49 protein-coding genes (1 of these 49 only partly in view) are annotated in these 57671 nt (G+C 47.9%); 26 read left to right on the top strand and 23 right to left on the bottom strand.

Going from position 1 to position 57671, the window contains the following annotated elements; genetic code table 11:
• Positions 1 to 546: 546 nt before the first annotated feature.
• Positions 547 to 2022: a hypothetical protein gene (locus EL628_RS18435; protein ID WP_126581378.1), complete on the bottom strand. Its 1476-nt coding sequence runs from the start codon at positions 2020 to 2022 to the stop codon at positions 547 to 549.
• Positions 2023 to 2192: 170 nt separating this feature from the next.
• On the opposite strand from EL628_RS18435, the gene EL628_RS29885 reads away from it, so the two are divergent.
• The gene (locus tag EL628_RS29885; RefSeq protein ID WP_161975593.1) at positions 2193 to 2339 is read left to right on the top strand and encodes a hypothetical protein; all 147 of its coding nucleotides are present in this window, start codon (positions 2193 to 2195) and stop codon (positions 2337 to 2339) included.
• Between the two features lie 116 nt (positions 2340 to 2455).
• Here the strand turns inward: EL628_RS29885 and EL628_RS18430 are convergent, their stop codons facing one another.
• From EL628_RS18430 to EL628_RS18405, 6 genes are all read right to left on the bottom strand, one after another.
• On the bottom strand, positions 2456 to 2974 hold the full coding sequence (locus EL628_RS18430) for a HEAT repeat domain-containing protein (protein ID WP_126581377.1): 519 nt from the start codon (positions 2972 to 2974) through the stop codon (positions 2456 to 2458).
• Between the two features lie 87 nt (positions 2975 to 3061).
• Positions 3062 to 4531 carry a polymorphic toxin type 28 domain-containing protein gene (locus EL628_RS18425; protein ID WP_126581376.1) on the bottom strand — a complete coding sequence of 490 codons (1470 nt, stop codon included), beginning with the start codon at positions 4529 to 4531 and terminating at the stop codon, positions 3062 to 3064.
• Positions 4532 to 4625: 94 nt separating this feature from the next.
• The gene (locus tag EL628_RS18420) at positions 4626 to 4967 is read right to left on the bottom strand and encodes a hypothetical protein (RefSeq protein WP_126581375.1); all 342 of its coding nucleotides are present in this window, start codon (positions 4965 to 4967) and stop codon (positions 4626 to 4628) included.
• 149 nt (positions 4968 to 5116) lie between these two features.
• Positions 5117 to 6568, bottom strand: a complete 1452-nt coding sequence (locus EL628_RS18415) for a sensor histidine kinase (RefSeq protein WP_126581374.1) — start codon at positions 6566 to 6568, stop codon at positions 5117 to 5119.
• Complete coding sequence (locus EL628_RS18410) at positions 6565 to 7242, bottom strand: response regulator transcription factor (protein ID WP_126581373.1); 678 nt, start codon at positions 7240 to 7242, stop codon at positions 6565 to 6567. Before EL628_RS18410 ends, EL628_RS18415 begins: the two co-directional genes overlap by 4 nt.
• A 232-nt stretch (positions 7243 to 7474) precedes the next feature.
• Positions 7475 to 8065, bottom strand: a complete 591-nt coding sequence (locus tag EL628_RS18405; RefSeq protein ID WP_126581372.1) for a hypothetical protein — start codon at positions 8063 to 8065, stop codon at positions 7475 to 7477.
• Positions 8066 to 8622: 557 nt separating this feature from the next.
• On the opposite strand from EL628_RS18405, the gene EL628_RS18400 reads away from it, so the two are divergent.
• Positions 8623 to 8832, top strand: a complete 210-nt coding sequence (locus tag EL628_RS18400; RefSeq protein WP_126581371.1) for a hypothetical protein — start codon at positions 8623 to 8625, stop codon at positions 8830 to 8832.
• 100 nt (positions 8833 to 8932) lie between these two features.
• On the opposite strand, the gene EL628_RS18395 is transcribed toward EL628_RS18400, so the two are convergent.
• Positions 8933 to 11242: a TIR domain-containing protein gene (locus tag EL628_RS18395; protein ID WP_161975592.1), complete on the bottom strand. Its 2310-nt coding sequence runs from the start codon at positions 11240 to 11242 to the stop codon at positions 8933 to 8935.
• Between the two features lie 345 nt (positions 11243 to 11587).
• Between EL628_RS18395 and EL628_RS18390 the strand changes: the two genes are divergently transcribed.
• Positions 11588 to 12475, top strand: coding sequence for an ABC transporter permease (locus tag EL628_RS18390; RefSeq protein WP_126581369.1), 888 nt, complete (start codon positions 11588 to 11590; stop codon positions 12473 to 12475).
• A 24-nt stretch (positions 12476 to 12499) separates the two neighbouring features.
• Positions 12500 to 13366 carry an ATP-binding cassette domain-containing protein gene (locus EL628_RS18385; RefSeq protein ID WP_126581368.1) on the top strand — a complete coding sequence of 289 codons (867 nt, stop codon included), beginning with the start codon at positions 12500 to 12502 and terminating at the stop codon, positions 13364 to 13366.
• 79 nt (positions 13367 to 13445) lie between these two features.
• On the opposite strand, the gene EL628_RS18380 is transcribed toward EL628_RS18385, so the two are convergent.
• Positions 13446 to 14039 carry a hypothetical protein gene (locus tag EL628_RS18380; protein ID WP_126581367.1) on the bottom strand — a complete coding sequence of 198 codons (594 nt, stop codon included), beginning with the start codon at positions 14037 to 14039 and terminating at the stop codon, positions 13446 to 13448.
• A gap of 535 nt (positions 14040 to 14574) precedes the next feature.
• Between EL628_RS18380 and EL628_RS18375 the strand changes: the two genes are divergently transcribed.
• Together EL628_RS18375 and EL628_RS18370 are read left to right on the top strand one after the other, a co-directional pair.
• The gene (locus EL628_RS18375; protein WP_126581366.1) at positions 14575 to 16005 is read left to right on the top strand and encodes a deoxyribodipyrimidine photo-lyase; all 1431 of its coding nucleotides are present in this window, start codon (positions 14575 to 14577) and stop codon (positions 16003 to 16005) included.
• A 503-nt stretch (positions 16006 to 16508) separates the two neighbouring features.
• On the top strand, positions 16509 to 16961 hold the full coding sequence (locus EL628_RS18370) for a hypothetical protein (protein ID WP_126581365.1): 453 nt from the start codon (positions 16509 to 16511) through the stop codon (positions 16959 to 16961).
• Positions 16962 to 16996: 35 nt separating this feature from the next.
• Here EL628_RS18370 and EL628_RS18365 read toward each other — a convergent pair whose 3' ends face one another.
• Both EL628_RS18365 and EL628_RS18360 read right to left on the bottom strand, forming a co-directional pair.
• Positions 16997 to 20599 carry an AAA family ATPase gene (locus EL628_RS18365; protein WP_126581364.1) on the bottom strand — a complete coding sequence of 1201 codons (3603 nt, stop codon included), beginning with the start codon at positions 20597 to 20599 and terminating at the stop codon, positions 16997 to 16999.
• Between the two features lie 470 nt (positions 20600 to 21069).
• On the bottom strand, positions 21070 to 23802 hold the full coding sequence (locus EL628_RS18360; RefSeq protein WP_126581363.1) for a DUF4012 domain-containing protein: 2733 nt from the start codon (positions 23800 to 23802) through the stop codon (positions 21070 to 21072).
• Between the two features lie 326 nt (positions 23803 to 24128).
• Here EL628_RS18360 and EL628_RS18355 point away from each other — a divergent pair, with 326 nt between their 5' ends.
• Positions 24129 to 24974, top strand: coding sequence for a PPK2 family polyphosphate kinase (locus tag EL628_RS18355; RefSeq protein WP_126581362.1), 846 nt, complete (start codon positions 24129 to 24131; stop codon positions 24972 to 24974).
• A 28-nt stretch (positions 24975 to 25002) separates the two neighbouring features.
• On the opposite strand, the gene EL628_RS18350 is transcribed toward EL628_RS18355, so the two are convergent.
• The gene (locus EL628_RS18350; protein ID WP_126581361.1) at positions 25003 to 26382 is read right to left on the bottom strand and encodes a DNA polymerase Y family protein; all 1380 of its coding nucleotides are present in this window, start codon (positions 26380 to 26382) and stop codon (positions 25003 to 25005) included.
• A 523-nt stretch (positions 26383 to 26905) separates the two neighbouring features.
• On the opposite strand from EL628_RS18350, the gene EL628_RS18345 reads away from it, so the two are divergent.
• Entirely contained in the window at positions 26906 to 27925 is a 1020-nt protein-coding gene (locus EL628_RS18345; protein WP_126581360.1) for a Clp protease N-terminal domain-containing protein, read from the top strand.
• Between the two features lie 200 nt (positions 27926 to 28125).
• Here the strand turns inward: EL628_RS18345 and EL628_RS18340 are convergent, their stop codons facing one another.
• Entirely contained in the window at positions 28126 to 28611 is a 486-nt protein-coding gene (locus EL628_RS18340; RefSeq protein ID WP_161975591.1) for a DinB family protein, read from the bottom strand.
• Between the two features lie 225 nt (positions 28612 to 28836).
• Between EL628_RS18340 and EL628_RS18335 the strand changes: the two genes are divergently transcribed.
• Entirely contained in the window at positions 28837 to 29784 is a 948-nt protein-coding gene (locus EL628_RS18335; RefSeq protein WP_126581358.1) for a helix-turn-helix transcriptional regulator, read from the top strand.
• An 89-nt stretch (positions 29785 to 29873) separates the two neighbouring features.
• On the opposite strand, the gene EL628_RS18330 is transcribed toward EL628_RS18335, so the two are convergent.
• The 4 genes from EL628_RS18330 to EL628_RS18315 all read right to left on the bottom strand — a co-directional run bounded on the left by EL628_RS18330 (position 29874) and on the right by EL628_RS18315 (position 34450).
• On the bottom strand, positions 29874 to 31091 hold the full coding sequence (locus tag EL628_RS18330; RefSeq protein ID WP_126581357.1) for an ornithine cyclodeaminase, nickel-pincer nucleotide-dependent: 1218 nt from the start codon (positions 31089 to 31091) through the stop codon (positions 29874 to 29876).
• Between the two features lie 201 nt (positions 31092 to 31292).
• Positions 31293 to 32315, bottom strand: a complete 1023-nt coding sequence (locus EL628_RS18325; RefSeq protein WP_126581356.1) for an N-acetylglucosamine kinase — start codon at positions 32313 to 32315, stop codon at positions 31293 to 31295.
• A 91-nt stretch (positions 32316 to 32406) separates the two neighbouring features.
• Positions 32407 to 33132 carry a 6-phosphogluconolactonase gene (locus tag EL628_RS18320; protein WP_126581355.1) on the bottom strand — a complete coding sequence of 242 codons (726 nt, stop codon included), beginning with the start codon at positions 33130 to 33132 and terminating at the stop codon, positions 32407 to 32409.
• A gap of 19 nt (positions 33133 to 33151) precedes the next feature.
• Entirely contained in the window at positions 33152 to 34450 is a 1299-nt protein-coding gene (locus EL628_RS18315) for a family 4 glycosyl hydrolase (RefSeq protein WP_126581354.1), read from the bottom strand.
• Positions 34451 to 34687: 237 nt separating this feature from the next.
• On the opposite strand from EL628_RS18315, the gene EL628_RS18310 reads away from it, so the two are divergent.
• The 6 genes from EL628_RS18310 to EL628_RS18285 all read left to right on the top strand — a co-directional run bounded on the left by EL628_RS18310 (position 34688) and on the right by EL628_RS18285 (position 40725).
• On the top strand, positions 34688 to 35422 hold the full coding sequence (locus EL628_RS18310; RefSeq protein ID WP_126581353.1) for a GntR family transcriptional regulator: 735 nt from the start codon (positions 34688 to 34690) through the stop codon (positions 35420 to 35422).
• A gap of 87 nt (positions 35423 to 35509) precedes the next feature.
• Positions 35510 to 36505: a tagatose 1,6-diphosphate aldolase gene (locus tag EL628_RS18305; protein ID WP_218028946.1), complete on the top strand. Its 996-nt coding sequence runs from the start codon at positions 35510 to 35512 to the stop codon at positions 36503 to 36505.
• Between the two features lie 33 nt (positions 36506 to 36538).
• Entirely contained in the window at positions 36539 to 37855 is a 1317-nt protein-coding gene (locus EL628_RS18300) for a family 4 glycosyl hydrolase (RefSeq protein ID WP_161975590.1), read from the top strand.
• Positions 37856 to 37858: 3 nt separating this feature from the next.
• Complete coding sequence (locus EL628_RS18295) at positions 37859 to 38788, top strand: SIS domain-containing protein (RefSeq protein ID WP_126581350.1); 930 nt, start codon at positions 37859 to 37861, stop codon at positions 38786 to 38788.
• Positions 38785 to 39708, top strand: a complete 924-nt coding sequence (locus EL628_RS18290; protein ID WP_126581349.1) for a carbohydrate kinase family protein — start codon at positions 38785 to 38787, stop codon at positions 39706 to 39708. The genes EL628_RS18295 and EL628_RS18290 overlap by 4 nt, the downstream gene beginning before the upstream one ends.
• Before the next feature lie 27 nt (positions 39709 to 39735).
• Positions 39736 to 40725, top strand: a complete 990-nt coding sequence (locus EL628_RS18285; RefSeq protein WP_126581348.1) for a 1-phosphofructokinase family hexose kinase — start codon at positions 39736 to 39738, stop codon at positions 40723 to 40725.
• A 12-nt stretch (positions 40726 to 40737) separates the two neighbouring features.
• On the opposite strand, the gene cas4 is transcribed toward EL628_RS18285, so the two are convergent.
• The 3 genes from cas4 to EL628_RS18270 all read right to left on the bottom strand — a co-directional run bounded on the left by cas4 (position 40738) and on the right by EL628_RS18270 (position 42459).
• Positions 40738 to 41301, bottom strand: coding sequence for a CRISPR-associated protein Cas4 (gene cas4 / locus EL628_RS18280; protein ID WP_126581347.1), 564 nt, complete (start codon positions 41299 to 41301; stop codon positions 40738 to 40740).
• 36 nt (positions 41302 to 41337) lie between these two features.
• Positions 41338 to 41745 carry a hypothetical protein gene (locus tag EL628_RS18275; RefSeq protein WP_126581346.1) on the bottom strand — a complete coding sequence of 136 codons (408 nt, stop codon included), beginning with the start codon at positions 41743 to 41745 and terminating at the stop codon, positions 41338 to 41340.
• 123 nt (positions 41746 to 41868) lie between these two features.
• Positions 41869 to 42459, bottom strand: coding sequence for an HDIG domain-containing metalloprotein (locus tag EL628_RS18270; RefSeq protein ID WP_126581345.1), 591 nt, complete (start codon positions 42457 to 42459; stop codon positions 41869 to 41871).
• 338 nt (positions 42460 to 42797) lie between these two features.
• Between EL628_RS18270 and EL628_RS18265 the strand changes: the two genes are divergently transcribed.
• From EL628_RS18265 to EL628_RS18245, 5 genes are all read left to right on the top strand, one after another.
• A complete protein-coding gene (locus EL628_RS18265; protein WP_126581344.1) occupies positions 42798 to 43355 on the top strand; it encodes a hypothetical protein in 558 nt (185 codons plus the stop codon).
• A 98-nt stretch (positions 43356 to 43453) separates the two neighbouring features.
• A complete protein-coding gene (locus EL628_RS18260; protein ID WP_126581343.1) occupies positions 43454 to 44566 on the top strand; it encodes a hypothetical protein in 1113 nt (370 codons plus the stop codon).
• Between the two features lie 188 nt (positions 44567 to 44754).
• Entirely contained in the window at positions 44755 to 45717 is a 963-nt protein-coding gene (locus EL628_RS18255; protein ID WP_126581342.1) for a quinone oxidoreductase family protein, read from the top strand.
• Between the two features lie 96 nt (positions 45718 to 45813).
• Positions 45814 to 47112 (top strand): MFS transporter, encoded by a 1299-nt coding sequence (locus EL628_RS18250; protein ID WP_126581341.1) that lies wholly within the window; start codon positions 45814 to 45816, stop codon positions 47110 to 47112.
• Between the two features lie 164 nt (positions 47113 to 47276).
• Complete coding sequence (locus tag EL628_RS18245) at positions 47277 to 48293, top strand: dipeptide epimerase (RefSeq protein WP_126581340.1); 1017 nt, start codon at positions 47277 to 47279, stop codon at positions 48291 to 48293.
• 152 nt (positions 48294 to 48445) lie between these two features.
• On the opposite strand, the gene EL628_RS18240 is transcribed toward EL628_RS18245, so the two are convergent.
• On the bottom strand, positions 48446 to 49495 hold the full coding sequence (locus tag EL628_RS18240) for an N-acetyltransferase DgcN family protein (RefSeq protein WP_126581339.1): 1050 nt from the start codon (positions 49493 to 49495) through the stop codon (positions 48446 to 48448).
• A gap of 207 nt (positions 49496 to 49702) precedes the next feature.
• Between EL628_RS18240 and EL628_RS18235 the strand changes: the two genes are divergently transcribed.
• Both EL628_RS18235 and EL628_RS18230 read left to right on the top strand, forming a co-directional pair.
• Entirely contained in the window at positions 49703 to 51487 is a 1785-nt protein-coding gene (locus EL628_RS18235) for a cation:proton antiporter (protein WP_126581338.1), read from the top strand.
• Positions 51488 to 51659: 172 nt separating this feature from the next.
• Positions 51660 to 53513 (top strand): glycoside hydrolase family 15 protein, encoded by a 1854-nt coding sequence (locus EL628_RS18230; RefSeq protein ID WP_126581337.1) that lies wholly within the window; start codon positions 51660 to 51662, stop codon positions 53511 to 53513.
• Between the two features lie 87 nt (positions 53514 to 53600).
• Here EL628_RS18230 and EL628_RS18225 read toward each other — a convergent pair whose 3' ends face one another.
• On the bottom strand, positions 53601 to 54071 hold the full coding sequence (locus EL628_RS18225; protein WP_126581336.1) for a toll/interleukin-1 receptor domain-containing protein: 471 nt from the start codon (positions 54069 to 54071) through the stop codon (positions 53601 to 53603).
• A gap of 399 nt (positions 54072 to 54470) precedes the next feature.
• Between EL628_RS18225 and EL628_RS29880 the strand changes: the two genes are divergently transcribed.
• From EL628_RS29880 to EL628_RS18210, 4 genes are all read left to right on the top strand, one after another.
• On the top strand, positions 54471 to 54611 hold the full coding sequence (locus EL628_RS29880) for a hypothetical protein (RefSeq protein WP_161975589.1): 141 nt from the start codon (positions 54471 to 54473) through the stop codon (positions 54609 to 54611).
• Positions 54612 to 54862: 251 nt separating this feature from the next.
• Complete coding sequence (locus EL628_RS18220; protein ID WP_126581335.1) at positions 54863 to 55369, top strand: hypothetical protein; 507 nt, start codon at positions 54863 to 54865, stop codon at positions 55367 to 55369.
• A gap of 453 nt (positions 55370 to 55822) precedes the next feature.
• The gene (locus EL628_RS18215; RefSeq protein ID WP_126581334.1) at positions 55823 to 56281 is read left to right on the top strand and encodes a hypothetical protein; all 459 of its coding nucleotides are present in this window, start codon (positions 55823 to 55825) and stop codon (positions 56279 to 56281) included.
• Position 56282: 1 nt separating this feature from the next.
• Positions 56283 to 56900: a molybdenum cofactor guanylyltransferase gene (locus tag EL628_RS18210; protein ID WP_126581333.1), complete on the top strand. Its 618-nt coding sequence runs from the start codon at positions 56283 to 56285 to the stop codon at positions 56898 to 56900.
• On the opposite strand, the gene fni is transcribed toward EL628_RS18210, so the two are convergent.
• Positions 56897 to 57671: the 3' portion of a type 2 isopentenyl-diphosphate Delta-isomerase gene (gene fni, locus EL628_RS18205; RefSeq protein WP_126581332.1), read on the bottom strand. The gene runs 410 nt beyond the window's last position; the window shows 775 of its 1185 coding nt (coding positions 411–1185); the start codon falls outside the window, past its right edge; it ends in the stop codon at positions 56897 to 56899. The two genes, EL628_RS18210 and fni, sit on opposite strands and share 4 nt — an antisense overlap.

Raw genomic sequence — 57671 nt, 5'->3', positions numbered from 1 at the left:
GGAGTGGGTCACGAGCACAACGGCCATCATGCATGAGGAGTGGGGCAGGGTGGAATGGGTCACAGAGGCCATCATGAATGATGGGCCCTACCTTTTTTTGGCGATAAATCGCTCTTAAGGAGCAATTCATTGTAGAATGGCGTCAAGACGAGATTGGAAAGGTGAAGAGCCCTTTCGTGTGGTGATAGGAGTGCAACAGGGTGGAGTGGGTCCCCAAGCCCATCATGAATGATGGGCCTTACCATCTCGGGTAATAAATTGTCAATTTTAAGGGCAATTTATTATATAAAAAATTTTATAGGTTATCATTCATGATTACCATAGAATATTGCTATTTCCTTTGCTATCCCTAAGGAGAGAGAGCCAATACCTTGCCCTGGTAAAGAAACAATTGCCATCATGATGGTCCTTGCCTTCCATTATACAGGAATTAACCTTTAAAGAGCGATTTATCGCTCAAAAGAAGGTAGGGCCCATCATTCATGATGGCCGCTGTGACCCACCCTGCTGTCGATAAAGAAGTGTCAGATCAGTTGTAAGAGCCCGTTACTCGACCTTATAGAGCGCCATCACATCGCTGGCGTCTCTGGCCAGGAACAGCAAGCTTGATTGATAGGGCATGATATTCAAGCGGCGATAGCCAAACATAGGCAGTTCTTCTCCATCTTCTCGCACCCGGACGCCAGCCACAAAGACCTCTTCACTCACCTCATGCAACGTGGAGACCTCACGATGGCTAATCCGGACCCCTTCCAACTCTTCCTCTACCAGCCAGAAACGCTCGGAAGCGGGTTCGGCAAAGACATGGGCCCGCTTGCATGCTCCACTGAGGGGTTGGTGATGGGCAAAATGTGTACTCTCCAGCACCTTCCAGTTCCATAGCCGCCAGGTGCCATCCAGCAGATCGACTCCAACGACCATCGAACCTGCACAACAGAGCTCTGGACGCTCTCCAATCGCATCGGCTGCTATCTGCACAGGTTGACCATGTTCATCAAGGCAGGCAGCATGGCTCACCCCCTTCCCGTTCTTCTGAAAAGCCATGGCCAGGACCACTGTAGCCGTCTCTGCGTGGGGTGGTCCTGCTACTAGCGCGACCTGTGAATCCGGCCAGAATAGATAGCTAGGTTTTGCATCGGTCTCGATACCCAGATCAGGGGCATAGACCCAAAGTAGTTGCTGCCAATCCCTGTCCCAGCCGGTAAGCCAGGCGCGCCATTGAGTTCCTTCATGGGGCGTCCCCTTTGGAAGCTCCATCTGTGTTCGTGGCCAGCTCTCTGAAGAAAACAGAACGAGTAGATGTACTTTTGCATCGCTATAGATCAGACTCAATTCTGACTCTGCAAGGGTTGTGCTCTGTTGAATATGTACCGCAGATGTGAGATGTGCGTTGGGGGTACCTGGATCAAACTCCGCGTTATCTGGCAACCAGACCGTCTGCGGAGATGTCCAGAGAGGAATCTGACCCAGATGGTCATCGTTTTTTGTGATAATGGCCAGTTCATCTCTCATGGCCAGCCATTTGGCCTGTTGTATAACGATATCTCGCTTAGTAATCTCAGGAGCTCGAAGATGGACATCGAAAGGCTTTGGATACAAAAAAGTATAATAGTCAGGCCAGATCTGGAGTGCTAATGCAGATTCCATACCACCTGTCTCCACAGCCTCATCACGATCGATCAGACATAAAGGGGAGAGGCCAGTTTCAGGAGAGAAGGTGCGCATCGCTATATACTCTTCATCTATCGACTGTACAATCACCCAACGCTTGTGAAATGAATCATAGTATAGCAATCCATCAAGCATTTTTGCCTGATCGGGACCTGCATTTTTATAGACAATGGTGTGCTCAATGGCCTGCGCTGTGAGGTTAAACAGCACCAGTACAGCAGTTGCGTCCAGATGGGTTACCCCCTGCAATGTAAAGAGCATTCCCAATATAGGACCCTCTTCTTCAACCAGACACATTGCATAGCAGTAGAGAACCGCAGGATGAAAGCGATGAAGGATCGTTAAATTCATGAGAATAATCTTCTTCCTTACTTCCCACTAATTGATCAGATTTGAAACTGCTAGCTTGGATATGCAGTCAACACAAATGGTATACCATCAGTTAGGTCACACAATGGCTGTACCATCTCAGACAATAAAATTGCCCATTTACAAAAATTTATTATGTAAAAGGTTTATAGATGATCATTCATGATATGTTGGTCGTAGGTGATAAAGAGGCCACTTCTGTCCGTTTGCGTACCAACGTTGATCTCAAATCGATCCCTCTGGCCGACTTTATTGAGCGTGTCAAAGGGATTACCAGCAGCAAGAGTATGGAGCTTTAAGCCTGTAAGCCCGCCCCCAATCAGTGAGGGCAAAAGATAAAGAGCACCTTTCTCGATTAAATTAGGAACGAGAAAGGTGCTCTTTCTTTTGAAAGTACGTTACCATATCTTATGGATCAAATATAGCGATGAACAAATTCCCAATCAGTATCGCGGTCAATGTCGAAAGGATCATCTGTAATTTGTTTAGATTTGAGTGGATCGAATCGAATGATCTGATGCATAGCTGCATAGGCGAATGTGCGTATGAGAGATGCTTCTTTAGGATTGTTTACAATCGCTGCCAGTAATTGGAGTGTTTCAAGATCGTGAGTATTGTTTTTCATTATTGTGAGAACGGTTATGGCCTCACTACGGTGATAGGAATCAGGATTAGCCAATATATCTCTTGCCATCTCCCAGTATTTCCGATCTTTTGCTCCAAAGCGATTTGTGAGAACCATCATAGCTGCGACTCGCACATCCTCATCGCCAGTATAGTCTAAGTACTGTTCAATAGTAGGTTTGGCAGGCCAATATTCAGCTTTTCCTAGCGTCCAGATAGTATGATAGAGATCCTCATCACGGATTTTTCCTTGTTGTAGATCAGTTAACTTTTGAGCAAGCTCTTTGTCTTCATCATCATCCCACGTCATTGAAAGATCTCCTTTTTGTCATCTATGATTTCTACGAAAAGCTCATTTTCATCTTCGTCTCTATCTGCAGAGACATTATACTTTAAATTATAGACAGCCTGAAGCAACAATCAAATCTTCGCCAAAAGGAATTGTTCCTTTTGGATCTGGCCAGTTGAGAGGTGGATCGGAACCAAAAATTCTATCAATAATAAATTGTTTGGTGCTAATACAAGCGTTATAAATGTTTTGGTATACTTGACTTAGTGAAGCAGGAGTAGTGGGGTCAGTAATTGCTTTCTCTAGTGCTGATATTAAATTATCTATAGCTTGTTTGGCATTAGAGACTTCACTATAATGTTGTGCACCAGATGGTAAACCTCCTTCTGGATAATCTACCCTATCTGGATGAATGTCTTTCCATGCGCCTTCCAAATCTTGTTGTGTGAGGTGACCCAGATTATTCCAGAGGCTTTTAAATAATCTTTGCACTTCAGAAGCGTTAGATTCTTTGCCTTTTTGGATTGTTGGTAAATAGCCTTTACTAAACATACAACGAATGATTGATCCTGCTTCTTTCGCAGACATGCTAGCTCCTAATATACGTATTAGGTATTCGATCCAACTGGTTGGTACAGTTATTCCCATTCCCGTGATTTCATTAATAATATCCTGAACTTCCTGATTTTCTTCAGGCGTAAGAGGTCTAGGTTTTGGCAGTTGAGCTTCTTGGGGAACATGGGTGACGATTGGGCTGATATTCTGAGTTTTTGTAACTGGATGATGAATAGCATAAATAGCTAGTGTACCTAATAGCCAGATAAGTAGATCCAATGCAATTAGATCGAGCATAATACCGAGGTCGAGAGCAACTATACCTCCATCTATTATGAGAGTTGGAATAGCCAGAGTTCCTAGTGATACCACCACCACTACCGCAGTTGCAATAATATCAAGAATAAGTATAATTGTTCCTGCAATGACAATAGCGCCTAATGCAATCAGGCAGAATTGATTTAGTTGAGCTTGTATTCCATCATGTTGTATCTGATCATTTAAGCTGTTAATAAAATTTGAGATTTCATTAAATGAAGTTCTCATGGAATCGACACTATCTCCTTGCCATGCAATACCTGATAAGTCGTTTCCTGTTTTGAGAAGATCTAGTTTTTCTTTCATTGTCTTAAGGGTGCTTTTATGTATATCAGAAACTGCTTGCCCTTGATTAGTACTATGTTGGATAGTGGTTTTTAGGGGATCTAAGGCTTGTTCCACTTTCCTTTGAGCAAATTCTGTGAGTCCATAGGTCATAACCCCGAAGGCAACCTCTTCCAAAACGCTTGTTACATCGCCTTTAATATTTGTAATATGAGTACTCAGGTGGGTAATGACTTGAACAGGATCTTCTTGTAATTCAATCAGATGTTTAATCAGCCAAGGGATTGAGCCAGATAAACTAAGACCAATTGTGGCAAGTTCTGATATACTGTGTTCAATGAGTGTTTCTATATCTCCAGCAAAATGTTGAACTCCATTAATGACTGCCGAAAAAGTGTTGTCTGTTCCATCTAGACTCATGATGATTCCTTTCTTCTATTGAGATCCCCTATGTTCTGCGTGTATGGGTAAGTCGAAATGAAGAGAAACCTTGCTGAAGATCTATTGCAACAAGCTATGAATGAGTGTTTTGAGAAGAATCAAATGTGTTTTTAACAGATTCGTCAGTTAAACCCATTAATTGTGCTGATTTATCAATTTTTTTAGCTAAATCATGAAGAGATGCATATGCATTTTTGTATTGTTGGTGATAATTTTCTAATCCTTGTTCAAGCTCATGAACTTTCCCTAACCCATTTGGAATGATACGGACGATAGTCTTTAGAAGGGCACTAAATGAATCTGGATGTGTCATAAACAGAGCGTTGTGTTGATTCCATTGATCTTGTATAAATGAGCATAGGTCTTGTGAAGTGGATTGCATATCTTCAAAAGGATACTGAATTTTTTCTGACATAGCATTCCTCTTTCTTTTATCACCACTTAAGATGTAAGTAGACATAAATATTATAACAGTAAAATTTGTGTCTATCAATATTACATACATCATCATTGCTGTTCATAAAGAACAAAGGACTATTGATATTGATTGTATGCTAATCATTCCTAAATCTTCTCCATCGGCAATAATACGGTAAAGGTTGAGCCTTCTCCAGGCTTGCTTTTTACGGAGATGGTGCCGCAATGGGCATTGACGGTCCATTCGACGATGGAGAGGCCAAGGCCGCTGCTGCCACCTTCGCGGCGGGTGCGGGCGGGATCGGCGCGGTAGAAGCGTTCAAAAATATGGGGGAGATGTTCGGGGGCAATCCCCTCACCAGTATCCTCAACCTGGATGATGGCCCACGTGCCTTTGCGTGAGATGCGTAAGAAGACTGATCCTCCGGATTGTGTATAGATCAGTGCATTATCAATCAGGTTCATGACCACCTGAATTAAGCGCGTCTCATCGCCCTCAATCGCCACAGCCTCCTGGATCTCAAGGTGCAGCTCAATCCCTCTCTCCTGCGCGCTAATCTCGGCATTTGCGACCACAGCTTCAGCCAGGACGGCAAGATGAACGGACTCCGTTTCTAGAATGGTGCGACCCTCGTCCATGCGGGCCAGCGCTAGAAGATTGCTGATCAATTTTCCCAGACGTTCTGCTTCACTCTCAATCTGTCTCAGGACCAAGTTATGCTCATCAATGGTCAGAACCTGTGCCAGAGCCAGTTCAGCTTTGCTGCGGATCACTGCAACTGGTGTGCGCAGCTCATGAGAGGCGTCTGCGACAAAGCGTCTCTGACGTTGAAATGCCAGGTCTAAGCGCTCAATCATCTCGTTGAGTGTCAGAGCCAGAAAGTGAACCTCATCCTGTGCCTTTGGAACAGGGACGCGTTGATGAAGATCTCCGGCCTCAATCTGACGAGCAGTTGAGGCCAGACGATGAATAGGAGCAAACGCTCGTGATGCGAGCCAGAGACTTCCCAGGATGCTGACCAGTAAGACAAAGGGCGTGACGATCAGGAAGGTCAGGCTTTCATCTTGTAGCACGTGCTGAACCTGTGAGAGTGGTTTTGCAACTTGAATGATGGCAAAGGCATGTTTGTGGTTTGTCAGGGCCATACTATACAGGCGAAACGAGGGTTGTCCAATCGTTCCCAGCCAGGGCTGGCAATCTGCAAGCGGGCCAGATACGCTATCATGAGGAACTGAGAGGTGATTGAAGGCTAGAGAGGTGCGTAAGACATGCCCTCGCGTGTCCAGAACGCGAATAATCAGACTATTTTGAATTGTTACAAATTGATGGTCATTGTTTAGTGGTAAAAGATCAGAACGTGAAAGATTATTGAGTTCATCATGAACCGTGATTGTTCCATTATCGTAGGTAATATCGTCTAAGAGTTGATTTGTGGTCTGGGCCAGTTCAGTATCCAGGCTATTAAGGAGAGAATTTTCAAGCTGCTTATAGAGAAAGAGACCTGTACAAAGCAATAGAGCGACAAAGACCGTTGTATACCAGATCGCCAGTTGATAGCGAATCCCGGGCGGCCAGCTCCGTTTAAGCCTGCTGGTCATGATAGAGTCTCCTTTAGCTGATAGCCAGCGCCTCGTATGGTCTGAATCACATCGGGCTCTCCGGCGGCGCACAATTTATTGCGTAGATAGCGGATATAGACGTCAATGACATTAGAGAAGTGTTCGGCGTCATAATCCCAGACATGTTCAGCAATAATTGTGCGACTTAATACCTGACGAGGATGATGAAGCAGAAATTCGAGGAGAGCATATTCTTTTGTTGAGAGCTGGATGCTGCGGCCATTGCGCGTGACTTCGTGGGTACTGGTATTCATCAGGATATCTTCAAAGTGTAGCTCAACATTCTTTGTCTGTCCCTCACGGCGCAGGAGTGCGCGCACGCGGGCCTCAAGTTCGCGAAAGGCAAAGGGTTTGGAGAGATAATCATCGGCCCCCAGATCCAGTCCCATGACGCGGCTATCAATATCATCGAGGGCCGTTAGAAAGAGAATGGGCATCGTTCGTTTCTGGTCACGTAGCTGTTTACAGACCTCAAACCCTTTGATTGAGGGCAGCAAGACATCTAAGATGACAAGATCGTAGGGGACAGATAGGGCCAGCGCCAGTGCATCCTCACCATCAGCCACCAGATCGACGGCATACCGACAACGTTCTAATCCTTGTTTAATATCCATTCCCAATGAGGGATGATCTTCAGCTACTAGAATTCGCATAGAGCCTCTTCTCTAACAATGAAGAATATATGTGAGACTCTCTTATTCTAACTTGAGGTTATCGAAAGAGCAAAGGTTAGAGTGTGATAGTCTGGGGCGTTTCAGTTCCGGGTTGGTGTTCTGGCGGCCAGAGGACAGGCTCGGATCTGGATAAGCGAGCCTGTCTGCATTTCTTTACGATGGTGATACAAGAATATCTATGGGGCGTCGCCACAAAAGAGGCGTTGGTGAACTAGACATTTCCCCAGCCACTAACCGTTCCATCCGAGAAAACATCGAGCTCTAGATACCCATTGACCGAGGCTACAGCATTCCCTTCATAGTAACTACCATGGCCATTGCCCCAGGGACCATAGTTGGTGGTTCCACTCCCTTTATTGTTCATACTGAAGAGGAAAGCGGCGTAGGTTTTTACGCGCGTAGAAGAGAAGTAGGTGATATTTTCACCGTCGTAGCAAAAATCGAAATACAGATCGTATTCTGCAACGAGCATATTGAAACCATTATGATAGGTGGCACTTATGTTCGCATTATAATAACAAAGGGAAGAGTTGGATGAGTAGCCTATTGCACTGAGATTGGGGGCAGAGGTGCCTTTCTTTACACTAAGCTGGATGGAGGCGACCTGATTGGGGTCCTGTCTGGTCAGATGAATCCATACATCGTGACCCTGAGTAACCTTTACCCCACTGTGGGCAGACCTGACATTGCCTGTCGGCTGAACCTGTTTGGGATAGGAAAATGCGGAGAGAGAGAGGATAAGCAGGAGGCCAGAGATCAGAATGAGAAATGCCTGTTTCTGTTTGCCATGAACGAAGCTCATATGCGGATTCCTTTCGCAACTTAGAAACTGCAATTATTTCACACCGGAAACGTTTCTAAGCCTTTTCCAACTAAATAAATAGCCTTAACACAGGGCATGCATGTGTATCTCTTTGTTTTCCTTACTATGTCTACACAAATATAGCCCTGATAGTTCATAATATGATTATACTGATCATAACTCCAAAAAATCAAGTACATAATTTATACTATTCTCTAGCAGTAAGTAGATTGAGATTATTTGATTGTGTGTGTTTGAATATCGTGAGTATGGAGATCAGTCTAATGAGACAATCAAGTAAAAAAAGACATCGTGCAGCTAAAATTTTTTTGCTCTGATAGAGCCTGTCTCTGTCTACATCGATCCTTCCTGATCATAGGTGTTCTCTCATCTCATCAAACGGTACTTCGCTATCGTGGAATGAAGCTAGCCAATTATTGCGACAAAATAGCGACAATTGGCCCCCATTTTTAACAAGAAGTGCCTTTTATTAGTACTTATTTTTTGCTATGATAGAGCAGTAATCTTATCAGCAGAGAGTAAGGGAGACAGTTTTTATGAGTAAAAGGCAGATCTTTCTGGGTGCCATCGTCCTGGCCGTTCTTTTCTTTTTGATCGCCATTTATTACATCGTTCCTGGCTATGATCATCTTTTTGTCACACATGATTCAGCATCTTCACACTTTAATCATTTCATTGCGTTTTTTGGATTGGCAGTTATTAGTGGTTTTGTAGCCTTAGTTAATCGTTCAAAAGGGGTTAAGTAGAGCTCATAAATTTTGATTAACTAAAAATAGCGTCCATTAAAGCCCAATATTCCACCAGATAGATTTATACTGTCAGGTGGAATTTGTTGATAGAGGTAAATTAGTAATTTTTTTGGGAGTGATATTTCCCAAAGTATTCTAAAAGTAATCTATGAGTAAAGATGTAACTTCCTCCAACTTTTATGAGAAGTAACCGTTCATTTAACTCTTCTAATAGCAATGTAAGTTTCCACGGGAAATTTTGATTCCTGGTCAGGTAAATCCTCACTATATAGTGCTGTAGCCATGCTCGTAATCCAAATTCTAAACTAATCAGCATACTAAATAGTAGGCCTAAAATTAACCCACCAAATAAGCTGGCAAATACTCCTACTATTAAGTTCTTTAGTAAAAACTTGAGTAATATTATAAATATTGCACAGGATATACTAATAATCGGAGTAATTACTAAGATTATTCTCATACTATGAACACCAGATAGATTTATACCTTCATTAGGTATATGCTTCTTGTCTTTGGTAATCTGATTTGGCGTAAAACTTACAATGAGGCTAACAAGCAAACCTATCAATAAGCCAGTAAGTGTCCCTGACAATAAACCTAACATTGCATCTGCTAATGTTCCCAGAAAAAAGCCTATAATTGAGCCAATAGTAAGACCAGTTATTGATCCTATTAATAAGCCCAGGAGAACCACTGAGAAAAATTTTTTTGCCGACCAATGAAAAATTTCTACTGTTTCTATTCTGTCGGATTTACTAAAAAGTGGGCCTGCCAGGGTTCCGACTACCAGTCCTACAGTAACGCCAATGAGTGGGCCTTCCAGGATGCTGAAGAGCAGGGCAGTGAGCAGACCGAAGATGAGATCAATGATCAGGCAAAAGCTCCATTGGTACAATCTTTTAGAGCGATCATTGAGCCAGTCTGGTTGTATCTCCTCGATGGTGAAAATTGTCTGATCCGATCTTTTTAGTTGATGGGCTAAGAAGCCCAGCCATCGTAGCATCTCTGCTTTTGTCCCTGCTCGAGGGGCCTTGCGCCGACTGAACATTTTCTCAACATACCGTTCAAAAATAGTGTCCAGCGTTATTGGATTGGGCTGCGCCTCGGTTCTATCTGCATAGGCGACACAAAAAATGGTCAGCATCAGGGGATAATGAGCCTGTTTATAGAGCTCGGCATCTGCCTGGAGGAGAAGAAGCAAGGTTTCGGACTGCGGATGAACCTGTTGTAAATAGCTGGCCACTTGCTGGTCGGTTAGTGGCAGAATATTGATGGCCTGGCGGCCTCGAAGTTGTACAGATAATTGAGCATATTCCTGGCTACGACAGCAGATGACCAGATGAGGAGTGATGCCTTGCTCGCGTTGCGCTTGATAGAATGCATTGATGGCTGTCAGGCAGTCCTGGCGAGCCGTTGAGGCAACTTCATCAAGGCCATCCAGTAGTGGAAGGAGCTGATGTTTGTTCAGCCAATCCTGTCCGATACGGTGCGGGACGTGATATTTACTAGAGAGTTCTGCGAGCATCCATTCTTCAAGGGGGAGCTTTTTCTGTGCCCAGGAAGAGAGATTGAAAATAGTGGGTATGGGCTGTTTGTGATCTTTTTCTGCCCGCTGGACCAGTTCTTCTGCAAGTTGTAATAAGAGCGTGGTCTTACCTGAGCCGGGCTCGCCCAGGATCAGGAGATCGCCTTCGCATTGATCAAAGATGTGTCTAATGGACGTTCCCTCAGGCCATTGGTGCGCTGGCTGATCTGTCTCCTGCACCTCTAAGCGCCATGGATTGTAAAGAGCATCTGGCTGATCTTGCAATCCCATGGTGAGCAGAACATCATGGTCTAATGAGTGGTGAAGGACCGCTTCAATCCAGGTCTTGCGCATCTGTTTGAGAAAGCGTTCACGATTCTGCTGCTCCAGATGTGAGAGTGGTTGTGCTGGGGCATGCCATTGTTTGATGAGCTGCCGAAGCTCTTTTGTAATTGTTGTAAGAATCTCATTCTGATTGGTAAAAGAATCGATGGGGCGGGCTTTTCGGGGAAGGCCCTGTAACATTTTGAAAGGGGCACTGGACCAGTCGCAGGCTTTAAAGAAGATTGGGATGACAAGCGCCTCCCCTTTGTGATGGCGTTCCATAGCGATGGTCAGTTCAGTCTGGTAACAATAAGGTGTTGACAAGAAATTTGCACTAATGCAGAGGATGATAATATCGGCCTCATTGAGTTCAGTATGAATGCTGGGCGACCATTCGGAGCCGGGGCGGATATGATAATCGTACCAATCAATAATCGTGCCATCATTTCTGAGCTGGCTAAAGTGTTTGATAAGGGACTCTAGCATTTCAAGGTCGTATTTTGAGTATGAATAGAAGACCTTCAATGGTCGATTGAGTCGTTCAAATTGTTTGAGCACGTTAGCCATCCTTGCCAAATGCTATAAAGAGCGCGAACGGTAAAAGTGGACTTGCTAAGACGTTATTTATGCAATACTATTCAACTATACAGAATGGTAGAGAATGAAGTCAAGAGAGTATCCAGCATAACTATTTAATAGCAACCAACGAATATTCTTGGTAAGAGGAATGACATCTTATTTTCGGCAAAATGAGATATCATTCCTCAAATTTTACTATATATTGGATGTATTTTTAGCTAAATTCAAATTGCACTTAAAATATGCTACAATGTTAAGAACAGCATATTTGAAAAAATGAAGTTATTTGAATTGCAGTAGGCAGACAGGAGAAATGGAGAATATATGTATGGTATTCGGGCGATAGTACGTCTAGAGCTACTAGTTGCGTGGAGAGGAAGAGCCATCTGGATTGTAGCCCTTTTTATGACACTATTAGGAGTGTGGACTACGGCACAAGTGCGCTCAAATCCTTTTGATACATGGGGGCAATTCAGTCGTACTGCTTTAATCATGACATTGGTATTGTCATTTGTTACCGGAGATCAAATTGCACGTGATCGGAGTCATCGTGTCGATGGTATATTTTTGGGTACCCCTATTACCACCTCCGCTTATGTAGGGGCAAAATTCCTGGCTGGCATTATCATTATATTGGGGTTAGCAATTATTGAATTAATTGCCTCTCTATTAATGGATTTACCAGCTAGCTGGCAAAATACCGCCCCCTTTCTAGCGAACAGCCAGTACCCTCCTCTAGGGCCTCAGATATATCTTGTGGGCTGGGTATGGACTATACTTCCAGCCCTTTTTCTGAGTGCTTCAATCATGTTGATAGGGATCACTGCTCTACGGGGACAGCGCATTATTTCCTCACTCATTATGATTGTGCTTTGCTTAGCCCCACTTGTCCTTTTCTCTAATAGAGATGCGTCGCCAGTGACGGATTGGTTCGACATTAATTCAACAAGTTTTGTCTACAAATATCCTCCAGATACTACCCCCGCAACTCTTTTCTTAGAGACACAAAGGGAGCGTCTCCATTTTTCTCCTATTGGCCCACCACCCTACGATGTTGGACTACATATTCTGGATTTATTGAAAAAAGTTGAGGTACCGGCCAATTTCCCTCCATCTCTTTTAGAAAGCCGTTTGCTTTTTATAGGGTTAGCTCTTTTTCTATTCATCCTTACCACAGCAATAGTACATAGACAACGAAGAGGGGAAGCATAACGCTAGAAAAGGATTCCACACAAAATGTTACAGATTGAACACGTCAGCAAACAATATACCAGGAAACGCCTGGCATTAAACAACCTCTCGTTGCATCTGGATGCTGGTATATGGGGTCTCATTGGTCCTAATGGTGCCGGAAAAACAACCTTACTGCGCATCCTGGCTACTCAACTGATACCATCGCAAGGACGCATCCTGTGGAGAGAAAAAGATATTTTCAACCATCCTTATGCACTACGCCAGGAATTAGGTTATTTACCACAAGATTTTGGAGGCTATTCTCATCTTACAGCGTATGAGTTTGTACAGATCATTGGAGAATTAAAAGGCTTACACGGCCAAAAGTTAAAAAAACAGATTGAAGAACTGCTTGAGATAGTCCATCTCTCAGCAGATGCACATCAACGTCTAAAAAGTTTCTCTGGTGGGATGCTTAGACGTGTTGGTATCGCTCAAATGCTATTGGGAGATCCACATCTGCTCCTTTTAGACGAACCAACCGTAGGGCTTGATCCAAAGGAGCGCGTTCTTTTCCGTGAGCTTATTAGTTCTTTAGCAGAAGAGAGGATTGTGCTAATTTCTTCCCACATTATTTCTGATATCGAAGCTATGGCAACCAATGTTATTGTTCTAAACAAAGGCCAGCTCTGTTGGAATGATACCACACTTGCACTGCAAGCCCACGCTAGCAATTCAATATGGGCAATTTCGATAGATACCCAGGGTTTTGAAAAACTGCGTACACAATATCAGATAAGTACTGTTGTGCGTAGACAACAGCAAGTAGAGGCACGCCTTGTAGCATCACATCAACCTCATCATTTGGCAGTTCCTGTTGAGCCTTCGTTAGAGGAAGCGTACCTCTATTTGCTTCATGAAGAGGGCTAAAGGAATATGCAAGTTTCTCTTCACACTGCGGCAAGAGAAACTTGCACACTGGGTTAATGAGGCAGTTAGTGATTACATCCTACGATGTAAAAAATCCTATTACAAATTGTCCATTATTGGCATCAATGACGACATTAAAATACTTTGGAACATGAGATTGCTGGATTTGACCAGAGCGTGATCTCCCTCCTTGAATAACATCTTGAGGATTATCTGTGGTAAATGTTACTACCCAGGCAATAACATCTTGTATAGGCCTGGAGGCATTTTTTACATTTGCAGGTGCAATCGAATTTATGCTGGTAAAACTAGTGAGAATAGCCGCTGCCCCCGCAGGTTGAGTCTCTGCATATTTTCTCCCAGCGGTTATTGCTTCATACTGCGTAAGTAGACCAGACTTCATCTGTAAAGCAGTTGGCGGTTTGAGCAAAAATTGGTGGTTGATTACAACTCCTCCTACAGGTAAAATGCTGGGAACTTCAGTGCTCGCTACAGTGTTAACAGTAAGAGCAGCAAGTCTTCGATCAGGGACTGAAGCGTGACTGGCTAAGGCAGAGGGTATGGCAATCCACGCTACTACAAGTCCAGCAATAACTATTGCTCCTATGAATCCTGAAACGATCATTCCGACAAGAACTTTGAGCTTCGAAGCACCATGGAACAATTTGTTCATTGAAAGCCCCCATTCTATAAGTTGTGGGTGTGCTGGTACAGTCTAAAATGAGCAAACTATCAGCAGGAATAAAAGGGGTGGGTAACCATTTTGTTGAGAAGTATGTTGCGGATATACATCATCTTTTGTTTGCTATAAGTACAAATTTTTCTAAAAAAAGATAGGCTCTAAATAAGTATCATGGCATATAAATAGTATGGAACATAAATTGCTTATTCGTCAATATAAAGCATCTAAAGCACAGGTTTTTTCAATTCTTGCAGAAGAGGCTATGGGCCAGGAAGAGGAAACAAGGCGGGTAGTCGCGCCCGAGAAATAACATGATACAGCATTTCCACTCTTCTTCGCACTCTTCCCGATGCGATAGCCTCTGTGACCGTCAGAGGACCAACCCAGAACTGAAATGCCCTGTCTAAAGCATCCCCGACAGCCATTTTTTTACCCTATTGGGATCAAAAGACAGGAGACTTGACCTGTCTTGCTCCTTCTGAGCATCTTAGAGAGAGAATATGTAGAAGGGGTTAATCTCATTGTTATGCTTGATATAGAATCTTTTGTGCGTGGGCAAGATAATCAGCCGCGCATCCAGATCTGGCGTTCGGGTCTATGTGCTGAGCAGGGGCAATATGTATTGTATTGGATGCAGAGGGCCCAGCGAGGACGTGAGAATCATGCCCTCAATACAGCCATTGCGCTGGGAAATCAGCTTCGCCTGCCGGTAATAACTCTCTTTGTCGTCGCCGACTATCCACAGGCCAATCTACGGCACTATACCTTTCTGTTAGAAGGCCTGGCGGCTGTGGCAAGCCAGTTGAAAGAGCGCAAGATCCCATTTGTGATCCGTCGAGGGCAGCCACCTGAAGAGGTAGCACGATTGGCAGAAGAGATTGGTGTGGCAGCCATTGTGAGCGATACGTGCGAGCTGCGCGTTCCTCGTCAGTGGCGTACAGAGCTAAAAGAGCGCATTCAGATCCCTTTTCTCTGCGTTGATTCAGATACCATCGTCCCGATGAACAATATTCCACAGCAAGAATATGCCGCACGAACTATCCGGCCCAAAATTCAACGCCTGCTTCCAACCTTTTTACAGCCAATTGTTGACAATAAGACCGAGCATCCCTTAGCAAAAGCCCCTTGCGAGACAGGAGAGATCGAGCAGCCTCTGCGCTATCTCGAGAGCTTACAGATTGATCGCAGTGTAGCTCCGCCCGAGACTGCTCATGGAGGGTATAGCGAAGGTCAGAAGGCCGTTCAACGTCTTTTGCAAGAGAGGCTGTATGCTTATACAGAGCAGAGAAATAACCCCGAACTGGTTGGGACCAGCGAACTGTCGGCTTTTCTCCATTTTGGTCAGATCTCTGTTCAGCAGTTAGCGTGGGATGTAGAGCAGTATCAGCCAGCAGAGGCTGAGAGCAAGCATATTGATCTGAGCGGTGGGAAAGCGGCCTATCTTGAAGAACTGATCGTCAGGCGTGAGCTTGCCATCAATTATGCGTATTATAATCCTCGCTACGATGCACTGGATGGAGGGCCTCAGTGGGGCCAGAAGACGCTCCAAAAGCACATCAACGATCCCCGTGAATGGGTCTACACCCGGCAAGAATTTGAGGAGGGGCGAACTCACGATGAGCTCTGGAACGCAGCCCAGCTTGAGATGGTCAATACCGGTCGGATGCACGGATACATGCGAATGTACTGGGCAAAAAAAATTTTAGAGTGGAGCCAGACGCCTCAGGAAGCCTTTGACACCACCGTCTATCTGAATGACAAATATGAGCTCGATGGAAGAGACGCCAACGGCTATGTTGGCATCAGTTGGGCCATCTGCGGTCTGCATGATCGACCATGGAAAGAGCGTCCCATCTTTGGTCTGATTCGCTATATGTCTGCCGATGGCATGAAGCGCAAATTTGATACGACAGCGTATATCTATAAATATGGACGACATCCCTTCAAGAAAGCATAAATTGGATTGTTGGAAGACAAGCAACCTACCATGATTTGTTATCGCTTTCACAAAAATTGCATGTTTTATGTATTCAAGTAGGGAAAGTCGCTTGTCTCTTTCCTGTGTTCCCACTCCATTGTGTGAGCTCCTCCATAGCTTCATTGGAAACAAAGCCATGGGGGTGCTACCATGGTGGAGGGGCACGATTAGGAAGGAAGGCAAGCGACCTTACCTACTCTATTGCCTGTTTCACAAAAATTGCGTGTTTTGTGCACTTGAAGAGGGTGTCTCTTTCCGCTCTCCGGGTAACGCTCTGTTCACTCCTCCATAGCCCTTGCAAAGTCGTTTTTTTCTAGATATACTTATTACAGAGACAAAATAGCACGTGCTGATTTTAATGGATGAAATCAGCGCGATATACACATAGAGAAACTTGAAGTGCTATTTTTCTTACATGTGAAAAACGTACACAGTAGTGTCTATGTTCATGGACTCATTGTTGAGAAAGGACCTCTCAGAGTATGACACATTCCTCTTCAACCCCACACCGCTCCTTTTTTTGGCTGGCCATACTTGCCATCGTGCTGGCATTATTGGCAACTTTTGCAACCGTCCCATCGCATCGGGCTCATGCTGCAAGCTGTGATAGCTCAGCATCTGTTATAGGCCAGACATCGAATGGTACCCAGTATACAATTGGGCGCATCTCGCTTGTGTGTCCTTCTGCTTCTAATGCTTATGTTTATGTGACCTCTTCGCTTTCCTACACATTGTACATGTCGGCCTATTTTAAAGTAACGGATGCCTTTGGCAATATCACCAACGTAGGATATCGTGACACGAGACAATCTCCAGGTAGTAATACTGTTCAATCCTATACGTACTCTGGAGGCGGTTCATATTATGTGGCGTGCAGTGAAATTGCAGGGACAAACTCTGCTGGTCAACAGGTAAGCGGCCATATCTGTTATTAAGCCTGATCATGTCAGCGTAATGGGGGCAGGCTGTGTTAGCCTGCCTCTACTTCTTCAACATTGACGGGATTGATGGGCGTCTGAGGTTCGATGGAGGGCTCACGGATATCAATCTCGAGCTTCCCATCGACGGCAAAGACATGGACCTCACCATTCTGGGGAATATTAGCCAGAAGAATGCGCAGGCTCAATGGGACGGTAAGCAGCCGTTCGATAACACGGCGCAGTGGACGAGCCCCCTGGATGGAGCTAAAGCCCTCTTTACAGAGCAGATCAATCGCGCTCTCATCGGCCCGTAAGATCAGTCCCTGTTCCAGCAGGCGAGCGCCCAGCTCATTCATCTGGAGCCGGGTAATCTCATGAGCCTGATCCTGATCGAGTGGTTGGAAGATTACCACATCGTCGATACGGTTCAGGAACTCGGGTCGGAAGGTCTGGCGCAGCCGTTCCAGTAAGCGATCACGCTGCATCTCCTCACCCACGCCCTTCATGCCAGCGCGGAAGCCACTGGGCATCGAGCGTCCCAGCATCTCTGTTCCGACATTGGAGGTCATAATCCAGATAGCGTGCTGAGCATCGACCGTATGGCCTTGAGCATCGGTCAGGCGACCGGCGTCAAAGACCTGAAGGAAGAGATCAAACACCTCTGGATGAGCCTTCTCCAGCTCATCGAGCAGCACAACGCAGTGTGGCCGTCGTCGCAGCTTGCCCGTCAACTGGCCTTCCTGATCATAACCCACATAGCCGGGAGGGGCTCCAATCATACGAGAGACAGCATGTTTCTCCATATACTCTGACATGTCCACGCGAATCAGATGTTCATCCGAGCCAAAGACTTCCGCAGCCAGTGCGCGGGCCAGCTCTGTCTTACCCACACCGGTTGGACCAAGGAACATAAAGACCCCTGAAGGACGATTGCGTGGCTTGAGTCCAGCTCGTGCGACCTGGATCGCCTGGGCTACGCGCTTCACTGCCTCATCCTGACCAATGACCCGCGTCTTCAGACGAGCATCCAGTGAGAGCAAGCGATCCCGCTCTTCACGACCAGGGGCGCGGACAGGGATTCCGGTGCGGGCCGAGATAATCTCTGCAATCATTGCGGGGGTGATCGTCGGTGAGATCTCAAGCACCTCTTCATCCTGTGTGTTCTCATCGTTCTCAATGGAGAAGACGCGCGCCTGTGAGCAGGCCTCATCCAGGATACTACAGGCTTTATCGGGCAGGCGAAGATTGGGAAGATACTGAACCGAGAGATTGACCGCAGCCTGCAACGCATCATCGGTAATGGTCGCGTGGTGATGCTGCTCATAGAGATCGCGCATTCCGCGAAGAATCTCCAGTGCCTGCTCGGGAGAAGGCTCCTCAATAATAATCGGGCGTAAACGGCGCTCCATCGCAGCATCTTTTTCGATGAGACGATACTCTTGAGGAGTTGTGGCCCCAATGCAGCGGAGCCGTCCACCGGCCAGAGCCGGTTTCAGAATTCCTGCGGCATCGATGCTCCCATCGGCGGCTCGACCGGTGCCAATCAGCAAGTGCATCTCATCAATAAAGAGAATGATATTGCCGCTCGTCTCCGCCTCTTCGAGCACTTTTAGCAAGCGTTCTTCAAATTCACCACGATACTTTGTCCCTGCGACCAGCGAACTGGCCGAGAGCTCGATGACGCGTTTGCCGCGGAGCTCAGGTGGCACCTTGCCATCCACAATGCGTTGCGCAAGCCCGCCAATAATCGTTGTTTTGCCGACGCCAGAGTCTCCAATCAGAATGGGATTATTGCGATCTTTCAGCATCAGCGTCTGCATCAACTGGCGGATCTCTTTATCGCGTCCGATGAGTGGAGTAAGCTGCCTGGTCATCGCCTGTTTCGTCAGATCGCGTCCAAGCTTCTCGAGGGAAGAGGTATTATTCTTCATCAGTCCATCGGGATTGATCGCGGCAGGCAACTCTTCTGGAATGAGATCGGCATTGGGAGATGCTGACGGGATCAGTTCGAGGAGAGAATGGGCGCTGCTATTCACAATCATCTCGACCAATTGAGTAGGATTGATCCCAAGTTTGGAGAGAAGATCGTGCGTGACCCCATCGTTCTCGCTTAACACAGCCTGAGCGATAGCTCGCTCATCGACAGAGGGCGAATGGGCATTGATCGCATTACGTTCAGCGGTCTGAAGAATCTCTTTACAGCGGCGCGTTGGCAAGATAGGGGTATCGCCAGAAGCCTTGCCAGTCCCCATTGCCATTCGAATCACATCGCGTACCTGTTTGGGCGAGAAACCCAGCGTGCGGAGAGCATCCTGTGTGCAACCACCATCCAGCTTGGTCAGCGCAATAAAGAGATGGGGAGTGCCCAGATAATCTTTATGCATGCGGCGAGCCTCACCAAGAGCAAACTCTAACACCGTCTTTAAGAAGCGGCGATCAGGTGCATTGGCGGATGGCAGAAGAGGAGCCATCAAGTGGCTCTCATCAAAGGGGTCCAGATGTGGCTCGATAGTGCGCTCTTTTGCGGAAAGAGAGCTTATAACCAGACGCTGATTTGGATTGCCGTAGAGGATCGGAGAGATCCAGGAAGGATCGTCAGTATAGTGCTGAGAGAGAGCAACCCTGGTGCGACGTAGCGACTCACCCAGCGTAACGCCATCGGCGATATCCTGGTAAAAGAGCGTTGTAAATTCACGCATCCGTTGGGCGGAAAGAGGCCAGCGCAGGGCGAGGACCGCACCAGCACCGGCTGCAAGCAGTTTTGTGGCGAGTTGAGCATTGGCCTCATCCTGCTCCTGGGGGCTGAATGTAATGCCCATCTGACTCAACTGTTCCTCTTCATGATAACTCAATACCACCAGAGGTGCTTTTGTCAGACCTTGAAAGAGGATTTCAAGCGTATTTGTATCAAGGCGAGAGCTTCCCGCGAGGGCCAGCGTAGGCTCTCCATTGAGAAGAGTCGGAGCAGGGCCTGCATAGTGCACTATATGGGGTGGCTCTGTATTCATGCGCATCCGAATCTCAAGCTGATTGGCCTGCTGACGATAGAGAATCATGCGCGAGACAACCTCCGGCAAGCTCGTACAGAGCGTTGCCACCTCCTCCTCTGCCCCGGTGCGTTCCCCAGTAGGGTTAACCAGAAAGAGAACTGAGAGCCCCTGTGCATCCCGCTTCTGAGCTTTGCGTGCAGAACGTTCATTCAAGGGAAGGGCCAGAAGTGGGTCCTGGTCCTGTTGTGCGAGCCGTCCTACGCTCGTCACCTGGCACAGATACCGTTTGCTTTTAGGTGCGTTATCCAGCAGAATCTCCCATGGAATCTCGGGCGTATTCGTCTGAATAAGCAGGGCGCAATCTAAACGACGGAGAGGTTCCTGAAGTGGGACTGGGAGAATGTTTTCAAAGAGAAGTCGGCCCAGTGCCGCAAAGGCTTCATTGGCAGTTCCGCTGCCAAACTTAGCGGTTTGTCGTTTGTGCTCAGTTGTGGCCAAAGATTGTTGAGCCACTTGCAGAGAGCGGCGCAGACGTTCTTTGAGCTCAACACTAAGCTCAGTATTATAGTCGTGGTTTTCATCCGCCGGTCCATCGGGAAGATCAAGACGAAACCGGTAACCTGTATCTGTTTTGATAATCGTTAAAAGAGCTGTTTGTTCCATGGTTGCTTCTCTTCCGCAATCTTCCCGTTAAAAAATACCGCTGTCATGCGAATAGGGTTCGCATGTTCTCTGGATAGACTACAGCGTGTCTGTTATCAGAGGATACAGCTGCAAAAAACTTTTCGATCGTAAGCCGGGGGCCATCGTTTAGAAAACAAGCCAATGGAAAACGTCGCCCCCACTTTTCACGCTATGGTGCATAGTGCATAAGAATCAGTTAAAAAAAGACAGCCTTGCCAGTGAAGTATACGACCTCAACCACGTCTTGTCAATTTATGTTCTTTTTTATTTTAGTGAGTTTCAGGGGAGAATACAAGAATTCCTTCGTGGAAGGGAAAAATGGTCTTCTTTTCAGGAGAGCGTGAGGAAGCTATAATCCCTACTCTTGAGTTGTTCAGGTGTAGTAACGTGGAGTCTCTAAATGATGGACTACTATTATGTCCACCCATCGAGACTCCACAGTTTTCGTCTTAAACAGGATTGGAGACTGTGCAATTTTGCGACTGTGACGCTGCTTGAGAACTGCGTTTAAGGTTAAATTCCTGATCCGCTTCTAACACTCCATTAAAATGGAGACCAGACGGTATAAAAACCGAGCAACTCTGGGGGGGTGGTAGAATCGTCATATCTACTTCGGGATAGGTTCCTGTCTGACGTTGGACCAGGAGCTGATACCCGTCCGATTGTAAGGCAGGAACCGACCATGTGAGTGAGAGGGTCAGCGTACAATTTTTGGGCACAATCGCGTAGCCTGCAAACATAGCTCGTCCGGGTAGATCGCTCTGGAAATTCGTAGGAGCTCCCACTCCATCCAGTGGATGCCAATTCTTATAGTATGGATCATTCAGTATAGGGGCGCTGGCACCACCATGATAGAGTCCAGTGGGACAGATCAGATCATCATGTGGGTAGATACTGACAGCGGGACAGGGGGCTAAGGGTCCATCACAGAGTGGTTTACCATCGTCAAAGCCGGTTCCATCAATGAAATGAGCGGTTGGGGGAACATAGACCCGTACATAATCGCGATAGGTATCAAGTCCATACACATCCCCCACCTGCGTATAGGCCAGTCGGATCTGAAGCGTATGAACGGCCGACCCATCGGTGGCGAGATTGGCCGTATCGTGCAACTGGGTCCGTACAAATTCAGCCGCTTTGCTGGCGCTGACATTTGCCTGTACCACATAGAGCCCGTCCTGCTTCGTGGCCGTATTTACCTGAGAAGCATAGCCATTCTGTAACAAGAGATCTTCTAATTGCGGATTCGTTGCATAGATCTCAAGGTCGCGGGTCTGAAGATCAATCAGCAGGATCTGCCCCAACTTGATCAGGAGCGTAGGGGATGTTTTCCGCAACTGATCGAAGAGCACATGGGTCAGACGGGTCGTGAACTGTTTGCGAGCCTCCTCGTCGCTTGTGACATGCTCAATCTCTTTCTCCTTCATAATTCCATCATGTGCAAGCTGATAAAAGTGTAAGATCTCTTCTAAATTCTGGTCAGTCACCGTCTCATTGTAAACGGGAACGGTCACTGGCCCGATTGCTTTGAGGATATCCTTAATTAAGAAAGGAGTAAACATGACGACGCCATCAACGGAGCGTTTAGTATCGTGAGTATATTGATCACTTACCAGGCGAGCAGAGGTGGGGAAATCGGGTGATAGATTTGCATCACGCAGCCCCCAGTTATCAAATGGCCACCAGGAGCGGTAAGGTTCGGGGGCTAACTGGCCCTGATTGGGACTGCCAGCAGTATATTCGAGGAGGGCAACATTTTGTAAGGTAAGTGGCGCAATACGTCCACCATTGATAGTTAATTCACCATATTGGCCAGTGAAGCCTCCCGTCGCCCGGAGCTCGCCGCGGTCCATCGTCTCAACCAGTAATGTTCGAGAATGATCAACGCCTAGAAGCCAGCTAAGGGGATCAAGCCAGGTCTGCGCCGTCTGAATGCTGCTGGCCAGAGTGGGCACCAGGTTTAAGGCTGACTGAAGCTGCTCGCGCTGATGTGAGCTGATAGGGAGCGAATCCAACTGCACCAGTTGCGCCTGTTGTTGCAGATCTTTGACGATGGGCGCAATCGTATTGAGCGTTATATGGATCTGCGGGATATCCTGAGGGATCAATAAAGGTGTTCCATTATCGCCAAGGAACGATCCTCCATGGAGTCTTGGTGCAAACGTTTGTCCTAAAGTTAAGGCTTGAAGCCCGATCTCAGTAATATCAATGCCCATCTGAGTGCCTGCCCGGCTTGTGTTCAGCAGGGGGGTATATTGTGGAAGAAAGCGTGGCACCGCCTGAATATACGTATTCTGATTAAGAATTATTTGTACCTGTCGGAAATCACTCTGGGCTACGTGTAGATTCTGGATGCCTCTCTGTATTGTTTGTGTATCCAATAGATTGCTATTATTCTGTTGACCAAACAGATTTTTGAGCTCCATCAGATTCTGGATTCCATCATTAGTATGTGTGCGTAACTCATTATACGTTGAATAGAGCTGTATCCCCAGTCCAATTCCAAACACGGTTGGTCCAAGAATGCTAAAGAGGAGCAGACAGAGAATGATTCCAGACAGACCTCGTAAGCTCTCACCTTTATGGCGTCGACGTAAAGAGCGGCGCACATAGCGACGAAACCTTTGTTGAAGCTGTGGTGAGATCGAGCCAGATAACGCCAGTTGTTTATCTGTGCGATTAAGAGGATCATAGATATCAAGGAGCCTGCGAGAGTCCTCGTCATCATCATTATTACTTGTGAGAGAGGTTTGGGAAGCCCTTCCATCTATGGATTCAGCATTCTCTATCCTGATCATGCTATTGATCGTAGAAGCGCTACTACCCGTCTCATCAGGGTGAGAGGGTACATCTTCCATCTCATCAGGGGTAGAGGGTACATCTTCCATCTCATCAGGGGTAGAGGGTACATCTTCCATCTCATCAGGGGTAGAGGGTACATCTTCCATCTCATCAGGGGTAGAGGGTACATCTTCCATCTCATCAGGGGTAGAGGGTACATCTTCCATCTCATCAGGGCGAGAGAGTGTATTTTCTATCTCATCAGAGAGGGAGGGTGTATCTTCCATCTCATCAGGGTGAGAGGGTGTTGCTGTTAGTTCTGATGAGATGGCTTCGTTCATCGTTTCAGGTGCTTCAAGGAACTGCTCTTCCTGTGCTGACTGTTCTTCCGATTTAGACATTGGTAGACCTTTATAAAATAAATAAAAATGAAAATTGGCCTCGATAGGGAAAGGTAGCTCTGATTTGAATAAAGCTCTGTTCCGAAAGAAGAGGTCTACCACACTGTATTGCTCTCAACATTTATAACGCTATTAACCATGCAAGTGTTGCATCAAGCACCCAGATTGGGCTATACCAGTACCCAATCTGGGTAAAGAAGAGATTGTTGGCGAGAAAAAAAGAGACTATACGCGTTTTGTCAACGTAACAAAAGAAGATCAACATCATCAAACCGTGGTCGTACTTTTCGTTATCAAATGACCGTGAAGAAAAAGGGGGCAAGAGCATGTCGTCAGATCTTGTGTGGAAGATCGCTGAGGATCACAAAGTAAAGTTAAAAGACTATGATCCTGATTTTATCAATAAGCATGTCGTGCAGGAGCAGGCAAATGCAGAGATGGAGCGCCTGGATCAGGAGTTGAGCGAGCTCCAGGAACTGCTTGCGGCAGCACAACAGAATAGCTTATTGATGATCCTTCAAGGAATGGACACGAGCGGCAAAGATGGCACAATTCGTCATGTCTTTTCTCGCATTAATCCCCAGGGCTGCTATGTTCATTCATTTAAGCAGCCAACCGATGTAGAGCTCGCCCATGATTTTTTATGGCGTGTCCATACGGTCACGCCGGGCAAAGGTATGATGGGTATCTTTAACCGCTCGCACTATGAAGATGTTCTCGTTGTGCGGGTGCATGATCTCGTTCCTGAAGACGTCTGGAGCAAAAGATATAAAGCAATCAATCAATTTGAGAAGCTTCTCGTTGACAATAATACTATTATCATAAAGTTTTTTTTGCATATTAGTAAAGATGAGCAGGCCAGACGCTTGGAGGCAAGGGAGCAGGATAAAGACAAAGCCTGGAAGCTTTCTGCGAGTGATTGGGCGGAGCGCAAATACTGGGATGATTATCAAAAAGCGTATGAGGATGTCTTAAGTAAGTGTAGTACTGAAGAATCCCCCTGGTATATCGTGCCATCCAATCATAAGTGGTATCGCAATCTTGTGATTGCTCAGACCCTGGTGCAAACGTTGCGACCCTATAAAGATCAATGGAGAGGACAATTAGAGGCGCGTGGTCGCAAAGAACTGGAGCTCCTGGCTCAGCAGCGCCAGAGCAAAGAACCTTCCTGAGAGGGCCTCTTTGCTCTAGAGGAAACATTTAAAGTTTACGTGTCAGGCGGCGCGTGCGTGCTGGAGGTGGATAGTAGGTGGGAGTGGTGGCGATAATATCCCCAACGCGTAATTGGACCTGAAGATAGCGTACGCCTGAACGATGATAGTGAGCAAAGAGCATCAGGCTATGGTGGGCAATGATATCCGCTTCGTCGCTATGACGAGATAGAATCATCTGCCCACTGATGGTCTCTTCTTCGGCTGTAACGGCCATCTCCTGCCCATTTTCGTCGAGCAAAAGCTTGTGCGTCTCTCGTTTCAGACGATTGGGCCAGAGGATCAAGCCAATCGATTGCCCCTTCAGGCGTTGTTCGCGTAAGCGTTCTCCTAGATAATCCGCCAATTTACGAATAGCCGCACATGTCTCATCAGCATCAGCCTGATGGCTAAAGCGAACCCGAGCATTCTGGCTCAATGGAGGCGCATCGGGTATGACCAGACTGCTATCTTCTCCCAGAGCGATCTGATGGAGCCAGCCCCCCAATTTCCCCAGACGGCGTGCCAGCCCCTCATTTGAGAGGGCAGCCACCTGCATAAAAGTGGTGATACCAAAGTCGCGCAGATGGGCCAGCATCTCTGCAACAGCCACTGGGTCAATCTGCTCGCTTTTACCTTCGACCTCGGACGTCGATTGTTCGCTTAGCCCTGGCAATGAGGACGGTAGGCCAGTTCCAGCAGCGCGCACCTTTAGAAGCATCGAGAGTGGAAGCGTCTGTATGAAGGATGCTTCGCGTCCAGGAGGGATATAAAGTACCCCTTTGCGACCATCTTTTCTGCTCATCAGCGCGGCTAGCTCGGCGATGGCTTTACCGTTGGCAATCCCGATCATAGGAGTGAGCCCCATCTCTATAATCTCTGCACATAAACGTTCCGCCAATGTAACGGGCGAATCAAATAGTAGTTCGCAGCCACGAAGCTCAATAAAGGCATCTGAGATAGGGATAGATTCAACAATTCGTGAATAAAACCGATAGCGTTCTTTCAGTTTCTGTAGAATTGGTTGATACCGATCATAGGATGCAGGTAAGAAGCGTGTGCGTGGAGCCAGCCGGTGAGCGCGGCGCAGAGGCATACCAGGTACAAGCCCCAGCCGTATCGCCGCTGGTGATACATCAATCACGCGACCAGGCTCATTGGGTCGTCCTGTTCCGGTTCCAACCACAAAACTTTGATCCTTTAAAGACGGATCAAACATCTCTTCTAATTCGCAATAGAAATGATCAATACGGACATGCATAATCCCCTGGCGGATCCGAGCCCGCTCGGCTGCCAGGGAGGCCTGCTGGGAGGCGCCCGTTGGATGGGTCGATGGACTGTCCTCGTGTGTAGTCTCCGTTGTTGATCCAGTTAAATGAAAATGTTGCATAGTCAGCTAAATTTCTGTATTTTAAGCGTTTGTGTCTAAGCGTTTAGACGTTTTCACTGACGGACGATTGTATCAATATGTTCCTGAACCTTCTTGCCTGCGAGCTATGAATTGGCAGTCGTTGACTGATCGATGCCTCTTCCCTCCTAATAACCAACGTGCGAAGGCATGGCTGTTTGCATATGACTATGCCTGTATTTCAGTGCATGAAGAAATTGGCGCAATGATTAACTTATTATATGCCAGAAAGAGTCGATCATCAAATCCCCTGTCCCTTTGAAATTACTACGATGATGCTGGTTGTGGAAAGGCAGGCGTATCCGCTTAATGAAACAACGACCATCCTGTTGGTCCATTCGACCTATCTGGCCTGTATAATAACGCCTGTCAGGGCTCTTGTGTTATACTTTTGCTGTACTGTCACATGACCTGCTGATGACGTAATCTAGCCGATTGCGTATGATCCCTGGACAAGCTGGCGGTGCCAGAAAAACCAGGAGATGGGATGTAGAAAGGAGCGTCTGTGGACAAAAGATTTGATTGCTTCACTGAACGTGCCCGTAAGATCGTCAGTTTAGCTCAGGACGAGGCTCGCTTTTATCGTCATGAGATGGTGGGTACAGAGCATCTATTGTTAGCAATCTCGCTTGAAGGGGAGGGGGTTGCAGCGCGTGTGTTATCTCGCCTGGGGGCGACGAGTGAGAAGCTGCGGACGGCCTTAGTTGAAGTTGTAGGCATTGGCAATACCTATCTTCCTGAACTGCCTACGTTTAACGAGCAGGCGCTCCTTGTGTTTACTGCGGCCATGCAGGAGGCCCAGAAGATGAAGCAGCCCTATGTAGGCACCGAACATATCCTCCTCGGGTTGACCACGCTCACTCAGAGTCAGAGTGAGAAAATGCTGCATCGTCTTGGCATTACTTTTGGCGTGCTGAAAATGCGTGCAGCCAGTATTCGTATCCTTTCCAGTGCTACTGCTGGTCCCAACAATCCTCTGCATGAGATGTCTCCCAGCGCTGAGGCAGCTCGTCAGGCCACAGTTACGCGTGCTACAGGTGAGCAGCGCACCGTCAAAGTAGGGGAGCAAGGAGCCTTCTCTCATTTTACTGATCGGGCCAGAAATGTGCTTAATTATGCTCATGAAGAGGCTATGTATATGCAGCATAGTTATATTGGAACAGAGCATCTTCTGCTTGGGCTATTGCGCGAACATGAAGGGGCGGCGGCGTATATTTTTCAGCGCTTACGAATTAACACATATATGGTTCGGAATGCATTAAATCAGGTGATCAGTCGTGGAGAGAAGCCAGTTCAAGGCCAGCTTGGGTTTAACCCACGTGCTCAACGTGTTATTGAACGGGCTATTATTGAGGCTCAGGGTATGAATCACCGCTCTGTTGGGACTGAGCATCTTTTACTAGGTTTAATGAATTCAGGCGAGAACATTGCAACAAAATTAATAGTAAAGTTGGGGGCTACAGAGCAACAACTACGCGCAGAGACCTTGCAAGTGCTGGGGATTTTAAAAAGTGGTGAATTTTGATGCTCTATGTAGTAAAACAAAAAGAAAAAAACACAAGAGCAACAATTATATCTCTGTTGCTCTCATGTTCATTACTTCTTGAGGTTATTGTATGTTACTCCAATGGATGAGTGACCAGTTCTGTTGCGTAATCCCTATAAGCTCCTGGAGAGACGAATCTCATAAGCTCCTGGAGAGACGAATCTCTCATGCATTCAGTGCTATGAGTGTTGCGCCAGCCAGGAAAGAATAATGGTGGCATGTTCTTGATAGTGGTCATAGGTATTTCCTGCGATGTTTTCCCAGACAGCATAGGTACCACCCCAGGGATAGGGAGAATTAAGCTGTTCCTCACTTAATTGCTCAGTAGCTGCCAGCAATTGTTGTGATGTAGCCTGAAAATCTGCCTGAACTTCTGCTAATGAGAGGTCTTTGTTTTGCTGATAGATCTCTTCATTGATGGCATCCTCATCTTTTGAGGATGGAGGATGAAGCCGATCAACACCAAAACGCAGAGCCTCAATCTTATTGAGCACCAGTTTTTGCCATGCACTCAGGTGAGCCAGATTATCTTTGATCGACCATTGTCCGTTGACATTGGGTGTTGTCAGTTGTTCTGGTGTCAGCGGTTGTAAAAGTTCCTGAAAAGTAGTATAGCCTGTGCGAATGCGTTCGAGAAACTGTTCTTTTTGTATGGTTGTAGACATACTGTAAGACTCCTTTGAGCTCATAAAGAACGATATCCAGGTCAGAAAGAGATAATCCTGCCCGTAATGATCGTATCATCACTAAGGTAATCTCAGTGATAGTAGTATGTGATGATAGGATAGCGTGTGGATGCCTTAATTATTTGTACTATAAAGCCTTATCAGGTTAAAATACGTCCTGATTCATACTACTATGATAGATGCGAGAAGGGAAGATTCTTCAGGATGCATTTTCCTACCACGCGAGTGTTAACTGTGCTGGAATTGTTGCAAGCACGTTCGCGGATCAGCGGACCAGAGTTAGCGTCCCGTTTAGAGGTTGATACACGGACAGTACGGCGGTACATTACGATGTTGCAGGACCTTGGCATTCCAGTTGAGGCGGAGCGGGGGCGCTATGGTTCCTATCGTTTACGCCCGGGTTTTAAGCTCCCTCCACTTATGTTTACGGATGATGAGGCACTGGGGGTGACAATTGGTCTACTGGTTGCGAGAAAGCTTGGACTTCTCGTGGCAGGACCAGCGGTTGAGGGCGCATTGGCCAAGATTGAGCGTGTGCTGCCTGTCGCGATCCGAGCCCAGGTGCAGGCGTTGCAAGAGAGCTTGATTCTGGATCTGCCTTCTGACAAAACGGTGCCAGAGCAAAGAGTTGTACGGATCTTAGTGCTGGCAATTCAGCAGCGCCAGAGGGTGTTATTGCGTTATCAAGCCTATAAAGCCACTGAAAGCGAGCGGAAACTGGATGCATATGGTCTCGTCTATAGAATTGGTTTCTGGTATCTGGTTGGCTATTGTCATCTACGTCAGGAGATGCGAACGTTCCGCCTGGATCGAATTCTCGATGTAACGGCTCTAGAGGAAGGATTTCAGCGTCCAGCAGAGTTTGATTGCCTGGCATTTGTCTTGCATTCAATCTCTCAGACCCCAAATATCTGGTCTGTGGAAGTCCTGTTAAAGCTTTCTTTGGCGGAGGCGCAACGCATTGTCCCGCCAGCTCTGGCGACACTGGAAGAGGTTCATGAAGGGGTGCTGTTGCGTTGTGCAGTGGAAGATCTGGATTGGATTGCCCTGTTGCTGGTCAATTTGAGATGTGATCTCAAGATTCTGCGGCCAGTAGAGTTGTATGATGCGATGCGAAATCTGGCCACTCGTGTCTCCTCGCTGGCCGAATAATTTTGTAGCTTGAGGAGTGGGTTACGGCGGCCATCATTTATGATGGCCGCGTACCCCGTTCTTTGAGTATCAATGATAAAAAACCTGTCCTATGAAAGGACATCCAGCAATTCACGCAAGAAGAGTTCTGCATCGGTTACCAATCCTGCGGCCTGGAAACTGCCGCGATCGGCAAGTTTTGTAACGACAGCGGGATTGATATCGACCACAACAGTTCGCACATGGGCCGGGAGCAGGTTTCCCGTTGCGATCGCATGAAGCATCGAAGCGATCATAATAGCCATCTCAACTCCCTGGACCTCGTTGCGCATACGTTTCTGGGCTTCAATCATATCAGAGATCACGCCTGGCATTGGACCATCGTCACGGATAGAGCCAGCCAGGACCATTGGCACATTGTGCTTGATCGCTTCGTAGGTAATGCCTTCTCGCAGCAGACCAGTCTCGATCGCTTTATCGAGAGAGCCGATGCCACGGATGGCATTGATAGCACGCAAATGATTGCGGTGCCCTCCCTCAACCTGTTCGCCACTTTCGAGATTGACCCCCAGGGATGTCCCAAATAAAGCTGATTCGATATCATGGGTAATAATGGCATTGCCGCCAAAGATGACCTGAACATAACCACGGCGCAAGAGCTCTGCAACGTAGCGACCGGCACCAGTATGAATGACGGCCGGGCCCAGGACAAAAAGGATCTTCCCGTTTCTGGCCCGCGTCTCTTTCATCTGGCGAGCAATCTCATGGATAGCCAGTACTTTGGCCTTTTCAGATGACACACTACTCTGCATAAAAGCAAACGATTCGCGCTCACGTTCACGCTCATAAGGAATGACGCGAATTCCTTCGTGGCCCACCACAACCTCATCGCCAACCTTGACATCGTGCATAGGACGACAATAGGCCCGTTTTTTATCAGATGTAATAACTACTGCCACATCCATCTCAATCTCTTCTACCTTGACCCATTGTCCTAAGAGGCGGACCTGAGTCTGAAGATTGGTTGTTGAATAGAATCTGGGTGGTAAGACGCCATCTTGTTCGACTGGAGCAGTATGAACATCATTGGGTTCCAGCAGAACAGCTCCCAATTGTTGAAGTTCAGATAAAATCAGATCTAATACTTCATCGGTTGGAGCGGAGACTTTGACGCGAGCGTAGCTTGTCTCATTCTTCGTGGCCCCAACCCGCATCTCCTCAACATCGAAGTTGCCACCACGATCCATAATCACATCCCAGGCCCGAGGGAGGGTCCAGGAATCGATAATATGCCCACTCAACTCCACTACTTCATGAACTGTATCCATGGGGTTCTCTCTTTACTTTCCAACTCGCCACAATATAATTGTCAGTCTAATCCGACCGCTTCTGAGTGTCAACTACAGGCAGACATGCGCTCTGCCGGGTTGCTTCAGGAGCGGTGAATGGCCTTAGCCAGACCGATCTCCCTTCAATTATACTGTTCGTTCCACATCGGTACAATACAGCTCAGGAAAATTCAGGAGATTTTAGCGTCCTGTATGAAAGAAAGGCTGAGCAGGAATTGTGGGTTCTAGCCGCTGTATAAGAGGTGCATCAATGGAGATTCCAGCGGCCTCTAATGCACTGAAGAGAACTCCAATGACCGGTTCAAAACGTGGGCTTTTGACGGTAGCCTCGGGCGCTTTCTGATGCACCCGTTCGATGAGAGCATCGGCGAGGAGCGATGAAGGATGGCGAAGAACACCGCCCGCAAGCATCAACGTGAAAGGGGTATTAAGCAAGTGCACTTTGCGAGCTGCAACTAAGGCGTAATCTCCCAGTAACTGTCCATGTTGTTGTACAATTGTCTGTGCCACCTGATCGCCCTGTTCCGCTTCGTCCAGCAACAGTGGCGTCAAGTTCGCCAGGACATGGGTCATTCCAGGAGAACCTCTCCTGGTCAGGAGATGGAGTACATCTTCAACGGTCGTCAGTTGAAAGAGCTGCAAAACCAGATCGGTGAGGGAAGTTGAGGGCGCCAGACCGATCTCAGCTTGATAAACTGCATGCAAAGCTTTCTGACTGAGATCGATGCTTCCCCCCACATGTTGCCAGAAACTGGCGTGCCAGATGTGACCATCATGGCCACGCGCACCGACCGCGGCCCCGGTGCCACAAATTACCGCGACCCCTGTCTTAGCAAATGCAGGACTGCCAGAATGAAGGATACCCAGAGCATCATTCTGAATCTGAATGGTGTGGCCCCAGCCATGATCCTGTGCAATTGTCTGTAGTAAGGCATAATCCTCGGGCCAGTCTGCCCCGGCCATATTAAAGACGCTCGCCACCAGTTCTTGTGGGGTCGCACCAGCTGCGGCCAATGCGCTCTCGATAGCCTGTTCCAGGTTCTGTATCGCGAGCTCGACTCCACTCTGTCGATTGCTGGCATTAAAACTATTATAAATGTCGCTACAGCCTCCGCGACCACTTCCGCAGATCACCCCATCTAAAGTTGCCACGAGCGCAATCGTTTTCGTATTGCCTCCATCGACAGCCAGAACATACGGCATTGTATTCTTGTCTCCTCTCTGTTGACTTCCTCTTCCGATGTAGCGATAGGAGGAAAAGATGAAACGACCTGTTTTGTTGTGTCTGAAATAATTACGTCTGGGGCCAGGCGGCTTTATCGCTCAAGACCACAACGTTTGCTGCCTGTTGTAAAAAGGATGAAGGTACAGCAGGCGTTATCGGTCCAGCCACCGTTTGATGAAGAATCTCCTGTTTATGCTCTCCCGAGACGAGCAAGAAGATCTGTTTGGCCGCCAGGAGCTGACGCATACCACAGGTAAGGGCTTGCTGCGGAACCTGTTCGATACCGCCCCAATAGGTAGCATTGCTCTTCAGGGACTCTGGCGTCAGTGATACCACGCGTGTGGGGGCGTTAGCATCGGCGAGAGGCTCATTAAAACCAAGGTGACCATTTGGGCCCAGACCAAGAATCGCGATATCAGCGCCACCAGCTAGTTGTAACTGGTTATCATAGTCGCGGCAGACCTGATCTGGATCAGAAGCCTCTCCCGGTAGACGAACGCAACGAGAGGCAGTAATCTCAAGAGGGTCCAAAAAATCCCGCTTGACCCATCCAAACAGCGAGCGATAATCATCAGGCGGGATAGCCAGATATTCATCTAATTGGAATGGACGTAACTGAGAGGTCTTGATTTGACCCTGCTGATAGAAGTAAGCCAGTTCTTTATACGCACCCAGTGGCGTATTTCCAACGGCAATAATCACCGAGGAATCTGGTTTAGCTGTAAACGCTTCTGCGATGAGCCTGGCCGCAGCCAGGCTCATCGTAGCATAATTGTCAGAGACAAGTAGCTCCATCTCTCGCTCTCTTTCGCTTTTAGTGTAATAAACGTTCAGGAAGATAATTGCGAAGGGCAGCCGCCATCTCATCATAGATGCTCTGGGCTTTGGAGAGGGATGGCACAAGCGGATTGCTGGCAAGCGCTTTAATGGCATCCTTGCGTGTTCCCCCCCAGGCAGCCTCAGCAGCCAGCGACTGGTATTCGCTTAATTGTTGGACCAGACCGCGGACAGGTTTTGGGAGATGACCATGTTGTAGGGGAGTGATGCCATTGCGATCAACAAAGCCAGTCAGTTCAACCACGCGATCCTCTGGCAAATCTGCCAGTGCTCCACGATTGGGCACATTGACATACCAGACCTCTTTGCGATCATTGAAGATGGCATCGATAATATCGATCGCTAGCTCTAACTCATTGATGCCGCCTCGGGATCGCTCGGGGTCCAGGACCGGATTAGCACTTTCGGATTGTTCACGGTAGTGTACCCAGAAATCCTCGACGTTGGCGAGAATATCCTGAGCGCGTGTCGTTGGCTTTGCCTGTTGTTCGGCCAGGATCTCATCGTTGAAGTAATAATACTGAAAATAATTACTCGGGAGACTCTCCATCAAACAGGCCAGTTCAATCATCCGCAAACGTTCGCGTGGCGTCTGACCCTTACTGAGTGCTCGCTCATAGGCAGCCTGTAGGAGAGGAATAAAATCTTGTCCATCGTACTGATGGCGAATGGTCCACGAGCCATGGTTCAGCCCGATAGAAACTGCATCAAGCTTATCTGGATCGAGCTCTGCGAAACGGACATAGTTGGTATTATAGATGATCGGACCCTCGCAGAGTGAGACCGTTCGAATTGGCGAATGATGAACGACCGCTTCAGAGACAAGATTAATAGGATTCGTATAGTTGATCAACCATGCATCAGGACAGATCTCTTCCATATCTTTAATGATATCACGCATGATATGAATGGAGCGGAGAGCCATAAAGAAGCCACCGGGCCCCTGCGTCTCCTGTCCGATCACGCCATATTTCAGGGGGATCGACTCATCCAGATAGCGTGCCTCAAAGTTGCCAGGTCGATAACTGGTTAAGACAGCATCACAGCCCTGGAGACCAGCCCGACGATCAGTCGTGATCGTGATCGTCAGATCCAATCCTCTGACCGCAGCCATCTTCTGGGCAATCTTCTGTACAATTTTCAAGCGCTCCTCATTGAGATCGATCAAAACAATCTCGGAGCCCACAAAATTTTGACCCTGTTCAATCAACGAAGCGACTGTCCCGGGTCCGCGTGTACTTCCACCGCCAATATAAGCAAGCTTTATACGTGCCATGTTTCCTTATCCTTTTTTTGAACAATATCTATCATCGATGCCAACACACTTGAGAGGCCATAGAAATATCGAATACTCTCCCGTACCTCCTTCTGTCTTAAGACAGAAAGTGGTACGTACTGTGAGTATACATTAAAGCACTTGAAAATTTCAAGAGCATTTGATATACTCTGTATACAGATAGATAGAGTGAATAGGTACGTACCACTAGAAAAAATAGAGATAGAGGAAGACGGTGTGGAGCATATATATCTTAATCAGCAGAGCGATGTTCCGCTGTATCTGCAGTTGAAGGAGAATCTTCGCGAGCAGATTCGGGCTGGTGTCTGGCAGGTAGGCGAGCGTCTTCCTTCTGAGCAGGCCCTCCATGAGCAGCTGGCTGTGAGCCGAGCGACCGTTCGTCAGGCATTGGCTGAGCTCGAGCGTGAGGGATATTTATCCCGCGAGCATGGCCGTGGCACATTTGTCAGTAAACCCAAGATAGCGATGCGTTTGAGCTCAGTCTATAGTTTCACATTAGATATTGAGGCCAAAGGAATGCAGGCTGAGACACGGATCGTTCTGTTCGAATACGTTATTCGCCGGCCTGAGATCTCGGCGCTCCTGGGTGTCTCTGAGCATGAGCCCCTGATTAAGCTTGTGCGTCTGCGGCTGGCAGATCAAGAGCCAATCATGTTAGAGACAACCTATCTACCCGAACAGTTGGTTCCAGGTTTGAGCGAACATGATGTTGCGACGAATAGCCTGTATAGCATTCTTGAACAGCGTTATGGTATGCAGCCTACCAGTGCGCTCGAAAGTTTTGAGCCGATCCTCACCGATGAATTTGCGGCCAAGATGCTTGGTGTTCCTCAGGGTGCACCAGCGCTGTATGTCGAGCGTCTGGGATCGTTAGGCGATGGACGCAAAGTTGAATTGACGCAATCGATAGTGCGTGGTGATCGTTGTCGCTATTTTGTCGAGCTCTCCTAGTCTCTTAAACGATCTTCTGAGAACAACTCCGAACACCATAGTGCATTGATAGAAGTGAATAAATGAATAGCCTGAATGGAGGTTAATTTGCAACTCTCGCAGGGAAAGCGCCAGGGGCTTCAGGCCCTGAGCAATGGACAGGGAATTATTGCGGCAGCAGCCATGGATCAGCGCACTTCATTGCAGAGAGCAATGGCAAAGGTGAAAGGAAGTCCAGCGACCGAGAGCGAGCTTCGTGAGTTTAAGCTCCTGGTGACTGAGGCTCTTACACCCTATACATCTGCTATTTTATTAGATCCTCACTATAGCCTGGAGGTTTTGCTCAAGCGAGCACCTCAGACCGGCGTTCTCCTTTCATATGAGCAGAGTGGCTATGATCATACACGTCTGGATCGTTTGCCTCACTTACTTCCTGAATGGTCTGTAAAGCGGCTCCAGGAAGCTGGTGCGGATGCCATCAAAGTATTGCTGTACTATGATCCTGATCAAGAGACTTCAATCAATCGTATGAAACAAGCAGTTGTGGAGCGTGTGGGGGCTGAGTGCGTGGCCTATGATCTCCCCTTCTTCCTTGAGATCATCACGTATAGCGCAATTGAGAAATCTGAACTTATGTTGGCGCAGGAGAAGCCTTTGCGCGTGCAATTGAGCATGCAGGAGTTTTCTCGTCCAGGCTATCATGTGGATGTACTTAAGATTGAAGTTCCGGTTGACATTCGCTATGTTGCAGGTTCTCGAGCTAATCTTACCAATGAAAGTGCTTATACACATGAGAGAGCAAGCCAATTGTTTGCTGAGACAGCCAGGTCGACCCAGTTGCCCTTTATTTATCTCAGTGCCGGTGTGAAGATGGATATTTTTATTGAGACATTGCAATTGGCGGCTGAGTCGTCAGCCCCCTATTATGGTGTACTCTGTGGTCGGGCCAGCTGGCAGGACTGTATCCCTATCTATCTTCATCAGGGACGTAAGGCTGCGGAGGAGTGGCTACAGACGGAAGGTGTGGAGAATGTACTGACCTTACATCGTATCCTTGAGGCAAGTGCTCAACCCTGGTGGCAGCGATATCCAGCTTATGATTAAATGGGTAGTTCTCTTATAGGGAGGTTTTCACTGATGAAAGAGCGCATTGTTTTGATTGGTGCTGGTAGCGCCGTATTTACGCGTGGTCTTGTCGCTGATCTGATTACCAGGGGTGTTGAGACAGAGCTGGTGCTGGTCGATAGTGATCCTGAAGCCCTGGCTGCAGCGGAGAAGCTGACGGCAAAGATGATTGCATCTCGTCAAGCTCCGATTCAACTGAGCGCTTCAGTTGATCGTCGTACGGTTCTCGCAGGTGCAACGGTCGTCATCTGTACGATAGGTGTCGGAGGACGTCGTGCCTGGGAGCAGGATGTCTTTATCCCGCGCAAGTATGGAATAATTGTTCCTGTTGGGGATACAGTTGGACCTGGTGGGAGCTCTCGTGCATTGCGTATGATTCCAGCCATGATTGCGATTGCGCAAGATGTACTGGACCTGGCTCCAGAAGCGCTATTCTTTAACTATGGCAACCCGATGGCACCAGTCTGTCGAGCAATTCATAAAGCCACAGGTGCAAAGGTAATTGGTCTCTGTCATGGCGTTAATGCAGTAGCTGCCTATCTCTCACGTGCGCTACGCGTTCCTCAAGCGGATCTCCATTATACAGCGGTGGGTATCAATCATCTTACCTGGTTTACTGCTCTTCGGGTTAATGGACAGGATGCACTCCCCCGTCTGCATGAAATTGCTGCTGAACGTCTGCTTGATCCTTATGAAGGGGAGCCATTTAGCTGGCGGCTCTTTGAGCTCTTTCATGCATTCCCTGCGGTACTGGATCGGCATGTGACAGAGTTTTTTCCACAATTTTTCCGTGAGGGAGCTTATTATGGTGGGAAGACCTTAGGGAACGAAGCTTTTAGCTTTGAAGATACAATTGCCGGTGGGGACGAGACATTTGAACAGATGCGTACAGATGCCCTGGCTGCTGAGCCTCTGCCCACAGATTATTTTGAGCGCATTGGTGGAGAGCACGAGCAAGTATTAGAGATTGTAGAAGCGATTCGCACAGAACGAGGGACCATCTTTTCTGCTAATCTTCCTAATACGGGACAGGTTCCTAATCTGCCACGAGAGGTTATTGTCGAGAGCCCGGCAGTTGCTGATGGTAGTGGTCTGCATGCGTTGGCTCTACCAGCTCTGCCCGCTGCACTGGTTGGCACGCTCGCTACCCGCTATATGTGGGCTGAGACCATTGTGGAAGCTGCATTGGAAGGGAGCCGTACAAAATTTATTCAGGCCCTGGTCCTAGATGGATCTGTAAAATCATTGGAAATGGCTAGTAGTGTAGCAGATGAACTGCTTGAGGCTCAAGCCGCTTATCTTCCCTGGGTAAAAAGAGAAGGATTGTAATCGATGACCACACAGATAGAACAGGATATTCAGGGTATTCCACCTCTATTGTACCAGGTGCTTGAGCGTACATTGGAACTGAGACCAATTCTGCGGCCTCAAATCCATGGTCCTCTGGCTCTATTAGGATGTGGTTCATCGTATTGTATAGCTAGAAGCGCAGCCGTCTTGTATGAGACGGCCACAGGATATCCTGCACAAGCCTTGCTGGCATCAGATTATCGATCGCGTATGGGCTGGCGACAGATTGGCATTAGCCGTACAGGGCAGACAAGCGAATTAATCGAAGCATTTCGTCGCATTAAGCGCACAGAGAAAACCTATACACTCTTACTTAGCGGCGAGCAAGGCTCTCCTGCTGAAGAACTGGCTGATGAGACCTTTCCACTGGAGTTTGCACCTGAGAAAGGCGTGATTCAGACACGTTTTATCGTGGCTTCGCTCCTGGCTTTGCGATTGCTTTTTGCCCGTGATGAGGATCTTCCCTATTTACAGACGCTACCAGCACAGGTTGAACGGTCATTGCAGGAATTTGATCCGCAAGCTTTTGCTCAGTATGCACATAGCGTCTTCCTCGGTCGAGATTGGCGTGCCGGTTTAGCAAGTGTGGCTGCTCTAAATCTACAAGAGACTGCTCGCGTTGTGCCTGAAGGACATCACACATTGGATTATCGCCATGGTCCGATTGCTTGTGCTGACGAGCAGACAGTCATCTGGTGCTTTGATACACCGAGTGATTCCGTTAGTGCAGCCGTAATGCAGGATGTACGTAAGACAGGAGCAACTGTCTATTATCCAGAGCAAGATCCGCTTGTCACTCTGACCGAAGTTTTTCGTTTCTCACTGCACCGGGCGCTCCAACGGGGGCTAGATCCAGAGAAGCCTCGCCATCTAAGTAGAGCCATTATTTTACCGCAGGAAGTCTTAGAATGAAGACAAAAGAGTTAGATGTCATAGTAGTGGCTGAGATTAACGTTGATATCATCGTGGCAGGTATGCAGAGGCTGCCAATGCCTGGAACTGAGCATCTTGTAGAGAGCATCGAATTGACAGCGGGTTCCAGCGGCGTCCTCACAGCAACTGCTTTGGCAGCGTTGGGGCTTCGGGTGGGCCTATGTGGGCTTGTGGGAGATGATCTCTTTGGCCACTATATGGTAGAACATCTTCAGCGCTGGCATATTGACACGGCTGGTGTTCTCTGTGATCCAACCATGAGGACTGGTGCGGGCGTTATTCTCTCGACCTTAGAAGATCGAGCGATTTTGACATATAGCGGAACCATTGCGCAACTTCGTCTGGAGGACGTGCGAATGGATCAAGTCGCACGAGCGCGCCACTTACATCTCTCGTCCTATTTTTTGCAGACAGCGCTTCAGCCAGATGTGCCTACACTTTTGCAGCGCAGCAAAGCTCTGGGCTTAACGACATCGCTTGATCCAGGGTATGATCCTGCTGAGCAATGGAAGATGGAAGGCGTATTAGAATGGTTAGACCTCTTTCTTCCAAATCTGGATGAAGCTCGTGCGCTTACAGGAATGTCTACGATCACTGATGCCCTGAAACGGCTAGCATCGCAGACGCCAGGGGTTGCGATAAAAGCAGGTCAACTGGGAGCAACAGCCATCAAGGATGCAGAATACAGACAAGATCCTGGTTTTTCTGTTCAGGTGATAGACACGACAGGAGCGGGCGATGCATTTAACGCAGGCTTTATTGCTGCCATGCTGGCAGGTGAAAACCTGGGAGACTGTCTGCGGCGTGGAAATGCCTGTGGAGCCCTCACGGCTGCACATCGTGGAGGCTCAGGTGGGTTCACACGCAGTGATGTCGAAAGACTCCTATCGTCAACGTGAGGCATCTAGAGAGAAAGATAATTATCGATGGGCTCTATTTTAACCATTACCTTGAACGCTGCTATTGATGCCACTATAATCCTTCCGGATCAATTAACTCCGGGCGAGATCCATCGGGCAACAGAGCTGCTCAAGCTTCCTGGTGGCAAGGGCATCAACGTTGCACGCGTGTTACAGACACTGGGGCTGCCCGTCTGTGTAAGCGGCTTTATTGGTGGAGCCGCAGCAACTTTTATCAAGGCGAAATTACAACAGGCCCATCTTTGTGATCGCTTTTTCTCTATTCAAGGTCAGACGCGAACCTGCTATGCTTTGTTTGAGCCCATGAGCGGTCGGACGACGGAGATTTACGAACCAGGAGCGGAGATTCTTCCTCATGAAGCCGAGGGTTTTCTGGCGTCCTTTTCAGATCTCTTACAAGGATGTGATCTTGTCATCTTCTCCGGTTCGTTGCCACGTGGTCTGCCATCAGACTATTATGCTCAGCTCATGAAAATTGCGCATATGCAGCATATTCCTACCATCTTGGATACCAGTGGAGCTGCTCTCACTTTCGGGCTGGCTGAACAACCACTCTTGATTAAGCCCAACCATCGAGAGGCAGCTGGAATCCTTGGCTATCCTTTGCAAAGTCAGGACGAACGAGTTGCGGCAGGTCAGCTATTGCAAAAACAAGGAGCGCAACTGGTGGCTCTTACGTGTGGCGAAGAAGGTGCAATCCTCGTCAGCGCACAAGGATCGTGGCTGGCACGTTTGCCAGCTATTCCAGCTATCTCAAGTGTTGGATCAGGCGATGCATTCCTGGCAGGATTTAGTGCTCGCCTCTGGGAGGCTCTTCAAGAAGAACGTATCAGCTCATTGGCTGTGGCTAGTAGACAAGCAGAGCTATTACAAACTGCTTTCGTCTTTGCGGTGGCCTGTGGAAGTGCAAACACACTCAGCCTGGGTGCTGGCAGGCTGCAACGAGAGGACATTGACGAACTGGTCCAGCAAGTGAGACTTGTGCAGATTGGCTGATCTGCTTTCTGCTTACTTACCATGTCCGACGGGACAGATGGGTTGAAAGGTACAGCTACGGCACTTGGCGACCCGTTGTTTCGTGAGTGCAGGTGCTTCATGTTCATTGCAGTTCGCCATCGTTGTAAGCTGTCGAATAAGCTTTTTGCGGAGAGCAGGCGTATATTCGATAGTGAATTCCCGATCAGCATAGCGCAGCAGACCATGAGTAGGGGGTTGTTCAGAATAATCCTCCAATATTAAACAGTAGGCAGCGAGCTGTAAAATATGGTTGCTATACGGTGCAGTTGCCTGTTCAACTCCTAATTTTAGCTCAATCGGAACGAGGCGACCATCTGGTAGCTTCACCACATAATCTGGTTTGCCAACCAGAGGGTAGGCCGTTGAGTTTAATTGCTCGCCCAGGCCATCGGCATCTTCATAGACCAGTTCTCCAAAAGGAAGCCCGAGAGCTTTCTGTCGTTCCTCAATCAAGCGTTTGCGTCGAAAGCGCAGTTCATTCAGTATTAACATCAATAAAGCGACGGCCAGGACCAAAAAGCCTAGCCCAACCGTCAGTAAAGTATCTCGCAGCATGCTTTCTGTGCCCTTCTGTGTTGTGCAAACCTTGCGCTAGCGTGGAGCGAGCAGTGCGGCCAGGATAAAGAGTGCAGCCAGGCCGACAATACAGATGAGAATCGTTACGAGAAGGCGCATTTTATGATGGAGGCCGGGCTGGGCATTCTGTTCCTCGGTAATTTCATGGAGGGCCTCCACCTCAGCAGCATGATCTTGATGTTGTTGGCGTCCTTGCTCAAAGGCTCCTCTGCGCACAAGGAGATGTTCAGTCACCTGATATTCTGGGAGTGCAGGGGCCTGAGCGCCATAATCCTCTTCCATTTCCACCAGATAGGCAAAAAGGTCTTCATCATTAACATTGACCAGCGGTTCATACTGTTCATACCACCAGACGAGGGGACAATACTCGTATTCGGCCACCTCACTGGCAGTAAAGACACGTTGTTCAAACTTCTGCTTCATGCTTTTTCTCGCGTAGGAACTGAGCCGACCAATTGGGAACCGGATGGATCGGCTCGAAGCTTCTATGGATATCTACGCTCTTGTGTATAGTTCGGTTTCAGTGATAGCGTGTACAAAAAGAGCTCATTGAGACAGGGATTGTGTAGAGAGCCCGTCGAGGCCCAGCGTATCGGCCACCTCGCTCATGGCCTGAATCACAAAGGCAATATGTTCATCAAGATCGACGCCGAGCTCAGCAGCCCCATTGACCAGATCATTGCGATTCACCCCGGCCGCAAAGCCTTTCGCCTTCATCTTTTTGCGTACAGAAGAGACCTCCAGGCCCTGAATACTTCGCGTTGGGCGAACCAGAGCAGTAGCGGTGATCATGCCAGTAATCTCATCACAGGCATAGAGACCTTTAGAGAGGAGATCATTGCGAGGATGAGTCGCCAGATTGAGATCATTGTGAGCCAGTATTGCATAAATAATTCTTTTGTCGTATCCCTCTGTTTCTAGCCATTGTGCAGCGACATGCGTATGTTCTTCTAAGGAGGGATATTCTTCATAATCGCAATCGTGAAGGAGACCAGTTATGCGCCAGAGCTCCTCATCCTCGCCATACTTGCGCGCATAGGCTCGCATAGCAGCTTCGACTGAGAGCATATGTTTCTGGAGGTTTTCATTTTTTACATGTGATGTCATTAGAGCGTATGCATCTTGACGTGTAGGCATCCTAAATCCTCTTCTACAAACTAGCAGAATAGCAGTGGTTCATTGTGGATTATTATAGCATAGGGAAAGATGGGGAGTTTATTTGTTGTCGTGGGATAAACTTGTAGGTAAGAAATGTTAAAATGCTTGCTTTTATAAAAAAAGTCGTTTAATATAAAGAGGAAATCGAGCAAATAGTATGTATAAATTAGCGTCTTTGCTTGATAATCTTCTCGAAGACCCTGAATTTTGAGATAATCGTCAGTCCTTTTACGTGTAAAATAATTCTCATTATACTATGAGAATGAGAAGATCTCAGTATAGGGGTCTGAACACCATAAAGAAGAAGTAGGAGAGAAATGCGTCAGGCCTATAACCTTAACCTGGAAGCTGTGCTCTCCGTCCTATTGCGCCATCAATTATCAGGAACTCTTTCAGCGAGCCTACCCAAAAGTAAGGTGCTAAAAGAGGCATCTCAAGTTGAAATACTGATTGACCGTGGCAAGCTCCAGTTTTGTGAGCTGAAGAGCGATCAGCGGACTCTCTACGGTGAAGATGCCTTAAAATTGATCGCGCAAATGGGAATTATTCCATGGACATTTGATCAGGCGCCTCTTAGTGGATCACGCTCGCCGCAATCCTCTGGCCTGTTACCGATACCAAAGTTCACAACTTCGGGAGCGCACCAGCAATACTCACCTGCGCCGGTTCCGTTTCATGCACGGACCCCGAGTAAACTTGTTGTGCTTGCTTCAGCAGATCTTTCCAGGCTTCCACGTCCTCACTTTCTTGTATATGCAAACGTGGATGGAAAGCGTTCATTGGCTGAGATTGCTCATTTGTTGAGAACCACTCCTGATAAGCTTGAGGATATTGTGCGTGATCTGCAAGGATGGAATCTTATCAGGCTTGAATAGATGTCCAGTTGTATGGAGAGCATTAAAACACGACCTATTCTCGTATGAAGATTGCATGAGTATTTGTAGCAACTGTAGTCGTCAAATGGAGATCTATTATGCAGAGGAATTTTGAGGGGAGCAATTTTGATCAAGGTGGGTTTCAGGGCAGTGGGTTAAGAGGAATCGAGCCTACAGCATCTATCTGGACGCGCCTGGTACGGAGGTGGTACCGTCTCGCAGCTCCCGCCGATCCACCACCAACCGCCCCGTTTGAAGCTCGCGATATTGTTCGTCGAGCACGTCTTGCCAGCGTCATTATTTTCATCGTTCTTATTGGAAATATTCCCTCCTTGCCACCAGCGCTTACAGGCCCCAACAAGATTTTGTTGCCTGTGCTTGGCGTTCAACTAGTTGCTACTATCCTGGCCGCTGTCTTTAATAAAAGAGGCCGCGTGACTCTGGGTGGTCTATTGGTTGTGCTTTCGCTGGCGATAGGGATGATGGCAAATATTGCCACAACGCCAGGTGGCATCACTGTTCAAGCGATTCCTTTATTTGCAATCCTGTCCATTCCAGAGATTGTCGCAGCGGCTATGCTCCCAGCATTCTGGGTCTTTATTATTGCAGCTATTAATATTGCTTTTAGCTTTTTTGCCATCTCGAATATGCATGCTCCGAACCTTTCGACGCAGGATCTTACTTTTGCAATTCAGGATGGAGCATTTTTGACGGCAACTGTACAGATTGTCATTGCGGGCGTCTCTTTCTTGTGGAATATGAGCTTGAGCCGAGCATTGCGTGAGAAAGACCAGGCTGAAGAGATTTCACGCCTTGAGCGCGATCTGTCTGAGCAATCAATGGAACTGGTGCGCCAGAAAGAGCAGTTGGAGCAGAGTATCGGACTGATTATTCAGACGCAGTCGCGCGTTGCTAATGGCGATTTAAATGCGCGTGTTCCGCTGACGCAGGATAATGTGCTCTGGTCTGTTGCTGGAACGCTCAATAATCTGATTTCACGCTTGCAGCGTTTGCGTACAGTTGAACATGAATTAGAGCTCACAAAGACAAGTGCAAATAATCTTGTGACTGTCCTGCGATCTTCTAAGATGGGGATGTCGCGTATGCGCTATCAGCGTAGTGGTACAGTGGTTGATCCCATTGCCGCAGAGGTGCTGAGTCCAAACGATACTGGTTATTTGCTAGACAATTCTATGCCACCTTATAGGTAAGAAAAATTTGTCTATCTCTTTTTACTGGTATATGTCCTGCTACAGGGCCCTGGGCCCTTTTTCTACTCTGTTTTATTGAAGATAAATCAGTGGTTGCCTTATGTATAAGGACGTTGCCATTGATTTAACTATGGTTTTCTTTCTTATACAAAGGGCAGCTGCATCAAGGTTTACATAAGGGAGTATTTATGAGAGCTGTACTTATCCACGAACGTGGTGATTTTGATGTGATGCATGTTGAGGAGATTGAGATTCCTCGCCCTTCTAGTGGTCAGGTACTGATTAAAGTTGCCCTCGCCGGGGTCAATTATGCTGATGCCCTGATACGTATGGGAGCATATGCCTTTTTGCCCCCACTGCCCCACTCTCTGGGCTTTGAGGTGGTTGGTACAATCGAGGAGGTTGGTCCGGATGTGGCGAATCTCCAGACAGGCACGCGCGTTGTATCGCTGGTAATGGGTGGATACGCTGAGTATGCTCTGGCCAATGCTCATGATGTGGTCGTTCTGCCTGATGAGGTTAGCGATGCTCAGGCGGTGATGATTCCTGTTCAGGGTCAGACTGCCTATCTGTCGCTGAAAGCTGCTTATATTCGTCAAGGCGATATGGTTCTTGTGCATTCAGCCGCTGGCGGTGTTGGCTCTATTGCGGTCCAATTGGCGAAGCTGCTGGGCGCAAAGCTGGTGATTGGAACGACGACCAGTGCTGAAAAGGTGGATTTTATTCGTTCATTAGGGGCTGATGCTGTGGTCCGTACCGATGAGTCTGATTGGGCTGAACAGGTCCTGAAGCTTACTGGCGGACAGGGCGTTCAGGTTCTGCTGGAAACCATTGGCGGACCTGTTGGGCGCCAGAGCATAGATTGTCTGGCTCCGTTTGGCCGTATGGTTGTTTATGGATCTTTGACGGGTCAACCAACCATGTTTGCAACGCAGGAATTAATTGGTAAATGTGCAAGCATCATTGGATATAACACAAATATTCAGAGCCATGAGGATCAGATGCGTGCCAGCCAGGAAATTTTGCAAGCAATTATTTCTGGTCAATTGCGTGTCATACATGAGAGTACATTCCCTCTGGACCAGGTAAGCGAGGCACATAAGGCTCTTCTTACCGGGAAAACGCAGGGAAAAGTGCTTCTCTCCATGTAGAAATTCTCTCGCCCCCAACTCTTTTGAGCTGGGGGTACTTCTATATTTTCTGTCTATCTTTCTCTTTTTTCACGGAATCTGAAAGGATTTAATGCTATGTCTGAAGCGAACATTCTCGAAGAGAGTGCATCGTTGCCAGTGGAGCCTGAAGCAGCCGAAGCGGATACTCGTCCTCGTGTGAGCCTGGGTTTTTTGCTGCTCCTTTCGCTCGCTAACGTGGCTATGTGGCTAGTGATCATCCCATTGCAGCAGATCTTGCAGCCATTGCAGGTTGCTCTGCTTGATCCAGCAAATAAGGAGGCCAGCCTGTCGATCGTTCTGGCTGTAACTGGTATCACGAGCGTGATCACGCAGCCAATTATGGGGGCTATCAGCGATCGTACCACCTTTAAATTTGGTCGTCGTCGGACCTGGATTCTCGCGGGTATGATTCTCTGTGCCATCTTGTTGATCTTGCAGGCCAATGCCAATAGTATTGCCGTTCTGGCTATTGAATCTGCACTCTACGGTTTCTTTATCGGTATGATTATGACGCCAGTGTTGACGATCATTCCTGACCGCGTGCCTGTAAGTCAGCGTGCGACAGCTTCGGCTTTTGTTGGACTTGCACAGCCGGTTGGTATTATTATTGGAAGTATTTTAATTGCTGTCATTATCAAATCAGTACAGCCTTCTTACTATGTCATGGCTGGTATTCTGGTTGTGATTCTGGGCCTCTTTGTCTTGTTTGTTCGCGAGAAGCCGCTGGCCAAAGAAGAGCTACCTCCTTTCAAATTGGGCGAGTTTCTTCTCTCTTTCTTTGCTCCTTTGAAAGTTGCCGATTTTGCTTTTACCTGGGTTGGTCGCTTCCTGGTTATTTTTGCGCAGATCGTCCTGCTCGAATTTATGCTGTATTATCTCAATGACGTGATTCATTATGTGCAGCTCTTCCCTGGTCAGACAGCAGAACAGGGTGTCTCTCTCTTCCAGGTGATCAATACGGTAAGCGTGGTCATCTCGACTCTCGTGGCTGGTATCCTGTCGGATAAATTGCAGCGCCGCAAACCATTTATTCTGGCTGCCTGTGTGATTATGGCTATTGGCCTGTTCTTGATCGCTTTCGTTCATTCGTGGCCGATTGTTCTGGTGACTGGTGTAATCTTTGGTTGCGGTTTTGGTATCTTCCTCTCGGCTGATATCGCTCTGGCAACCCAGGTACTGCCAAAGGGTCAGAGCCTGGGTAAGGATCTGGGCCTGATTACGGCTGCGAATACGCTGCCACAGCTCTTCTTCCCACTTGTCTCATTCCTGGCGTTTAGCGTTTTCAATCATAGCTATACGTTCCTGTTTGGCTTTGCAGGTGTACTTGCTCTGCTGGGCGGATTGGCGATTGCTCCGATTAAAAGCGTTCGCTAGTTTTAGCTTGTCTCTCGTGGCTCTTGCCATCTTCATCTCTGGATGAAGACGGTAAGAGCCACTTTCTTTAGCTATGAAGCTCAGTTTCCTGGTTGACGCGTGTAGGGGGCATCGTTATAATAGGCTCGGACCAGAAAGAAGTTCTGTACAGAAGGGACCGGCTTATGATTCATATCGATGCCAAACCAATCAGCCTGCAACTGACAACCCCTTTTCGTATCTCACGCAGTGTGCAGCAGACAGCCTCAAATGTGGTAGTACAGCTCAAAAATGGTGAGGCTGTGGGCTATGGTGAGGCGGCTCCTAATCAGCATTATGGCGAGAGTGCTGAGACTGTTCTGGCTTGTATTGCGCAGTTTGCGGGCAATCTGGGCAATGATCCGTTTCAGATTGAAGATATTATGCAGCGTCTGGATAAGGTGATTCGGCTGAATCCTGCGGCCAAGGCCTGTGTAGATATGGCTCTCTATGATATGGTTGGCAAGATCCTGGGTATTCCATTGTACAAGTTCCTCGGTTTAAATCCCTCGCATATGCCCCGTACTTCGTTTACCATTGGCCTGGATACGCCTACTGAGATGGCTCGCAAAGCTCTGATGGCGAAAGATTATCCAATTTTGAAGATCAAGGTCGGAACCAGGCATGATCTGGAGATTTTAAAAGCCATTCGCGATGTCTCTTCAGCGGTTATACGTGTCGATGCGAATGCTGGCTGGACGCCAAAAGAAGCGATTAAAAATATTCATTCATTTCTGGAATATGGCGTTGAATTTGTAGAACAGCCGGTGGCTGGACATGATCTTGCTGGACTGAAGATGGTGCGCGAACATGTCTCCATCCCAATTATTGCCGATGAGAGCTGTGTGGTCATCGAAGATATTCCGCGGTTGAGCGAATGCGTAGATGGTGTGAACCTGAAGTTGATGAAAAATGGTGGCATTCATACCATTCTCAAGATGATTCATGTGGCACGTGCTCACCATCTACGTGTGATGCTAGGCTGTATGATTGAAAGTTCGCTTGCGATTACGGCTGCGGCCCATCTCGCTCCGCTGGTTGATTATATTGATCTGGATGGGAATCTGTTGATTAGCGATGATCCTTATCGCGGAGCGAAGATTGAGAATGGCCGCCTGCAACTTCCCAGTGATCCCGGTCTGGGCGTCAAGTTGCACGCTTAAGCGTATGAGAGGCTTTGCTGCCCAATCAAGATGGCGCTGACGACATAGCTGGATGTCTTTAGCCGCCTGAGGCTGTTGAGCATCGCATTCCAGTGCAGGACGATCCTGCTCAGGATGGCACTCTGAAATAGTAGGATGCTGCTGCCTTTTTGTTATGAAAAATGTTGGTTGAGTGCATCCATCAAAGGAGCCGCTCCAAAGCGAATGACGTCCGTAGTGGGAAGCCCGGTCTCATTCTGCACCTGCCGAATGGCCTCATATGCCTCTTCCTCGGTAAGATGGCTGGTCATGAGTGTGATCCCGACCACTTTGCAGCTCCGTTCAGGACGAATCCAACTGATTGCTTCTTCATTTATGGCAATCAGGCGATTGAGCATTGGCAAAGGACAGTGGGGATAGCCTTCAATCGTCATTGCGCCAGCCTTATGGCAGAAGATCATAGCATCGGGCGCTGAGCCATGAATCAGGCCTAAGGTGACAGGAGAATAGCCTGGATGATTGAGTGCGCCCTGACCCTCAACAAAGACCCAATCATGTCTGTCGCTAACATCCAGGACCATCTCTTCCACCAGACCTGCCACGAAATCAACGATGATGCGATCGACAGGAAGACCCTGACCAGAGATCATAATGCCTGTCTGGCCGGTGGCTACAAAGCTGCTACTGAGGCCGCGGCTCTGTGCCAGGCGATCTAATTCCAGTGCAGCAGTCATCTTACCTGCTCCACAATCTGACCCAACGAAGAGAATTGTATGGCTGCCTTCGCGATGAGGACGAAACTCGGCTACGCGCTTTTTGTCGGGTGGTCTGCGTACATCCCAGATCGTTACGCCATGCTGTGCTGCGGCAGCGCTTAATTCTGGATCTTCAGAGAGAAACATGTGGAGTCCACTAATAATGGTGAGCTTCTGTTCAATGGCTGCGAGAAGTTGCCAGCGCCATGAATCAGGCAGGGCACCGCCACGAGGAGCGATCCCAATCAGGAGTGTATCGGGCTCATAGTGGAGAGCCTCATGGATATCGCGGACAACGGGTATCCCTTCGCCGACCGGTGCGCCAAGTGCATGGGCTACATCCTGTCCTGCTCGTGTGCTATCGATCACGGCCACCGTCGTATCGGGAGCATAGCGAATAACCCCCACTGCGGTCTTGCCATAATGCCATTCAAGTGAGCCTTCAGCTAAAATAGCGATTCTGCGCATATGTATTGCTACCTCAACATTTCTAGCCATCCATGCACATCGAATCGAATAGAGAGACGAGAGTGTTTAAGGCATCCTATAGTCTCCAGGGTCGACTGGTTTGCATGTCCTATTCTTTAGCTTACCACATTTTATGTGATTGAATAAAAAAAAGCCAGATGATGAAGATGGGATCACAAACTGATGTTCAGATAGAAATGAGAGAGTATGCACCACGATCTACCGCTCCTCATCAACATTACGGTTGCGCTCTGTTTTGCTTTTGTTGGTGGGTTGATTGCGCGCCGTTTAAAATTGCCGACCTTGATCGGGTATATGGTAGCAGGTGTGCTGATTGGCCCATCTACTCCCGGCTATGTAGGGGATCTCCATACCATCGAGCAATTGGCTGAGCTGGGAGTGATCTTCTTAATGTTTGGGGTTGGACTACATTTTTCGTTGCAGGATCTCTGGGCTGTTCGCCGAATTGCTGTGCCGGGAGCGCTGGCACAGATGGTGCTGGCAACGCTCCTGGGGCTGTTGCTGGCAACGTACTGGGGCTGGTCACTTGGTGCAGGGATCGTGTTGGGTCTGGGGGTCTCAATTGCCAGTACGGTTGTATTACTGCGTAATCTCATGGATCGAGGGTTGATTAATACAGTCCATGGTCAGATTGCTGTTGGCTGGCTGGTTCTTGAAGATCTGGCAACGGTTCTGATCTTAGTATTGTTGCCAGCATTTTTCAGCAAGAGTGCGCAGCCAATCTGGTTGCAGGCGGGCATTGCGCTTTTGAAAGCATTTCTGTTTGCTGCTCTGATGTTGATTGGGGGGACGCGGCTGGTGCCCTGGCTGGTGCAGAAAATTGTACGTTTGCAGTCACGTGAGCTTTTTATCGTCTCGATTGTGGTCATAACGTTGGGGACTGCCCTGGGGGCTGCGGTGATCTTTGATGTGTCGCTGGCGCTGGGAGCCTTTCTGGCCGGTGTAGTGGTCAATGAATCGAAATTTAACCATCAAGTGGAGGCTGAGATCGCCCCTTTTCGTGAGATCTTTGGGGTTCTCTTCTTTGCCTCGATCGGAATGCTTGTCAATCCTCTCTCGCTGGTGACACAATTTGGTGCGATTCTCTCGCTCACTTTCTTAATTGTGGTCGGGAAGGCTCTGCTAGTGTTGCTGCTGGGAATGATTCTGCCCAGTTCAGCCCGTACGACCTTGATCATAGCAGTGGCTTTAAGTCAGATTGGCGAGTTCTCGTTTCTTCTTGGGCAGGAAGGTGTGAGATTGCATATCTTGACGAAGGAACAATATACGCTGCTTTTAATGGGAGCAATTATCTCCATCCTGCTGAATACATTGATGTTTCGTGCTCTGCCGCAGCTAGAGCAAGCTCTTCAAGCGATCAAGCCTTTCTGGGCAGTGCTCAATCGGAGGGTGGCCACTCCACCAGAGGTTGTGGAGCCACTACAGCAGCATGTAGTGGTGGTTGGATATGGTCGTGTGGGCAAGTATCAGGTTGAGGTCTTGACCTCTCTACATATTCCTTGCCTGGTGGTTGAGTTAGATGCCAGCTATTTTCAGGTATTGGAAGAGAAAGGGATCCCATCGCTTTATGGTGATGCCGCAAATTCAAGTATTCTGGAACATGCTCATATCGAATATGCGAAGGCTGTTGTCGTGACATTGCCCAATGATATCTCGGCATCCAGTGTTGTCGCTGCTGTTCGGAGTGTGTCGCAGCGGATTCCAATTATGGCCCGGGCCTCGTCACTACAAGGAATCGAGCATATGTTTGAGCTAAATGCAAACGATATCATCTATCCAGAGTTGGAAGGGAGCCTTGAGCTTCTTTCACGGACCTTAATCTCGCTGGGCTATCCCGAGGGGGCAGTACAGCGCTATGCACAGTCAGTGCGTCAGAATAGCTATAGCCTTGCGGACCTCAGCAAAGAAGAAGTGAATGCTCTGACCTGTGTTCAGTTGCAGGCTCCTAAAGATCCTCACTCAATTGGGTGAGAGTGAAGATCACTCACTTGAGCGATGTATTCTCCTTTCCAGGGCACGTATACTTCAGAGCATGAAGATCAAAGGCGGCTTAGAGGGCCAGACCAGTAGGATGACCCTCGCACAGGCCGCTAAAACGCGACACAGCAGGGTCATGATAATCACGAAATAGAGGTAACAATCAATGCGTTACGTCCTCTCCCGTTATGCTCAAGATTATCTACCGATTGAAGATTATGGCATTATTGGTGATCTACAGACCGTAGCACTCGTGGGAAGAAATGGCTCTATCGATTGGTGTTGTATCCCCAGTTTTGATGCTCCAAGCGTCTTTGGCGCTTTGTTAGACAGCAAAAAAGGTGGCTTTTTTCGCATTGCTCCACCAGATCATCTGAGCATGGACTATAAACAGCATTACCTGCCAGAATCAAATATTCTATTAACGCGTTTCTTCACCGTGGATGGCGTTGGTGAGGTCACTGATTATATGCCAGTCAGTACGAGTAAAAATCTTTCCTTGATGCATCATATTATCAGGCGAGTCCATGTCGTGCAAGGCTCACTCCCTTTTGAAATGACCTGCAAGCCTGCTTTTAACTATGCACGAGATCCTCATATCGTGCATATGGTTGGAGATGGTGCGGTCTTTGAGAGCCCTCAGTTGAGCCTTTCGCTCTCCTCTACAGTTCCGATGGAGCCTGATGAAGAAGGGGGGGTCCATGCATCGTTTGTGCTTGAAGCCGGGCAGACTATCTTCTTTCTATTACAGAGTTCAGTGGCCTTTGTAGATGTGCCGGCTATTCATTCTAATGAAGAGTTTCAAGAAAACTTTTTGGAGACGCTGCACTATTGGCAGAGCTGGATCAGTCAGTGCCGTTATCAGGGGCGCTGGCGGGAACATGTGCATCGTTCCGCTCTGGCCCTCAAATTACTTACCTATGCGCCAACTGGAGCAATCGTTGCTGCAGCTACGACCAGTCTGCCTGAAGGGCTGGGAGGAGTCCGCAATTGGGATTATCGCTTCACCTGGTTGCGCGATGCATCGTTGACCCTGAATAGCTTGCTTGTTCTGGGTTTCTCCGAGGAGGCGGATGCGTTCATGCATTGGGTGGAATCGCGCTGCCACGAGATGGAACCAAACGGCTCATTGCAGCCTATGTATACCATTCATGGTGGCCATGATATGGAGGAGCATATTCTGGATCATCTCGAAGGCTATCGTCAGAGCAAGCCTGTACGTATTGGCAATGGAGCCTTTAACCAGCTTCAACTGGACATCTATGGCGAGCTCTTAGATGCTGTCTACACCTTTGATGGGCAAGACTCTAAAGATCTATCCTACGACCTCTGGATGCACATCTATCGGCTACTAGACTGGTTGGGAAATAATTGGAATCGGCGTGATGAGGGAATCTGGGAGGTGCGAGGAGGGACACAGAACTTTGTGCATTCTCGTGTGATGTGCTGGGTTGCTTTTGATCGAGCGCTGCGTATCTCACGTGCACGAGGCTTTCCTGCTCCCCGTGACAAATGGACCAACTGTAGCGCTGAGATCTATACAGATGTCATGAGGCATGGCTGGAATGATGAGAAAAAGTGCTTTGTCCAGCACTATGAGACCGATGAAGTTGATGCTAGCGCTCTCCTCATTGCCCTCACAAAATTCGTTGGTCCAACAGACCCCAGAATGTTACATACTGTCAACCGCATCATGCGTAAACTTATGCGTGAGCCCCATGTCTACCGCTATATTCCTGAGCGAGCCGCCAACGATGGCGTTGGAGGTCCAGAAGGAACCTTTAGCTTCTGTAGTTTTCTGCTCGTCGATGTCCTCTCACGTGCCGGCAGGCTCGATGAAGCGCGGCTATTATTGGAGCAGATGCTCACCTATGCCAATCATGTAGGTTTATATGCCGAAGAGATTGGCCTTACAGGAGAGTCGTTAGGAAACTTTCCTCAGGCCTTCACGCATCTCTCAATGATCAGCGCCTGCTATAATCTGGATCAGGCATTGAATCGTGCACAGTACAGGTATTAGAAACGTTCTTTGAAATCATCGTGAATCAATGACCTTTCTTGAGCATCCTATTAGGAGGATGGTAGCGCATCAGGTTTGCGAAACTATTCAGGAGCGGCTCTGTCTGCTCTTAAACTCTGCAATAGATTTACGAATTCCATTGGTCACTTCTGTGAAGGCCTCATCGCGATCAGCCCATTTCGTAATAGCCTTATTGTTCTCTGGGATGATCTGTAGCTCGGAGAAAGGCGCTCCCTTCCAATCGCAGGGGCGGAGCAGGATGGGGATAACGCAGGCCTCACCTTTGTGATGGCGCTCTAAGGCAATCCCCATCTCCTTACTATAGCAAAAGTCTGAAGCAATAAAATCCGCACTGATCAGAAGAAGAATGATATGTGCGGTTGTAAGCTTGTGCATCAGAATTTTCTGCCATTCTGAGCCAGGAACAAGATCGCCATCATACCAGGTATGAATGATATTCTGGCGCTGTAAATTGCTTAAGGCAGTGGATAAGCCATCTCGCAGGACTTTGTCTTTGTGGGAGTAAGAGATAAATACATCTAGTGGAGACTCAGCCATAGGATTCCCTCCTGAAATTGCAGTAATGGTACTATCTCTATTATAAGATAGAGTAGTGATTGCTATCCCTTTATTATATAATCCAGTACTTTGATGTCAACAAAAATAAGAACGTTCTCACTAGACATTTCTTTCGGGTTTTTTCAATGCGGTTTTTTTCAATGCAGGAATGCAAAGAGACAGGTTGAGAAAACTTGAAGCACTATCAGAAGGCAGTATTTCTTTCCTAATTTTCTGTTGTAAGACCTTTCTTTCTAAGGGCATCTTATACAATACAGTGCCAGGAGTAGTAAATTTTTGTTGTGTAGTAATCTGTAAAGCTCTCTTCCTGTCACAGGATAGAAAGAGAGTCAAAGCATTGAAAAAAGCCTTTGTGTGGCTAGATAAAGGAATATCACCATGTCTACACGTACATTGGTTACCATTTCAGTTGTTCTTCTATTGGGCATTGTCCTGGGAGTGGGATTCATGTTCGTTGCACAAAATCTGCATATTTTTGCTGCACCGACAGCAGCCCCGAAGCCCAGCATGCACTGGTAAAGATAGCCCCGTGTGTCCTTGTAGAATACTTATATTGGACTATTTTGCAAGGATGCACATTTTTTACTACTGGAGGTAGTGGTTCCATTGTCATCTTCTCTCTCCCTCTGCTGCGAAAGATAGGCTCAGGAAAGAGCTGTATTTGCTTGTTAAATAGGTCTATATGTGGTTATATTAATTGAGCAAATCATGTAAAAAGAAGCCTGATTCGTGAACTTTAGGTAGCATCTTGCTAAAGAGAGGAGACAAACATGGGATATGAAGATCCCAGGATGACACGGCGTATGTATAAGGCGCAGAGGCGAGCAAACAAATACGCCTATAGGGCGCAACGACGAGTGGACAGATATAGGTATAAACTTGATCGGCGTATATATGGCCGATCAGGTTATAGAGTTCCTGGCTTTCTCGTCCTTTTGTTCTGCCTCTTACTCTTTAGTTGGATCCATACCTGGGTCTGGTTTGTGTTGGGTGCAATCGCCGTTGTCTGTATCGTGACTGCTCTGCGCTGGCTGGGTCAAGGTCAGACAAACTTTTTTAGCGATAATCAGCCACAGCAACCGAATTATCCACCATCATCCCCAGGCCAGCAACAGGATTATAACGTTGATTATGGACAAGGTTATCAAGCGTCACCGCCCCCGCAGACCTATTCTGAAGGCGACAAGCAGTATTATTATCCACCCCAGACCTCTTCTCAATATGATCAGCCACAGAGCCATTATCCCGGGCAGGAGCAGCCACCTTTGATGCAATAGGGATGTCGGGCATCGATCAGAGCGCCTGAAAAACTCTTTTTGAGAGGCGTCAAGGGCTCTGATCGATGCCTCTTTTAACGTCATGTCGGCGCTTCGCTCTTCATTATGCATTCACTAGTATCGACGACGATAGTGACACTATCTTCACACTATCGCATCCTTTTTTGTATATATAGACAACTTATGATACAATTCCTCTGGATTCCTGTAGAAATTGTGTATTGTACAGAAGAGAATCATAGTTGGATGATAGATATCTGTTGAGCTTTTTTTACACTCTCGGATGAGAAGTTTCAGCTGGAGATGCAAGTAGCCGTGTTATGCTAAAAAGAGCGGGGCTGCCCTTTCAGGCTGATCTCTATCAGGTTACTATAGACGCTAGCCCTCATCCATGCTATCATTAGCTATCAAGTGAACTTCTGTCTGCAAACCCGAAGAAGGGAGTTGTGTTCTATGCACTTTAATCTCATTCAATGGCTCTTTACCGACCCTATTACCGCCAGTAATAACGCAAATCTGCCCAATGAAGAGCCATTTCGTTTGCTCTGGCCATACCTGGTCTTTTGTTGTGCTGGCCTTTTAATTACATTCTATTATTTTGTTGAGGGCCGTAAGCGCTTTGTGAAGAGTAAGCCGATCATAAAATACATGTTTGATCGCTATCTAACATGGTTTGGTGTGATCTGCTTTATTGGTCTGCCAATCATCTTTGCCCGTGTCTATCTGGATGGTTTTTTCTTTGCCTGGCGTCTGTGGCGCTATCTCTGGGCGGTGGCACTTATTGGGTGGGCAGTAACCTGGATCGTCTATCTGGTGAAGAAATATCCAGCCGAGCGAGATAATTTTGTGGCCTATCAGAATCGCCAGCAGTATATCCGTACTGGGAAGCGCAAGGTCAAGACTGCACGTTAAAATGATCACAGGACTGCTTCTGGCTGGTGGACGCAGCCGACGGATGGGACAGGATAAAGCACTTCTGCCCGTACCAGGTGCCCAGGAAGAGACATTTATAGAGCATCTCTTGAGACTCTTAGCCCCTTTCTGCCAGGAACTGCTTCTTGTAACACGCGACGTTTCACAGGCCGCTGATTACGCAAAGTATATGCTCCCTTCTGTGCGTACGGTCACGGACAAGCTTCCTGATACTGGCCCCTTAATGGGGCTCTACAGCGGCCTGAGCGCAATGACTACCTCACACGCCTTTGTGACGGCGGTGGACACTCCTTTTCTACAACCGGAGCTACTTGCATTTCTTCTTTCACAGCCTCTGACAGACAGGCCTGTGATCCCTGTTGTAGAAGAGCGTCCTCAGGTGTTAACGGCAATCTATCCACGTAGCATTCTTCCTGTGATTGAGCAGCGATTGTTGGAAGGACGGAGAGATCCACGTTCTCTTCTAGATCATTGTGCAGTACAATTTGTGACGATGGCGCAATTGCGAACCTATGATCCTCAATTGCGCTCGTTTCTCAATCTCAATACGCCGGAAGAACTGGCAGACCAGCAAGAAAAAAGGGCTGGGAAGGGTTAGAGTGGCTGAACAATCTGCACCCTTTCAGCGTCGATTGATTGTGGTGTAACCTGTGCCTGGAAGCGGCGCCAGCGGCGTTGAGCCATCGCTTTGAGCTCCTCTTCAAAGCCGCGTAGCGTTAACCATTCACGTGTCATCCCCGTTACGACCACATCCGCATCCCGTAACTGTGCGATCGTATTGGCCCCACTCAATTGCATTGCCACCTTGAGCTGTTCGATCAGAGAGTCAAGGAGCTCACAGACCTTCTCATAACTTTCGCTGGCTGCCTTTAAGAACGGAAAGCCCATTCCTACCAGCGTGGCACCCAATGCTAATGCTCGTGCCACATCCAGACCAGAGCGTGCACCACCTGTAGCGATCAAAGGTAGGCGAGCGAGTGAGGCTTCGACAACTGAAATGGGAGTTGCGATCCCCCAATCGCTATAGAGGAGCCCAATCTGTTCAGTGCGTTCGTCGCCACGAGATTGAGAGCGAGCGGCCTCCAGAGCTGACATGCTGCTTCCACCAGCCCCACCGACATCAATTGCTGAGACTCCACACTGTTTGAGCAGGAGGGCCTGCTCACGGCTGATGCCAGCACCCGTCTCTTTAGCAACTACAGGGAGAGTAAGCTGACTGATCAGTTGTCTGAGCGCAGTGGCCTCGCCTACAGTGCGACGATCTCCTTCAGGTTGGGCCGCCTCTTGCAGACTATTGAGATGAACTGCGAGCGCGTCAGCTTGAATCATCGCGATCGCTCGTTGGACCTGTTCCAGAGTGAAGGGCTCA

Origin of the sequence: Tengunoibacter tsumagoiensis (genome assembly GCF_003967535.1) — a bacterium.
Classification (GTDB): Bacteria; Chloroflexota; Ktedonobacteria; order Ktedonobacterales; family Ktedonobacteraceae; genus Tengunoibacter; species Tengunoibacter tsumagoiensis.
This window is presented reverse-complemented; position numbering and strand designations above follow the sequence as displayed.

Bases quoted from the DNA above. Each gene is read 5' to 3' on its own strand.
- EL628_RS18435 (WP_126581378.1), bottom strand. From the start codon at position 2,022: ATGAATTTAACGATCCTTCATCGCTTTCATCCTGCGGTTCTCTACTGC.
- EL628_RS29885 (WP_161975593.1), top strand. From the start codon at position 2,193: ATGATCATTCATGATATGTTGGTCGTAGGTGATAAAGAGGCCACTTCT.
- EL628_RS18430 (WP_126581377.1), bottom strand. From the start codon at position 2,974: ATGACGTGGGATGATGATGAAGACAAAGAGCTTGCTCAAAAGTTAACT.
- EL628_RS18425 (WP_126581376.1), bottom strand. From the start codon at position 4,531: ATGAGTCTAGATGGAACAGACAACACTTTTTCGGCAGTCATTAATGGA.
- EL628_RS18420 (WP_126581375.1), bottom strand. From the start codon at position 4,967: ATGTCAGAAAAAATTCAGTATCCTTTTGAAGATATGCAATCCACTTCA.
- EL628_RS18415 (WP_126581374.1), bottom strand. From the start codon at position 6,568: ATGACCAGCAGGCTTAAACGGAGCTGGCCGCCCGGGATTCGCTATCAA.
- EL628_RS18410 (WP_126581373.1), bottom strand. From the start codon at position 7,242: ATGCGAATTCTAGTAGCTGAAGATCATCCCTCATTGGGAATGGATATT.
- EL628_RS18405 (WP_126581372.1), bottom strand. From the start codon at position 8,065: ATGAGCTTCGTTCATGGCAAACAGAAACAGGCATTTCTCATTCTGATC.
- EL628_RS18400 (WP_126581371.1), top strand. From the start codon at position 8,623: ATGAGTAAAAGGCAGATCTTTCTGGGTGCCATCGTCCTGGCCGTTCTT.
- EL628_RS18390 (WP_126581369.1), top strand. From the start codon at position 11,588: ATGTATGGTATTCGGGCGATAGTACGTCTAGAGCTACTAGTTGCGTGG.
- EL628_RS18385 (WP_126581368.1), top strand. From the start codon at position 12,500: ATGTTACAGATTGAACACGTCAGCAAACAATATACCAGGAAACGCCTG.
- EL628_RS18380 (WP_126581367.1), bottom strand. From the start codon at position 14,039: ATGAACAAATTGTTCCATGGTGCTTCGAAGCTCAAAGTTCTTGTCGGA.
- EL628_RS18375 (WP_126581366.1), top strand. From the start codon at position 14,575: ATGCTTGATATAGAATCTTTTGTGCGTGGGCAAGATAATCAGCCGCGC.
- EL628_RS18370 (WP_126581365.1), top strand. From the start codon at position 16,509: ATGACACATTCCTCTTCAACCCCACACCGCTCCTTTTTTTGGCTGGCC.
- EL628_RS18365 (WP_126581364.1), bottom strand. From the start codon at position 20,599: ATGGAACAAACAGCTCTTTTAACGATTATCAAAACAGATACAGGTTAC.
- EL628_RS18360 (WP_126581363.1), bottom strand. From the start codon at position 23,802: ATGTCTAAATCGGAAGAACAGTCAGCACAGGAAGAGCAGTTCCTTGAA.
- EL628_RS18355 (WP_126581362.1), top strand. From the start codon at position 24,129: ATGTCGTCAGATCTTGTGTGGAAGATCGCTGAGGATCACAAAGTAAAG.
- EL628_RS18350 (WP_126581361.1), bottom strand. From the start codon at position 26,382: ATGCAACATTTTCATTTAACTGGATCAACAACGGAGACTACACACGAG.
- EL628_RS18340 (WP_161975591.1), bottom strand. From the start codon at position 28,611: ATGTCTACAACCATACAAAAAGAACAGTTTCTCGAACGCATTCGCACA.
- EL628_RS18335 (WP_126581358.1), top strand. From the start codon at position 28,837: ATGCATTTTCCTACCACGCGAGTGTTAACTGTGCTGGAATTGTTGCAA.
- EL628_RS18330 (WP_126581357.1), bottom strand. From the start codon at position 31,091: ATGGATACAGTTCATGAAGTAGTGGAGTTGAGTGGGCATATTATCGAT.
- EL628_RS18325 (WP_126581356.1), bottom strand. From the start codon at position 32,315: ATGCCGTATGTTCTGGCTGTCGATGGAGGCAATACGAAAACGATTGCG.
- EL628_RS18320 (WP_126581355.1), bottom strand. From the start codon at position 33,132: ATGGAGCTACTTGTCTCTGACAATTATGCTACGATGAGCCTGGCTGCG.
- EL628_RS18315 (WP_126581354.1), bottom strand. From the start codon at position 34,450: ATGGCACGTATAAAGCTTGCTTATATTGGCGGTGGAAGTACACGCGGA.
- EL628_RS18300 (WP_161975590.1), top strand. From the start codon at position 36,539: ATGAAAGAGCGCATTGTTTTGATTGGTGCTGGTAGCGCCGTATTTACG.
- EL628_RS18295 (WP_126581350.1), top strand. From the start codon at position 37,859: ATGACCACACAGATAGAACAGGATATTCAGGGTATTCCACCTCTATTG.
- EL628_RS18290 (WP_126581349.1), top strand. From the start codon at position 38,785: ATGAAGACAAAAGAGTTAGATGTCATAGTAGTGGCTGAGATTAACGTT.
- EL628_RS18285 (WP_126581348.1), top strand. From the start codon at position 39,736: ATGGGCTCTATTTTAACCATTACCTTGAACGCTGCTATTGATGCCACT.
- cas4 (WP_126581347.1), bottom strand. From the start codon at position 41,301: ATGCTGCGAGATACTTTACTGACGGTTGGGCTAGGCTTTTTGGTCCTG.
- EL628_RS18275 (WP_126581346.1), bottom strand. From the start codon at position 41,745: ATGAAGCAGAAGTTTGAACAACGTGTCTTTACTGCCAGTGAGGTGGCC.
- EL628_RS18270 (WP_126581345.1), bottom strand. From the start codon at position 42,459: ATGCCTACACGTCAAGATGCATACGCTCTAATGACATCACATGTAAAA.
- EL628_RS18265 (WP_126581344.1), top strand. From the start codon at position 42,798: ATGCGTCAGGCCTATAACCTTAACCTGGAAGCTGTGCTCTCCGTCCTA.
- EL628_RS18260 (WP_126581343.1), top strand. From the start codon at position 43,454: ATGCAGAGGAATTTTGAGGGGAGCAATTTTGATCAAGGTGGGTTTCAG.
- EL628_RS18255 (WP_126581342.1), top strand. From the start codon at position 44,755: ATGAGAGCTGTACTTATCCACGAACGTGGTGATTTTGATGTGATGCAT.
- EL628_RS18250 (WP_126581341.1), top strand. From the start codon at position 45,814: ATGTCTGAAGCGAACATTCTCGAAGAGAGTGCATCGTTGCCAGTGGAG.
- EL628_RS18245 (WP_126581340.1), top strand. From the start codon at position 47,277: ATGATTCATATCGATGCCAAACCAATCAGCCTGCAACTGACAACCCCT.
- EL628_RS18240 (WP_126581339.1), bottom strand. From the start codon at position 49,495: ATGCGCAGAATCGCTATTTTAGCTGAAGGCTCACTTGAATGGCATTAT.
- EL628_RS18235 (WP_126581338.1), top strand. From the start codon at position 49,703: ATGCACCACGATCTACCGCTCCTCATCAACATTACGGTTGCGCTCTGT.
- EL628_RS18230 (WP_126581337.1), top strand. From the start codon at position 51,660: ATGCGTTACGTCCTCTCCCGTTATGCTCAAGATTATCTACCGATTGAA.
- EL628_RS18225 (WP_126581336.1), bottom strand. From the start codon at position 54,071: ATGGCTGAGTCTCCACTAGATGTATTTATCTCTTACTCCCACAAAGAC.
- EL628_RS29880 (WP_161975589.1), top strand. From the start codon at position 54,471: ATGTCTACACGTACATTGGTTACCATTTCAGTTGTTCTTCTATTGGGC.
- EL628_RS18220 (WP_126581335.1), top strand. From the start codon at position 54,863: ATGGGATATGAAGATCCCAGGATGACACGGCGTATGTATAAGGCGCAG.
- EL628_RS18215 (WP_126581334.1), top strand. From the start codon at position 55,823: ATGCACTTTAATCTCATTCAATGGCTCTTTACCGACCCTATTACCGCC.
- EL628_RS18210 (WP_126581333.1), top strand. From the start codon at position 56,283: ATGATCACAGGACTGCTTCTGGCTGGTGGACGCAGCCGACGGATGGGA.